The following is a 57,671-nucleotide window of genomic DNA, read 5'->3' as shown; positions in this document are numbered from 1 at the left end:
AGAAGTTGTGAACGATATGAGTGATCAGCTGACACATGCGGTTGTCGCGGATGCTACTGATGAAGATGTACTCAAATCTTTAGGTATTCGTAATTTTGATTGTGCCGTCATCGCCATTGGGGATGATATTCAATCCAGTATTTTGACAGCCATTGTAATGAAAGATTTAGGGGTTAACCAAGTGGTTGCCAAGGCGTTATCCGAGCTTCACGGAAAGGTTCTAACGAAACTAGGCGTCGATCGCGTCGTCTATCCGGAACGTGATATGGGCATTCGTGTAGCCCATCAGTTAGTGACCCCGAATTTATTGGATTACATTGAAATTTCGAAGGACTATACGATTGTTGAGCTGAAGGTACCGAAACGTTTGTGTGGTTTTACGATTCAAGAGTTGGATCCGCGAGCGAAGTATGGTTGCAGTGTTGTGGCGATTAATAAGCAGACAGGGGTTATCATTGCACCGCAAGCAGGTGACAAGGTGAATGAGAACGACATCATGGTTATCATTGGAACGAACAACCAGATTAATGATTTTGAAAGTCAAGTTATCGGCTGATCACACACATTCCATGTCCTGCAGCAAGTGAAATTTTGATGAAGGTGGACAACGCATGTATAAGGTACTCATGATCGAAGATGATGCGATGATCGGTGATATGGTCACGATGTATTTGAAAGAAGAGGGTTTTCATATCATCCGTAAAGAGAACGGGTTGAGTGGAATCGCGGCGATCCCGCAATTTCAACCAGATCTAATTCTGTTGGATTGGGTACTGCCAGACATGGACGGACTGGCGATATGTCGACAGGTTCGTGAAAACTCAAGTATACCGATTATGATTGTTTCGATGAAAAATAAAATCGTGGAACGTGTGAATGCGTTAGGTGCCGGTGCGGATGACTTCATGTGCAAGCCATTCAGTATGCATGAATTGATTGCCAGGGCTCATGCGCTTATACGTCGAGCTAAGATGTATCCATCCATGAACCAGCTTCAAGCGGCACAGTCGGAACCACGAAATGTGAACGAAGTTGAAGTGCCTAAAGCGGCTACGGTATCGGCTGTTATGGATAAACACGATAAAATAACTCTGAATACAAATACGCGTTCTATGAGTGTGTACGGCGAGATCGTAGAAACGACCTATTCCGAATTTGAGATTATGAAATGCTTCATCAACAACCCTGGGCGCGTGTACAGTCGGGAAGATTTATTGCAGACGGTTCGCGGTTTTGACTCCTTTGTAACGGATAGGGCGATTGATGTACATATTGCGAATCTTCGGAAGAAGATTGAAGATAACCCCAAAGAGCCGAAATGGATTCGGACCGTTTGGGGTGTTGGTTATAAATTCGTACGCATGTAATTGGTGGAGCTAGCGGTGTTTAGCGAAGTATTTGATAGCTTGGGCGACGAACTTCATGGATTCTGCATTGTCAGCAGAGTGATCGGAGTAGATGAGTGAGGTTGTTCGTTTCGTTTGTTCCAGTTCCTGGAGTTCTCTCAAAATTAGTTCATTATTCTGAATTAAATCTTCACGCAAATAGGATTTGGGTAATAATGTCGCTGTTTTGCAAGTGGAAACGAGCCGGATAATCGCCTCGAAGGAATCAATCTCCATTTGAACATTAGGGAAGATCGTGAAACGATTGAATAGCTCGTCCATCAAAATGCGGTACCAAGTCCCTTTCGAAAAAAGGATCATCGGCAATTCATTTAAATCTTTCATTGTAATTTCCGTCCGATCGATTAAGGGATGACCGGATGGGAGCACTAAGCAGAGATGATCATCGAACAACGGCTCACAATGGAGACTTGTCGCATTAATTTGAGAAGCAACAATGCCGAGATCCACTTTGTTATCCTTTACTAGGGAGACAATCTCATGGGTTTTGCCAGTTAGCAGCTTAATATCAGTCAGTGGATAATCCTGCAAGTAATCGGTGATCAGATCAGGCAGTGTAGCTTGGAGTGTTGTAAGTGAAGCGCCGATGGTCAGTGATGAAGTGCTGCCCGCGGCTTTAAAGCTATGGAGGGCTTGCTTGAATTTTCGTTCAAGAAGACGTTTCTCCAAGGCATGATCATAGCAGAGTTGCCCCGCTTTGGTTAACTCCAGTCGTTTCCCCTTCCGGATAAAAAGCTCCACGCCAAGCTCATCTTCCAGCTTCATAATTTTTCGTGAAAGTGCAGGTTGTGAAATGTTTAATAATTGTGACGCTTTGTTAAGACTGACTTGTTCGACAACAATGGCGAAAACATCTAATAGCTCCATACGTTTACCTCACCTCTATATGTGAAATAGTTATAAGTAGATATAAAAAAACGGCACTTCCATTATAAGCATGAAAGAGGTACGATGTACATGTCACAAATTATCTATATTTCGTGAACCTTTGTGTATAATCATTGAATGAATTGGCAAAATAGGCGTGGATGATTATGGGTTGACGCTCGTTTGCGGCGAGAGTACAATGATATGTGGCTTGTTTTTGTCAAAACTTGTCGGATGTTAGTTGTGTTTGAATTTTGTTGAGGGGGGAATTGGTTACATTATGAGTAATTCGTATTACTTTCGTAAGATCCACTCGTTACTAGGTGTCATTCCGGTGGGCTTCTTCCTTATTGAGCATTTGCTCACTAACTATGAAGCTACCAAAGGACCTGAAGCCTTTCTGGATCAAATTAACTGGTTGAACGATTTACCGTTGAGATTGTTATTGGAAATCGTGGGGATTTGGCTTCCACTTCTTTACCATGCCGTTTATGGACTTTATGTAGCCTATCAATCACGCAATAACGTATCTAGCTACGGGTATTTCCGTAATACGATGTTTATGTTGCAACGTGTGACAGGGGTACTTACTTTCTTGTTCATTGCATGGCATCTATTTGAAACTCGTATTCAGGTTGCGTTAGGCAATGTAGCGCATGAGGCGCTCGGGAACACGATGCATGATATTGCAACGAATCCAGTTGTTTTCACGCTATACCTGATTGGGATTGTGTCCGCAACTTTCCATTTCACGAACGGCCTATGGTCATTCTTTGTGAGCTGGGGTATTACGGTTGGACCGCGTGCGCAACGCTTTTCGACTATCATAACAATGGGCTTGTTCGTTCTAATGACGGTGATGTTTATTATGTCATTAACTGCGTTTACAGGTACAGAATTTTCAGTTCCAGTAGAAGCGCATACGGGGAAATAAGGGAGGGTGAACAGAAGTGGCTAATTCAAAAATCATCGTCGTCGGCGGAGGCCTTGCGGGACTCATGGCGACAATTAAAGCGGCAGAGGCCGGAGTTCATGTGCAATTGTTCTCCTTGGTTCCTGTTAAACGTTCCCACTCCGTATGTGCGCAAGGCGGCATTAACGGTGCGGTGAATACGAAGGGTGAAGGTGACTCCACATGGGAGCACTTTGACGATACAGTTTACGGGGGAGATTTCTTAGCGAATCAACCTCCAGTTAAAGCATTATGCGACGCGGCTCCAGGTATCATTCACTTGATGGACCGGATGGGCGTTATGTTTAACCGTACACCAGAAGGTTTGCTTGATTTCCGTCGTTTCGGTGGTACGAAATATCACCGTACAGCATTTGCTGGTGCAACGACAGGACAACAACTTTTGTATGCTTTGGATGAGCAAGTACGTCGTTGGGAAACAGCAGGTCTCGTAACGAAATTCGAACACTGGGAATTCCTTGGTTCAGTTATTGATGACGAAGGCGTATGCCGTGGTATCGCCGCACAAGATTTGCGCAGCATGGAAATTCAAACGTTCCCATCAGATGCAGTCATCTTGGCAACAGGTGGTCCTGGTATCATTTTCGGCAAAACAACGAACTCCGTTATTAACACAGGTACAGCTGCAAGTGCGGTTTATCAACAAGGTGTGAAATATGCTAACGGTGAAATGATTCAAATTCACCCAACGGCGATTCCTGGAGACGACAAGCTGCGCTTGATGTCCGAATCTGCACGTGGTGAGGGCGGTCGTATTTGGACATACAAAGACGGTAAGCCTTGGTACTTCCTTGAAGAGAAATACCCAGCGTACGGTAACCTTGTTCCTCGTGATATTGCAACGCGCGAGATCTTCTCCGTGTGTATTGATCAGAAACTAGGGATTAACGGCGAGAACATGGTTTACTTGGATCTTTCTCATAAAGACCCGAAAGAGCTTGATATTAAGCTCGGCGGTATTATGGAAATTTACGAGAAGTTCATGGGCGACGACCCGCGTAAAATTCCAATGAAGATTTTCCCAGCTGTTCATTATTCGATGGGCGGCATGTGGGTTGACTATAACATGATGACGAACGTCCCTGGTCTATTCGCAGCGGGTGAGTGTGAGTATCAGCATCACGGTGCAAACCGTTTGGGCGCGAACTCTCTTGTTTCTGCTATCTATGACGGTATGGTTTCAGGTCCTAAAGCGGTTGAGTACATTCGCGGTTTATCCAAACATGCGGATGATACGTCATCGATCATCTATGACCGTGAGAAGAAACGTCATACAGATCGTTATGAAAGCTTGCTCAAAATGAACAACGGTACGGAGAATGCGTACGTACTTCATAAAGAGCTTGGTGACATGATGAATGCGAACATGACAGTTGTGCGTTACAACGATCGTTTGACAGAAACGATTGGCAAGATCAAAGACTTGAAAGAACGTTATAACAACATCAACATCACTGATACAGCGCGTTGGAACAACCAAGGTGTTGCGTTTACACGCCAGCTTTGGAACATGTTTGAGCTTGCTGAGGCGATGACTGTTGGTGCCTTGATGCGTGATGAGAGTCGTGGTGCGCATTATAAGCCTGATTTCCCAGAGCGTGATGATGATAACTTCATGAAAACGACAATCGCAGACTGGACGCCAGATGGTCCTAAGATTTCGTATGATGAAATTGATGTATCGTTGATTAAACCTCGTAAACGTGACTACTCCACGGAGAAGAAAAAGGAGGGATCCTGATCATGGCGGAGACACTAAGCGCAACGAAAACCGTGAAGTTTATCGTGACTCGTCAAGAGAGTCCGGATTCTAAACCGTATACAGAGGAGTTTGAAGTTCCTTATCGCGCGAACATGAACGTGATCAGCGGTTTGATGGAAGTTCAGCGTAATCCTAAGAATGCGAATGGCGACAAAACAACTCCGGTATGTTGGGAATCCAACTGTCTAGAGGAAGTGTGTGGCGCTTGTTCCATGGTCATCAATGGTAAGCCGCGTCAAGCTTGTTCCGCACTAGTAGATAAGCTTGAGCAGCCGATTCGTGTAGCACCAATGAGCACATTCCCTGTTATGCGTGACCTTGTTATCGATCGTGGACGCATGTTCAACGCGTTGAAAAAGGTTAAAGCATGGGTTCCAATCGACGGAACATACGATTTGGGTCCTGGACCGCGTATGGCCGAGTCGAAGCGTCAATGGGCTTATGAGTTGTCCAAATGTATGACATGTGGCGTGTGTTTGGAAGCTTGTCCGAACGTAAACGACAAAAACTCGTTTATCGGGCCTTCCGCATTGTCCCAAGTTCGTCTCTTCAACGCTCACCCAACAGGTGAGATGAACAAAGACGAGCGTTTGGATACGCTGATGACAGATGGCGGTATCGAAGGTTGTGGGAACTCGCAGAACTGCGTACGCTCCTGTCCGAAAGGTATTCCACTTACAACGTCGATCGCAGCGTTGAATTTGGACACAACGAAGCACTTGTTCAAGAAATGGTTAGGCGTGTAAGTTAAGTTGCGCTGACAGATAAAAGCCTGGCACCCTTTGGGGTGCCAGGCTTTTTTTTGCGGCGGAGTGTGTCCTTATTCATCGGTCTATTGGCACTATCCCTTTGGCTCAGAAGAAAAGGTTGCTGAATATTGGAATGAAATTTGTAACCTGAGCGAAGGGGATAGTAGAGATAGTGAGAATGAATAGGTGTATATTACGTCAGTCGGTGCCGGGAATCGGTACACAGATACTCTTGTCGAGTATTCACGTCTCGGAACAACAAAAAGACCTGAGTCAGACACTCAGGTCATCTTCATCATGTGTAGAGGTTAGTGAGCTGCGGGGCTTGACACGCTTACACTTGCATCATGATTATTTATAGGGGAAATCAATTGAGGGTGCTGGGAAGAATGATACGGTGACGTGAGTTCGACATAATGGAGGGAAGATGCCTCATCTACTACACGTGCCGCTGTAGGTTGATTGTGCTTCTTATCTAACATAAGAATGTGAAAATGAATCGAATGCATCACAACACCTCCGAGTAACTCACTTATATGTTATATAATATTACGTAAATGACTATTTTGACAATCTATTATTTATTTATGTTATATATATTGACATGATTGACTAATCTCAGTATGATATAGACAAAAGTAAGACAACGAAGAAACAACCGCATAGCAAACTTGTTTTCTAGGGTTCCGCGATAGAATGAAGGCTATCGGTCAGGTCCAAGAGAAGACACACGATGAGTAACTCATCGTGCACACGGAGGGATAAAAGCCCGGGAGGATATCAGGATATGATATCATTCCGGGCTTTTTCCTTATCATTTTATACAGAGAGGGAGTTCGGAGAATGAGACAAAAAACAATATTTCTGATGTTGGCGGTATTATTAACTTTTACAGTAATCAGCGGGTGTGGCAGCAAAGAAGCAAGTACGTCAGCAGGAGGCAGCAAGGAGCCAATTAAGTTGGCGCTTAGTCCATGGCCGGGCTGGTTCGTGTGGTACCTCGTGAAGGAGAAGGGCTTTTTTGAGAAGAATGGCGTGAACGTGGATCTGGTCTGGTTCCCTGTATACAGTGACTCCTTATCCGCACTCGCTTCAGGTAAAGTGGATGCAAATAGTCAAACGTTGAGCGATACACTAGCTCCAGCAAGCAAAGGTATTAAACTGAAAGCTGTGCTGGTTAATGATAACTCCAATGGCGGCGACGGTGTGGTCGTGAAGCCAAGTATTAATTCTTTGAAAGATTTGAAAGGTAAGAAAGTGGCGACGGAGCTTGGAACGGTCGATCATCTTCTCATGCTGACAGCGCTTGAGAAAGCAGGATTAGCAGAGAAGGATGTCTCTTATACGAATATGACAGTCAACGATGCAGGGCCAGCGTTCATAGCGGGCAATCTGGATGCTGCGGTACTCTGGGAGCCATTCCTAAGCAAAGCCATTCAAGAGGGAAAAGGGAAGCTGCTCTTCTCATCCAAGGATACACCTGGATTAATCCCAGATTTGCTCGTGTTTAAAGAAGAAATTACGAAGAATCGTCCAGACGATGTGAAAAAGATCATTAACGCTTGGTTCGATGCTTTGGACTACTGGAAAGCCAACCCAGAGGAGTCTCTAAAAATTATGGCCAAAGCCGCAGAGACGCCTGTCGATGAATACAAGGCTGGTGTGGATAGCGTGAAAATTTTCCAACTGGAGGATAACGTCAAAGCTTTCGCCAAAGCAGATTCCTATGAGTCCCTAGCCTTTACTTCTGTGAAAACAGCCGAATTCTTAAAAGGCTTGGATATGCTAAGCACAATACCGAAAGCGGAAACCTTCTTGGACGGCCATTTTGTTGAGGAAGTCATGAAGGAACGCAAGAAATAAAGGCTGAACAGGAGGACTGCAGATGGAATCACAGCTGAAAAAAAGACGCAAGTCCACATTGTTTGCCATACGAGGTGAGATAAGCCATAGAGCCTACTTGTCTGGTGTCGTACTTATCGTTGCCGTTGTCTTATTATTCTGGAGCGTAATGAGCTACGGCGAATTCGTAAATCGCACCTTCCTTCCAACGCCTGACCAGGTACTTCGGCAGTTTGGGATTCAATTACAGAACCCCGTATTCTGGGATCATGTTTGGATTAGTATTTTCCGAGTTGGCGGTGGATTCTTGCTTGCTTGTTTAATCGGGATTCCACTCGGGATATTGGCGGGAACATTCCGGTTTGCTGAGGCATTGTTCGTACCTGGCGCTGAATTCATTCGGTATATGCCTGCGACGGCATTCATTCCTTTGATTATGGTATGGGCGGGGATTGGCGAATGGGCGAAAATTCTCGTTATCTTCTTGGGATGCTTCTTCCAGCTGATGCTGATGGTTGCAGACAATACACGGTCGGTGTCCAATGATCTGCTGCAAACCTCTTATACACTCGGTGCGAAACGGTGGCAGGTGATCGAAAAGGTGCTGATTCCAGCACTATTGCCAGATTTGATGAACACGCTGCGCTTAATCATTGGGTGGGCATGGACGTATCTGGTAGTAGCTGAGTTAGTTGCGGCTAGCAGTGGTCTTGGATTTTCGATTATGAAGGCGCAGAGGTTTCTGAACACGGATCAAATTTTTGTAGGCATTATTGCGATTGGATTGCTGGGCTTATTAACGGATCGCACATTTGCATATTGTCATAAGCGGTTTTTCCCATGGTTGGAAGGAGGGCGTTAAGATGGAAGCTTTGAATCTAGTAGATAACAGCGTGCCCTCTTCTGGGAAAAGTGCAGCCGTGCGTAAAATAGATGCTGTCGAGGTTACGAAAGTATACAGTTCGAAGAAGTCGCAGTTCGTCGCTTTAGATCGTGTATCCTTTCATGTAGATGCCCATGAATTTGTTAGTTTCGTTGGTCCTTCTGGCTGCGGGAAGTCATCTTTATTACGTATCATTGCTGGTTTGGAGCCCTTGACGATGGGGGATTTGAGTATCAATGGTCATGAAATTGAGGGTCCAGGTGCCGATAGGGGTATGGTTTTTCAGAGCTATACATTGTTTCCTTGGTTATCCGTGCGAGAGAATATCGAGTTCGGCTTGACGCTGAAGGGGGTTCCTTTATTCGAAAAGAGAGCCATATCCGATCATTTCATGGAGCTTGTCGGTTTGCAGAAATTCGCAAAATCACTGCCGAAGGAGCTGTCGGGTGGCATGAAGCAGCGGGTTGCCATCGCGCGAGCGTTGGCGAATAATCCGGATGTGCTGCTGATGGATGAACCGTTTGGAGCACTCGATCCGCAAACCAAGAATGCCATGCAGGAGTTGTTACTGCGCATTTGGGAAAAGGAGAAAACGACGGTTGTTTTCATCACGCACGATATCGAGGAAGCCATCTTTTTATCGCAACGGGTGTATGTGATGCAGGCGCATCCTGGAACGATTCGCAGTGAGATTGTCATCCCGCACGGACTGCGGCATGTGGAGGATGTGAAGGACTCGGAAGCTTTTGTGAAGCTGAAGAAGCAGATCATCTCGTTGATTGGGCATCACGACGAGTAAGCGCAGCAGGGGCACCATTAGCAGAATGATCTGCATGTGGTGCCTTTATTTTGGTTGTGTGGTGTCGAGAAGCGTTATGTAGGTGCAGCAGCGAAGGTGAAGGGCGATTTGACGAGCAATAAGCTTCTAGCTACAATATGTTTAAGCGTTTCAAGAATGAGGGCATGGGATGAAAAAAAACAAACAAGCTACCATCGTCGATGTTGCCACTGAGGCAGGTGTGTCCATTGCGACGGTGTCGAATGTGATTAATCGCAGAAAAGTTCCAATGTCACCGGAAACGATCCGCAAAGTCGATGAAGCCGTTGCGCGGTTAGGTTACCGTCGGAACGTGATGGCGACCAATTTGAGCCGGCGGCGCTCGAATGAGTTGGGGCTAATTCTCCCGCATTTTGGCGGGTATTATGGCAGATTTGCAGAAAAGCTGGAACAGAGGTTTCACAGCTATGGCTATCATTTATCCGTGTTTTCAGCAGCAGGTATGGACCCTGAGGTTGAGACCCGGCATATTGAGCATTTATTACAACGGCGTGTGGACGGCTTGGTTTCACATGGTTTGGCTATCAGTATGCATTCCACGCAGCAGTTGGTCGGCGAAGGTACGCCGCTCGTCATATTTAACGGCTGGGGCTGGCCGAATGAGATTACGAAGCTGGCGGTAAATCTGGATTTCGCCAAGGCGTCAAGTCAGGCAGTACAATACTTCCTTGAACATGGCTGTCGAGCCGTCTTCTATGCAGGCAGACGTAAGGGAATGGGCGCCAATGAGCAACGGATTGAAGGTTTTCTAGCTGGGCTAGGCGATAAAACAGAGTCAACCGTGCATGCACTATTGGATGCTGGTGAGCTAGGAGTATCAGGCACCTTAGAGGAAGCCTTGCGTGTGAGCGGCGAGTTACGGCCTATTGGTATTTACACATTCAATGATGCCCTAGCGTTGGAGCTGATTGCTGAATGCCATGCGCGAGGTATCCGGGTTCCTGAGGACGTGCAGCTTATTGGGATGGATAATGAGCATTTCGCCAAAGCGAGCTTTCCGTCCATTACGAGCTTCGAGATGCCGGTGGAATTGCAAACTCGTTTAGTCGCGGCTTTCCTCATGCGGCAGATGGGGGAAGAGCTGGATGAGGAAAGTGTGAAGCAGCTAGATTCGTATTTAGCCCAGATGAAGGGGCACGAGCTACTCATCGATATGGAAATGGTTGTGCGGAACTCGACGCAGAATGAAACAAACCGTACATCACTTCGGGAGAAGTGATGTACGGTTTGTTTGTTGTTTTATTTGCTTTTGCTGTCGCAGAAAGTCTTTCCCGTATGTGCCATGCGGATTAATTTCGGCGTGCTCGACTTGAATCGTGGCATGCTCGATGCCGTACTTGCTTTTCAACGTTTCATTAATGGCCAGAATGACGCAGAACGGTTGAATGTTCGGGTTAATGAACACGTGGGCAGTCAGCGAATAATGGTCGGTCGAAACCGCCCAGAGATGCATTTCATGCACATCTTCTACGCCTTCTACCTTCGCGATCACGGAGCGGATTTCATCTAAATTAAACCTTTCAGGGACAGATTCCATCAGGATCATGAAGGATTCTCGGATAATTTTGCCCCCACCTGTAAAAATAATGCCCCCAATCACCATCGAAATCAGCGGATCGAACCAGAGAAGGCCAGAGTAATATATAACAATGGCTGATAGGATAACGCCAACAGAGCTTAGTAAGTCACCAAAAAAGTGCCACAGCGCGCTCTGCACATTCAGGTTATCTTCCTCCTTAACGCTGTTATGGAGAACTAATGTGAGCACGAGGTTAACGACGAAACCAATGGAAGCAATGCCAAGCATTAGTCCCAATTGAATAGGTTGAGGATGGATGACACGCTGAACGCCTTCAATAAAAATACCCAACGCGATGATACAAAGTGCTAACCCGTTCAAAAACGATGCGATAATCTCAAAGCGCAGAAATCCAAAAGTGAAGCGGGCGTTGGGCTGACGCGTTGCTAAATGTATGGCCACCATACTTAGACCAAGTGCAATGACGTCTGAAATCATATGGGCAGAATCGGACAAAAGAGCAAGGGAGTTCGAGAGCACCCCACCGACAATTTCAACAATAGTGAAAAATGCAGTTAACATAAGGGTAACCCACAGGGTTTTTCTTGACTTACTTTGTTCTTTCACATGATGGAGATGATGGTAGTCATACTCGACGCTCATAGGGTTCCTCCTTATTTAGAATTATTCTAATTAATATATATTTAGTATATGCCACATAGGTGAAAGGTGCAACTAAAATAGTGGGAGGATTTTGCAAATAATAAAGCGTTTTCTATTTTGTAACAGAAATGAAATATTCCTGTTATGGTTCCATAATGTTCACTTGGTAATATAATAAACAAGACCCCCTTTTTAATATAAACTTTTTAGAACCCGGCCCCGTTGGCTGGGTTCCTTTTTTTGTCTTTGGCGTGGCTAAAAGCATGAATAGAGGATCTAGAAAAGAAAAAAGAGAGCTTTCGCCCTCCTGAATGTTCCATTGCGTGGTAATCATGAACAGTGCTTGTGTGCATTCACACAAGCACTGTTTCTATCGTTAGTGGACGAAGCGCATGGCTCGGCGGTACACGACACCGATGTGCGCTTCGCGCCCCCAGACGATGACCTTGGCGTCTGGCCGTGGTAGTCAGACTACGAAGACACAGGTGTAGTTATATGCCTAGTGGTGCTGTCGCGGATGACCAATTCAGGTTTTTTGGGCATTTCGATGGTAATAGGCTTTCCTTCGATTCTCTGTAGGAGAAGATCAACAAGTTTGAAGTTGGACCAAGTAATGTCATAACATACGTTCGTTAGGTTTGGGCGTAGGCTGCGGAAAAAATCAGAAGGACCAAAGCCAATGACGGATACATCCTGAGGCACACGGTATCCATAATCCGTAAAGAAATTCAGGGCTGCGACGGTTGTAATCTCGTTGGATATCATAAGGGCAGACGGCTTTTGGGTTTGGAACAATTGATAGATTGCGTTATAGCTTTGTTCCATTTGCCCTGGAAGGGTCACGATCATCTCGTCTCTAAATGGCACACCGTAATTTTCCAGAGCTTTTTTGAAGCCGTTAATTCTGTCGATATTAAAAGATAAGACATTGCCTCGAACAATCCCGACGAGGAACCGAATGTCCGTATGGTTTAAATCAAGCAAATATTTGGCAGCCATATATCCGCCTTCAAAATCATCGGAGGATACATAATAGCGATCTTCGGGATTGTCGGAGTATTTCATGTTGAATACATAAGGAATTTCGGCTTCTTCCAGCAGGGCAGTCAACGTGTCATTGTGAGAGGGGCTAAAAATGATGAAGCCATCGGCCACTTGATTTTTAATAACTTCGAAAAAGGAATGAGAATCACCCTCCGCAGAGGTGATGATCAAAATATTATAGCCCTCATGGTGGGCTTTTTCGGTCAAAGCTTTGAACTGCGCCTGGAAGCCTGCGTTAAACATAATCTCGCTGAAACTATTCTGACTAATGACCAAACCGAGTATGTAGCTTTTGCCAGACTTGAACATGCGAGCCGCTTTATTCGGGATATAACCGAGACTTTCAATAGCTTCGAGTACGATTTGTCGCGTACGTGGTTTGACAAGCTCGGACTGATTCAATACCCTGGATACGGTTGAGGTAGTTACTTTCGCCTTTAAGGCTACATCATGGATTGTGGGCTTTTTAATTGTAACTCTCTCCTTATAATAAAAAGTAGAATTATTTAATGTAATCGTTACCATTATATCAGGTTTTTGTGACTTTTATATCTTTTTTTATTAAAATTATTTGCAGAAATCTCGTTGACATACCTCGAAAGTAGGATTAATATTGGATATGTAACTGCTTTCATTCTTTGTTTACCAAAATGGCAACGGTACCATTTTCGTAGCTCATTAAGAGTTGTGCTCTAGTTGAGATCAGCTCATGCAACAAGTAACTTGAATACATGTTTTCTTGGCAACGGCAAGTTCAAAGAAAACCGTAAGAGAGGGGTGCAAGCTGTGCAACGTGTAGATCAGGTTTTAGAAAAACCATTCCATAGAACGCATCATCTTGGGATTGGCACTACGTTTTACAATTTGGATTATGGATCACGCTCGAATCGACAAAAAGGGCTGAATATGCTGCAAAACATGTTTGCTTTCAAGGGAGATATGTCTAGGGATAAGCATATGACCTATGAGTACGCTTTTCTTTTTGAGTTGGAAGAGGGACTCTGCAGTACAATTATGAGAAGTACGACGAAGAAGATTCAAGGTAAACTGGATGATTTAGCGATATCACTGGCATCTATCCAACCTGATGATACGATTGCTGCCTTGCGCGTGTATCTTCACTTAACGCATGCGATCATACGAACCGTGTACAAAGCAGGGTTTAGCCTGGGCGAGATTATGGGCAGTGACATTGATCCTTGTGCACATATGGAGCAATTCGATTCCAAACATGACATTCATCAGTATATGGAAGGCATATGCCTGCATATCTGCAAGTATATGGCGGCTTTGCGCTTAGACAAGAATCAACGTATTGTGTGGGAAGTGAAAGCTTATATCGATGCTAATTTCACAAAAGACTTCGGGCTCGAAGAGCTGTCGGAATTGGTGAAATGCTCCTCCACGTATATTAACCGTTTACTCAAACAACACACAGGTAGCACGTTCTATAACCTGCTCACGGACAAACGCATCGTGCGATCCAAAGAGTTGTTGTTCTTGAACGATTGGACAGTGAATCAGATTAGCAACGAAGTCGGCTATAACAATGTACATAGCTTTATTCGCGCTTTCAAGCGTAGTGAAGGCATCACACCCGGACAATTTCGCGACTTGGTTGTTGACAATAGAATGGAATTTTAAAAGTTTCTCGTCGTTTACCCGGTACATGCTGCCGGGTGTTTGTGTTACCAACGTTGACGGTCTTATACGACAAGGGCACCCCGAATTACTTTGCAGATATGACAAATATCGAGTCGCAAAGTGTAATGGAGTGCCCTGTCGGTTAGTATGTCAGACTAGGAATTCTGCTGTAGCTTGGCAAACAAATCGATATAAACTTCACTACGATCAATATCTATAGCTTCCTTATAGAAGTGGCGTGAGTCATCGAAGGAATAGGTGAAGTTGGGATTGAGAATCGGCGTGCGGCGAACCATGGAAGGTACATTTTCCTCATTTAGTAGCCAAGCAATTGCTGAAACATCCCATAGCACTTTGGACCAACCACTGCGATCCTGACCGAATCGGGTAAATCGTCCACGGATCATGTCGCTGAAATAGGTGCCGAGCTTATTTTTTCCACGCAAGCAAGCGTCAATTTCATAAGGCGTCGTTAGTAAATGCGAGGCTACGCCATGACAGGGAAGCACGACTAACGGCACACCGCTGTCGTAAATGAGCGATGAAGCGTGATAGTCCTGCGATACGTTGAAGATTTTTTGCGTAGGCCACCAATGCGCATTAGGTCCAAGCCACACGACAACAATGTTGTGGATGATTTCAGGACATTTTGCGATGGCTGAAGCTACATTCGTTATAGCGCCGATCGCGACCACGTAAAGTGGTTCGGAGGATGACAAGGCCAGCTCAATAATTTTGTCAGCTGCTTCGCTGGGCACAGGCTCATCGTGACTGGTCATATACTGCGTGGATCCTCGATAAACCGGTGGAGGATTCTTCGCATCCATCAATTGGAAAATGTTATGAATTTCCTTATAGCTCTTCTCCATGCCATCTGCAGGGCTAACCGAGTTCCAATTGTAAAATGGTGCTGCTGTTACGGCTAGAAAATCGAGTCTTTCCGGTGAAAGCATCACGTAAGCCAAAGCGAATTGATCATCAACCTCATTGAAGGTATCCGTGTCCAATATCATGCGAACACGTCCTTTAGGGGAGGTAAGTCTCTTTAGCATGGTGCTGTCATCGAGCTTGGGCCAATTTGGTTTGTTCATCTGGTGTTACCCTCCCTATATATGTGCTTTTTGTGATAATCGTATTATAGGGGCAACTTGGGCAAACCTGGAATATTCAATTATCTAACAAAGCTCGATTTTAGAATTGCACATTTGTTCCAAAATTGCACAATCCGGTATGCAAACTGTTTATTTACTTCTGGCTATGGAGGGGACTATGATAAAGGTATCAACCAGAAGGGCATGATGAAGCAGGCATGGAAGATGAGGCAACTCGAAATAGCTGCTCTGTTGAGTTAAAGATGTAAGCGGTGTCAACAAGATTAATAGATTGCGAGGTATCTGTATGAGTGCTAAAAAGCTAGGTTCACAGCTCGGGGTGTCATCTTATCAACCGTTGGCGCTAAGAAGGTTACTAAAAAATCTTGTTCGCTATAAATACTTCTATATGATGCTAGTCCCCGGACTTCTGTATATAGCTATCTTCCATTATGCTCCCATGTTCGGGTTAGTCATTGCCTTTCAGGATTATCAAATTTTTAAAGGAGTGACAGGCAGCCATTTCGTCGGCTTCGATAACTTCGCGTATTTGTTTAAATCCCCTCAATTCCTAATAGCGCTGAAAAACACATTTATCATTAGTGCTTATAAAGTAGTTTTTGGTTTCCCGGTTCCGATACTGCTCGCGCTTCTTATTAATGAGGTTCGATACTTACTATTCAAACGCAGTGTGCAGACGATTCTCTATTTGCCACACTTTCTATCATGGATCGTGATGTCCGGCTTACTGTTCAATTTCCTCTCGGAGGATGGTCCCATCAATCGGTTGATTAAATCATCAGGCGATAAGGCGATTTATTTCTTCAGCGATGCGGTGTATTTCAGAAGTATTTTGGTCTTATCCGACATCTGGAAAGAGATGGGCTGGAACGCGATTATTTATCTAGCTGCACTCACCGTTGTATCCCAAGAGATGTATGAGGCGGCGAAAATCGATGGGGCAACAAGGTTCAAATGTATGATACATATCTCATTGCCGAGTATTATGCCTGTCATCATGGTCATGCTGCTGCTAAGGATGGGAAGCATCCTGAATGTTGGGTTTGAACAAGTATTCAACTTGTACAATCCAATGCTCTACGGTGTCGGTGACATCATTGATACCTATGTCTATCGGATTGGTGTTTTGGAGAATAAATTCCATATTTCAGCTGCAGCTGGCATGTTTAAATCAGTCGTCGCATGCATCATGGTCGTTACCACCTACTATTTCATGCAAAAAGTGGAGGATAAATGATGAAACCGGTACTTTCTCAACCTTCAGGACCGCGCCGTAGAAAATTCAATGTGAATGCGGATACCGTATTCGGAGCTTTTAACCTATTGTTCCTTACGGTGATTACGTTGGCAACGCTGCTCCCCATTGTGGTTGTCTTGCTCAGTTCTATAACGCCGATGGAGGATGTCATTGGGCATCCAACCTCGTTTATCGTTATCCCAAGGAGTATTACGTTCAATTACTATTCCTGGTTATTTCGTGGCAGCTCACGCATTATTGATGCGTACACACTGACCATTCTTAGAACACTAGTCGGCACCACGGTCTGCCTTGTTCTCACTATTTTGACTGCTTATCCTCTATCTAAAAAGTTTTTGCCAGGACGTGGCGGGATAATGATGATCTTTTTCTTCACCATGTTGTTTTCTGGCGGTATTATCCCTACTTTCCTAGTGGTTAACGGCTTACATTTGACGAATACCTTTTGGGCTCTGATTATTCCTAGTGCGTTAAGCGTTTATAATTTGATCATCATGCGGACCTTTTTCCAAGCGATTCCGGTTGAATTAGAGGAGTCTGCGATTATAGATGGCGCTTCGGAAATGACCACACTCATCAAGGTCATCCTCCCCATCTGTTTACCTTCTTTAGCAACGATCAGCTTATTCTATGCCGTGTTCCATTGGAATTCGTTTTTTGATGCCGTTCTCTATATTACGGATCGAGATCTATGGCCACTGCAGCTGCTATTACGCGATATTTTAGTTAAAAATGATATTGCTGATCTTGCGCTGGGAGGCTCGCTGAATGAGGCTAGACCGCCTAGCTCCGTTCTTATCAATACCACTATCGTAGTGGCTGTTCTACCTATTATGTGTGTCTATCCGTTTTTACAGCGTTATTTTGTGCAGGGGATGATGGTCGGCTCGATCAAGGGTTAAGTCATTTGTTCACATCCTCACCAAACAACGGCAGGCCCCGCCTATAGGCAGGTTTGTAATAAAAGCAAAATATAGGAGGTCATGAAAAATGAACGGAAAGCAAAAAATCAGCTTAGGTTTGTCCGCTGCCATGCTGTTAACGCTGGCTAGTGCTTGTTCTGACAAAGAAGCAGCCCCATCAGCAACAGGTTCTGGCAATGATGCTGGCCCGATCAAGCTTTTGTACACGAAGGGCGGTTTTGAAAAAGCGCCAGACGGCAATCCCATCAAAGCAGCTATTGAAAAAGGCTCAGGTGTAAAATTTGAGCAAGTCTCGCCGCCATCAGCCAACTATGCAGATCAAGTTCCGATCATTCTTGCTTCCAATGACAAACCAGATGTGGCGGTAATGCAAACCAGTCAAGCTGTCTTCGACTATGCGAAACAAGGCGCGCTGTTAGATTTGACACCCTACTTGAAATACATGCCTGATATTCAAAAATCTGTGCCGAAAGAAGCGCTTAACTATTTTACCGTAGACGGCAAATTGTGGGCCATCCCGATTTGGACCAGCCCGCAGCGTTACAATTTTGTCATTCGTGCTGACTGGATGAAAAAGCTTAATCTGACTGTACCGAAGACACTCGATGAGCTGCACAATGTGCTGGTTGCTTTTGCTGAAAAAGACCCCGACGGCAACGGTGTGAAAGATACCTATGGCATTAGCGGATTAGGACTCGATTCACTCGATGGTATCTTTGGTGCATTTGGTGTTGTAGCTGGCGATGCGCCATGGGTAAGCACAGCGAAAGCGAGTGTCTACTTCTATGAACAGAATGGCAAGCTGATCCCGCAAACGACACGGCCTGAAGCGAAAGAAGCTTTGCAGGTGTTGGCTAATTGGTATAAAGAAGGGCTGATTGATCCTGAGATGTTCACGCAAACTTCTGCGGTGAGAGACGATAAATTCATTAAAAACCGCTATGGCGTATCAGCCAATTGGTGGACGTGGGAGTCTAACATGCAGCAAACCATGAAGAAGACGGACCCTAATGTCGAAGTGATACGAATTGCTCCGCCGATCGGACCTCGAGGTGATTCGGGTCTACGCGGTCCAGGGATGGTTGCTCGTGGTGTCGTTGTTTTGAATAACACGAAACATCCGGAAGCAGCAGCCAAATTTATGAACTACTTCAATACAGATGAAGGTGCAATGGCTACTTACACAGGTATTGAGGGGATTCAGTGGGAGAAGAAGGACAATAAAATCCTGACGACACCGCAATTTGATCAAGACAGCAAGTGGATTCAATGGTATGCCTTATTTGAAAACGAGGCACCGCTGTTGAAAGTAGAAACGTATGCCGTTCAATCTCGTCGCGACGCTTTTAACTGGAAAACGATTAAAAATGCTGCGGATATGATGAATACCCAAGCTGAGCTGAAATATCAAGCCGATTTGCGCGGGCTGACAGCGGATTACTTCGCTCGATTCATTACAGGCAAAACACCGTTGTCAGAATTTGATAAATACGTGCAAGAATTCAATAAACGCGGTGGTCAAGAATGGACAGATGAAGTCAACAAAGTTTATCAAGAAAAGAAAGCTAAGAAATAAGTAAGGAATGAATCAAAAGGAGCGGGAAACATACATGGTACGATCCCAGATTCAAGCGTCACCTATGCGATCATCTAAAGTTTTCACAGGTGAAGCCACGGAGGCTGCTTTCCTTCTTGGAGGGATAGGGACGGGTAACGTCTCACTCGGCAGCCGAGGAGAGTTCAGAGATTGGGAGCTCTTCAACCATCCTGACAAGGGACTTCATTTCCCCAATTCTTATTTCGCGATATGGGCTAAAGAAGAAGGAGAACCTGCGATTGCCAAGGTGTTACAGGCACAATTCACTACGCCTCACAGCAAGCCACAGGGTTATTCCCCTTATGCTGGAGGAGGACTGCCGAGAATGAAGGCATCCCGCATGACAGGTGAATATCCCATTTGCCAGATACATTTCGAGGATGCTGACTTGCCGGTTCAAGTGGAGTTGGAAGCCTATACCCCTTTCATTCCGCTGAATGCCGAAGATTCTGGTATTCCTGGGACGATTCTGTCCTATCGGGTCAAGAATATCTCGAACCGACCTGTTGATGTTACTGTAGCTGGATCGCTGATTAATCCGATAGGCGGAATGAGTTTTAACGCTTTTGGCAGTATGGATTTGCCGAATTCAGGACGTAATGTGAATGAATTCGTGCAGCGAGATGGGATCAGAGGACTTTTTCTTCATTCGCATAAATTTGCGCGTACAGATCTGCTCTATGGCAATATGTCGCTGGCTACGAAGAATCCCAACGTCACCTACAAAAGGGTGTGGATGCGAGGTGCTCATTTTGATTATCTCCAGGAATTTTGGGATGATTTTGCTGAGGATGGCCGTCTGAACGATCTTGGTTACGATACACCTTCGGATGAGCACAAAACGGATACAGGTTCTCTAGGCATTTATGAAACGCTGGCTCCTGGTGAAACCAAGATGTTTCAGTTTATTCTGAGCTGGTATTTTCCGAATCGAATTAATGGCTGGGGTGAGCAGTTCCGGGTCAGAACCAAAGGCAAGGAAATTACGCAAAATGAATACGCCAACCGCTTTGACAGCTCATGGGAGGCAGCAGCTTATCTCATAGAGCATGGTGAGCGATTGGAAAGGGAAACGTATCTGTTCCGTGATGCCTTATTCAGCAGTACATTGCCTGACTACGTGCTGGAGGCGATGTCCGCTAATATGACGGTTCTTCGAAGTCCAACCTGCTTCTGGTTGAAGGACGGCAAGTTTTTCGGTTTTGAAGGCAGCTTGAATCAATTAGGCAGCTGTGATGGCTCTTGTACGCACGTTTGGAACTATGCACAAACAGTGGCTTTTCTCTTTCCCGCATTAGAACGCAGTATGAGGCGAACTGAGTTTTTGTTGGAAATGCAAGAGGATGGCAAAATGAATTACCGTGCTACGAAGGTGTTCGAGTCGGAGTTCGTATGGCCTGGCAATGTCACTCCACCTGGTGCAGCTGATGGACAGATGGGTGCGATCATGCGCGTATTCAGAGAATGGAAGCTTAGCGGGGACCATGTATTTATGCAAGAGCTGTGGCCCTCCGTTCAGAAAGCGTTAGATTATGGCTTGACCCATTGGGACACGGATGGAGACTATGTTTTTGATGGGCAGCAGCATAATACGTATGATATTGATTTCCATGGACCCAATCCACTGACAGGAACTTTATTTTTAGGCGCCCTGCGGGCGGTTGAGGAGATGGCGATCTATCTCGGAGAGATGGATAAAGCACAGAAATTCCGAAATATTTATGAAAAAAGTGCTCAAAAACTGGATGAACTAATGTGGAATGGCGAGTATTACGTTCAAAAGGTGGATGATGTAGATCAGCATAAACACCAGCTTGGACTAGGCTGCTTGTCCGATCAGATGCTAGGGCAGCAATTTGCTCATCTATATGGTCTGGGGTATTTGCTCCCGCAGGAAAAGGTGAAAAGTGCTTTGACAGCTGTGTATAAGCATAACTTCCGAGTTGATTTCTCACAGCATGCCAACTGTCAGCGGGTATACGCTCTTAACGATGAACAAGGATTGTTGTTATGCTCTTGGCCGCAGGGAGGCCGTCCACGATTGCCTTTTGTTTATTCGGATGAGGTCTGGACCGGTATTGAGTATCAAGTAGCGACGCATTTAATTTATGAGGGCTACTTGGATGAAGGCTTGAAGCTTGTTCGAACCGTTCGTGATCGGCATGATGGGATACGACGAAATCCGTGGAATGAAGTAGAGTGTGGTCATCATTATGTGCGATCCATGGCCAGCTGGGGGTTGCTGATTGCGCTAAGTGGTTTTAAGTATGACATGGTGCAGTCGAGGATAGCATTCACGCCAGTCATCCACCAAGACAACTTCACCTCCTTCTGGAGTACCGGCAAGGCGTGGGGAACTTACACACAACGGATGAATGAGGCGGGCGAGTATGACGTGGATGTCCAGGTGCTTTATGGTGATGCTGCGGGAGTGAACGTGTATGCTTGCGGTAAGGAATGTAAGTTGTAGGCTCCTTTACACACAAAAATGGCAACGATACCATTTTACCGTAAGTGAGACAGATTCTATTGAAAGAGGTGATGACACACTAGCCTACACGTCTTAAACAAGTATCATCATTTCGACTACGTGAGTCCATTGAAAGATCATATACCACATTGAGGAGAGTACAATCTATGAGCGAACAAGTAAGCTTAAAGGATAAATTTTACGGATGTATAGCTGGAGTTCATATCGGTTCTGCGATGGGTGCACCTGTAGAAGGCTGGGATTTCGAGCGAATTGAAGAGAAATATGGCATTTTGGATCAATTGTTGTCCTACGAGCATTTTAACAACGGCTGGGTGCGTGAAGCGGGTACGACGGAAGACGGTGTGGAGAGACAGAAGTTAATGATTTCCGCCATTATGGAAAAGCAGGATCGCATTACGGCAGAGGATGTCCGCAGAATGTGGTTGGCCAAAATTAAGCCAGAGTCGGCGGGAATGATCTCGGAGCCGTTCGAAGCGGTATTGCTCGCCATGGCGAAAAGCGGTATTCCCGCAAGAGATATCGGCAAATATTGCGATTATGCTGGACTCAACAGTATCTCCCGTTCCTGCCATCCGATTGGATTAATTAACGCTGGGGATATTGAGAATGCCATCCATGATGTGAGTGAAGTTGGACAACTGTATCAGACTTCGAATGGACGCGGGTTAAAATGGGCATCTGTAACGGCTACGGCCATTGCTTCAGCTACGAAAGCAAACGCGACGGTTGATAGTGTAATCGGAGATATCTACAATTACTGCGATCCCGATGTGGTTGTCAAAGAGATTGACCGAGAGCTAAAACGCACGGCAAACATCACGGATATTCGCGAATTGCGGAAAACCTTGTATGAGTCTTACAGCATCAGAGGTGTTCCTTACGAAGTCAGTTATGCGAATGAAGTTGTGACCAAGGCGATTTGTATTTTTAAAATGGTCAACGCCAATGTGAAGGACGCGCTGGTTGCCGCTATTAATATGGGCAGAGATACCGACTGCGTGACTGCGGTTGCCGCAGGAATTTCCGGAGCATTAAGCGGAACGAAATCCATTCCTGAAGAATGGATCAAGCAAGTTGACTACGCGACTACGCTGCATGTCGTTAGTAATTCCCATAGAACGATGAAAGAACATGCAGAAGGCTTGTACCAAGCGTATCATTCCAGATTGTTAAAAATGAAAGCTTACTCGGACCAAATGTCTGCGATCTAACAGATCAGGCTTATATCTAATGAAGTGGGGAGAGTTCAAACAATGAGTGAACAAGTGAGTCTGAAGGATAAATTTTATGGTTGTATTGCGGGAATTCAGGTTGGAGCTTCCATGGGGGCTCCTGTGAAAGGCTTGAGCCATCAGGAAATTGAAGCCAGATATGGCGTTCTGGATCAACTTTTGCCATACGAGCGTAACAATAGCGGCTGGACGCGCGAAGCGGGTACAACGGAAGATGGTGTAGAACGATTTAAGCTGATGGCTACGGCTGTTATCGAGAAGCAAGATCGCATTAATGCGGAAGATGTCCGCGCGATCTGGGTCAGAGACATTAAACCAGAAGCGAACGGCACGATCTTGGAACCTTTTGAATCCACCCTATTGGCTGTTGCCAAAAGTGGTATTCCAGCTAGAGATTTGGGCAAATATTGCGATTATGCCGGTTTAAGCACAGCATCCGGTTCTTGCCAACCGATTGGCTTGATTAATGCAGGTGATGTTCGCAATGCCGTCGCTGACGCATTTGAAATCGGACAGCTGTATCAGACGTCCAAAAGCTACGCAGTGCGGTGGGCAGGTGTCTCCGCTGCTGCGATTGCTTCCGCGACTAAGCCAGGTGCAACCGTGGATGGCGTGATCGGTGACATTTTCAGATATTGTGACTATTCTGATCTGGCACTGAAAATTGACGGATCTAAGTATGGCTATCTGCGCGATAACGTGATTCAAGAGCTTGATTCCGGTTTAAAACGCACGGCACATTGCCAAGATTTACAAGAATTGCGACTGGCATTTGATAAAATCTACTATGGTAGTGGCGTACCGTATTGTAATAGCTTTGCGAATGAAGCTTTAACGAAAGCGATTTGTATTCTTCGAATGGTAAATGGGAACGTGTATGACGCCATTCTAGCTGGAGCTAATATGGGTAGAGATACCGATTCCGTCGCTTCTATCGCTGGCGGGCTGGCTGGTGCGCTGCGAGGTTCCGCGACGCTGCCGGCAGGACTGATCAAGCAAGTTGATCTAGCCACCAGCTTGAATCCATACACAAATAATCAAAGTACGATTCAGGAACAGACCGACGGTTTGTACCGAGCATTCCATGCTAGATTGCAAAAAATCAATGCATTTACAGAAGCCATGCTGGCTGTTTAATCTGGGCTGAATAAAGGTATGGATAAGTGGAGTGAGCGCGGATACGCCGCTGCCAACAGACGGGTTTGCTGCTGGCAGCGGTTCACCCACGCTTTTTCCTAATGAAGAGCGAGGGGACGATCATCGTGTCGAAATTAAAAGTTGGTATTATCGGTCTTGGCGAAGTCGCACAAATTATCCATTTACCTGTCTTAGAGAGTCTTTCAGACCGTTTTGAAGTCACCGCGATCTGCGACATTTCAGCTAAGCTTTTGCAGGTCATCGGGGACCAATATCAGGTGCCCAACCGATTTATCGAGGCCCATGAATTAACGAAGCTGCCGGAATTGGATGTTGTGCTTATTTGTAATAGTGATGAATATCATGCCGATTGTGTGATTGCTGCGCTCCAAAACCGAAAGCATGTATTGATCGAAAAACCGATGTGTTTAACCATACAGGAAGCTGATGAAATGATCCGCGTCCGCGATGAGATGGGCGTTAAGGTCATGGTTGGGTACATGCGCAGGTACGCTCCTGCATTTGTGCAACTGGTTGAGGAAGTCAAAAAGTTGGAGAGCATTAACTACGTGAGAGTACGTGATATTATCGGGGGAAATCATTTATTTATTGACCAATCCAGCCAAGTGTTTCGGTTCGATGATATTCCGGAGCATGCCAAAACAGATCGTGCTGACCGGGCAGCTCGTTTAGTCCATGAGGCTATCGGAGACGCCCCCTCAGACCTTGTGTCAGCATACCGCTTACTTTGCGGATTAGGCAGCCACGATTTATCTGCGATGCGGGAAGTGATCGGATTTCCAAAACGTGTAGTTTCGGCAAGACAATGGAACAAAGGCAGATTCATGAGCGCAATCCTGGAGTATGATGGATTTCAAGTTACCTATGAAACAGGGATTGACCAGATTCGTCGGTTTGATGCGCATATTGAGGTGTACGGCAGCAATAAATCACTGAAGGTTCAGTATAATACGCCGTATATGCGGCACCTTCCAACAACGTTACAGGTGAATGAAACAGTTGGAGAAGCCTATCATGAAACGATGGTTCGTCCTACTTTTAAAGATGCATATGTCTGTCAATTTGAATATTTGTACGATGTGATTACACAAGACCTAACGCCAAAAACAACACCAGAAGATGCGAAAGAAGATTTGAAGCTGTTCCGCATGTTGATTGACGCGATGAGAGAAAACGAGTAAAAGGAGGAACGGCTCATTTGAAAATTGCATTAGGAAGCGATCATTGTGGGTATGACATGAAGGTGGCCTTGCTGCCGCTATTTACCAAGCTGGGCGTTGAAGTGACCGATTTTGGCTGCCATTCCACGGATCCGGTTGATTTTCCAGACGTGGCTAGAACGGTGTGCGATGCCGTACGCGGAGGGGAATACCAGCGAGGAATTATGGTTTGCGGTACGGGGGTTGGTGCGTCCATTGCCGCCAACAAGATCCCGGGTATCCGCGCTTCCGTGTGCCACGACATTCATTCGGCGCATCAATGTGTGGAGCACGATGACGTGAATATGATGTGTATGGGTGCACAGATCATTGGTCCTTGGCTCGCTGAGGATTTAGTCCGCTCCTTTTTGCAAGCTGAATTCAGTACAGAAGAACATTTCCGCAGACGTGTCGCTAAACTTCACTTATTGGAATTAGCAGGCGCAAGGGAACTGATGGATGGGAAATAGAGCCAAGCAATCGCTGCCCCTTGCTTTACTAAAGGGCGGCGATTATTCATTTACAGCAAAAGGAGATTGACGAATATGAAGGCAAACATCGTCGTAGTCGGCAGTTTGAATATGGATATCGTCATTCAGGTTAGTGATTTCCCCCAAGAAGGAGAGACACTGATGGGAAGCGGGATGACAGAATCAGCAGGAGGGAAAGGAGCCAATCAGGCCGTAGCGATGGGGAAGCTGGGAACAGCGGTGAACATGATCGGCAAGGTCGGGAAAGATACCAACGCCTTAAAGCTGATAAGCTCGCTTCAACAAGCTCATGTAGGTACACCTTATATGTTGTCATCTGAGTGCCCAACAGGAACCGCTTTCGTTACGGTCAATCGGTCTGGTCATAATCATATTGTCGTGATACCTGGCGCGAATTATGATCTGTCGGTGGATGATATTGACAATCAAAAGCGGGCCATCGAGCAAAGTGAAATCGTAGTGCTGCAGCTTGAAATTCCACTGCAAACGGTTGAGCATACCCTTCGCATGGCGAAAGATTTGGGTAAAACAACGATATTGAATCCGGCACCTGCGCAAGTGCTTAGTGAGGAAATATGGGAGTTCGTGGATTTCTTAATCCCGAATGAGCATGAGCTCCAGAGCTTAACAGGGATACAGATTACCGATCAAGCTTCTCTCCAAAAGGCAGCCCAGTGGTTGTTAGATAAAGGGGTTCGTGCTGTGCTGATCACATTGGGTGAGAAAGGCTGCTGCTATGTAGATAATTACGCTACGAAGATATATGCAGCCCATAAGGTCGTAGCGAAGGATACCACGGCTGCTGGTGACAGTTTTATTGCGGGCTTTGCAGCAGATTATTTGAAGCACCGAAACGTAGATAGAGCCATCACATTCGCACAGAAAGTAGCCGCCATAACAGTCACAAGGCATGGTGCACAAAGCTCGTTGCCGACACTGGAAGAGGTTGAACAGTTTGGTTAGGGTGTGAGGAATCGGATCGGAGTGGAAAAACGTTTCACTAAAACTATGTATCAGGAGGTTATTGAATATCTATGCGACCCCTACATGTCGGGCTTATTGGTTTTGGATTTTCAGGGAGAATCTTTCACGCTCCCTTCCTTGATGCGGACGCTCGATTCAAGCTGCATCGGATTAGTGATAGAACCGGAAAGGGACAAGCGCAAGGCGCATACCCGCACGCAGGTTGGACAGCTGACTGGGAAGAGGTACTCTTTGACGCTCAAATTGATCTTGTAATCATCGCAATGCCCAATATCCTACATTATGAAATTGTTGCCAAAGCACTGCAAGCGGGCAAACACGTAGTCGTCGAGAAGCCTTTTACAGTCAATTCACTAGAAGGCGAGAAGCTGATTCGCCTCTCGGAAGATGTTAAGAAAGTCCTCTCTGTTTATCACAATCGGAGATGGGATGGTGATTTTATTACCGTACAACGGCTTCTTGAGAGTGGATGTTTAGGCGAAACGGTTGAGTACGAGTCCCATTACGATCGATTTCAGCCGAATCCAAATCCACATTCATGGAGACAATCTTCACCGTTTGCCTCTGGGACCTTATTTGACCTAGGCTCACATTTAATCGATCAAGCTGTCGTATTATTCGGGATTCCCCATGCCTTAACAGCGGATCTTCGAACACAGCGCACAGGGATACAGGTTGTTGATTATTTCGACATCACCTTTCATTATGATCAGATGAAAGCAACATTGAAATCTAGTATGCTCGCCAAACAATCGCGACCGCGGTTTTTAATTCATGGCACAGCTGGCTCATATGTGAAATTCGGCATGGATCCGCAGGAACAGGCGTTGTTGCAGGGCTTCTCACCGTCTTCCCCAAATTGGGGGAAAGAAGCTGCATCGGAGTGGGGACGGCTGCACACCACTTTGCAAGGATTGGAATTTGAAGGTCATATTCAAACGAGTGCTGGCAATTATGGTACCTATTACACCCAATTATATGAGGCTATCGTACATGGAGCTAAGTCGCCTGTTTATCCCCAAGAAGCCAATGAGACCATTAAGCTTATTGAATTGGCTATTGAAAGTCATCAACAACAACGATCGCTCCCTGTTAAGTGAGAACAAAGAAAAGTCCAATTGATGGGCTTTTCTTTGTATTGAGCAATTTTAATGAGAGTTTCCTTCTGAGTGGCATAAGGAATTACGGTTATTTTTTACTTGCTAGTAAGATAGCACCATTGCTATAATCAAGTTAGTAAGTTTAATGAATAAACTAATTTATTCGATCTAAAGGAGAATATGGACATGACTACACCTGTAGCGCCAAAACAACCGTTAGTTACACACATTTTTACTGCCGATCCTTCAGCACATGTATTTAACGGAAAAATTTACATTTATCCTTCTCACGATTTAGATCATGATGAACCTTCTAATGATAACGGAGACCAATATAAAATGGAGGACTATCATGTCCTTTCCATGGATGATTTTAATTCTCCTTGTGTCGACCACGGTGAAGCGCTGCATTTGAAAAATATTCCATGGGCCAAGCAGCAATTATGGGCTCCGGATGCCTCTTTTAAGAACGATACCTACTACCTCTTTTTCCCGGCAAGAGATCATGATCAAATTTTCCGTATCGGGGTTGCTACAAGCTCTTCTCCGACCGGACCTTTCACACCGCAAGAAAATTATATTCCGGGCAGTTTCAGTATTGACCCCGCTGTGTTCGTGGATGAAGATGACAAAGCTTATATGTATTTCGGCGGTCTGTGGGGAGGCCAGTTAGAGAAATGGCAGACGGGTGCGTTTATTGCGGATGCGGCCGGTCCTGCTGGATCCGAGCCTGCATTGGGACCGCAAGTGGCGGAACTGTCTGAGGATATGCTGACGTTCAAAGAAGCGCCTCGAGAAATTTCGATTGTCGATGAAGAAGGCAATCCAATCGTAGCTGGAGACGAGGATAGAAGATATTTTGAAGGGCCTTGGATGCACAAATACAATGACTACTACTACCTTTCCTATTCAACTGGTTCGACGCACTACTTAGTATATGCAATGAGTAAAAGCCCGACGGGTCCGTTTGTTTTCAAAGGCACGATTCTTAAGCCCGTTATTGGTTGGACTACCCATCATTCCATTGTACAATTTGAGGATAAATGGTACTTATTTTACCATGACAGCTCCTTGTCCGAGGGCGTTGATCACAAACGCTGCGTGAAATACACCGAACTCAATTATAATGAAGACGGTACGATTCAAACGATTGATCCCTATAAAGATTAACTAACTAAACTGCAAGTTCATTGAAAAACCCCCAATGCGATTTTGCGTCGAATTGGGGGTTTCATTATTGTTTGCCTCAAGAAACCAGCTAATCAAATTGAACTTCTTGATCTAAGATAATTTCTTTGGGTGGAGATTCCATCGGGCTGGCATACGGGATTAACGAAAAATGTAGTCCCTCTACATGATCAGGTAAACGAGGTGTGACGAGATAGGTGATTTGTGTCTGACCCCCACCACCCCTTGAACCATTTCTGATGATACGATAGTTCTCACTCCCATGAATATCAAGCTGGAGCTGTGGACGGAAGTTGCTGAAATGTGCATCGATTTGACAGAGCTTAATTTCGACGTAAACAATACTACTGTGCTGATGCTGCATCGCATGTGTCAATGTATACGAAAAGTCACCAACCACCGATGTCTTCATGATGGGCATCACATGCTCCAAATCGCCGGGCTCATTCGGCATAGTTGGATAGTTCTCATTTAAATTGTTCAGCAGCCAGTTGATCTGTGGGATCTCGATCCCGAATCGAGCAGACCATTCTTGCAGGACTTCCTTCTCTGGGTAAAACCGTCTTCCTTTTGCAAGGGATTTGCGCTCTGTTAAAAGCTGAAGAAGGGATTCATCAATCTTCCTCATTGCATCACTGTATTCATTAGGTACCTTATGTAATTCAGACCAAGCCATTGTCTACACCTCCATCTACCAGTTGTATCCATTTAGTATAACGGTAAAATAGCAGCTGGAAAAGTTTTGTGAAAATCCGGCCTATTCTTCTGGACGATTCCCCATGTTTTTGAGACGGAAGCCCAAGCAACTCTTAGGCAAATGATGCTACGCTGTAGATAGTCATTTAATAAGAGGGAGCTGCTAAAGCAATGAATTCTACGTATGCAAACAACGCGAAAAAGGTATGGCAAGAAATGATAAAAGATCATTCCGGTGAATGGGGAATGGATATTCATCACTGGGACTGGGTACCAGGTGTGGGTGTGATTGCGATGTTGGAATATTACGAGGTGACTCGTCATTCAGAGGTATTGGCCTATTTGCAGGAATGGGTGAAGCTTAATAGTGAAAAAGCTAAAGGCACCAAGGTGATCAATTCGATCGCGCCTTATGCGATTTTCCCAGCGCTATATCGTGCTACGAATGATGAGTGGTTCCGAGATGAAGCGGTTCGCGTAGCTGAATGGCTGATTAAGGAAACGCCGCGAACAAGGGAAGATGCCTTCGAGCACACCGTTACGGAGAATGTGGCATTCGCTGAACAGGTGTGGGCGGATACAATTTTCATGGCAGTTCTGTTTCTAGCGCGAACGGCTTCTTTAGTCGGCAATTCCACTTATGCAGAAGAGGCGTTGAAGCAGGTGTTGATTCACCTTCGTGTGCTGCAGGATGACGAGACGAATGTTCTTTTCCATGGCTGGAATTGCGCCTCTGGCGATCATATGTCGGCCGCACATTGGACAAGAGCGAATGCCTGGATCGCGGCAGGTATTCCAATGATCGTGGAAGAAATTAAACATTTGGTTAAGATCCCAGATGAGCTTTCGGAGAGATACGGACGCCTCATGAGCGGATTGCTTGCCTACCAGCATGAGGATGGGCTGTGGAGTACGGTCATGGATCAACCTCATTTTTATAAGGAAGTGTCGGGAAGTGCTGGTATTGCCTATGGTCTATTGAAAGGGATGGAGCAGGGCTTAATTCCTTCTCAAGATAAGACTTCTGCTTCGGTGGAGCGCGTGTTTACATCCATTGTCCCCTATATAACGGAGGAAGGTGTCGTGAATGGGGTGTCCGGCGGCACACCCGTGATGCCAACGATTCAGGCTTATCAAGACGATATCCCAACGTACCCAACGCTTTACGGACAAGGTCTCGTGCTCATGCTGTTCGCGAAACTACTTCAAATGGAGATGGTAGAACATGGATAGAGATGAACTATTAAAGGCTATTCAAGCTAAAGAGGAAGATTACGATGATAAGATTAAATTAATTCGAACACCACTCACGGCAACGTATCATACGGCACTCAAGCCGCAGACGCACCCGTTTGTATTCGCTTTGTATCCTTCTTTATGTTATGCCTACAATTTGCTTAGCTATGGCAGTGAAGACTATGTGCATAGAGCAACCGAGATTCTCGAGGTCGTCATTGCTCAACAGGATCGAGATGCAACTCGTGCTTCTTATGGGATCTGGCCTTATTTTTATGAAGAATCATTAGATGAAATGGATCGTCCGGACTGGAACATGGCAGATTTCCATGGAAAGCGTTTGGTTCTTATTTTGAAAAAGTATGCAGACTCCCTCCCGCAACCATTAATTAATCAGATTCGTGAAGCTATTTATCACGCCTGCCAAGCAATAATGATTCGAAATGTTGGACCTCATTATACGAACATTGCGATCATGGGGGCATTTGTCACACTGGTTGGTGGCGAGCTGTTGGGGGATCATGAGATTCAGAGTTATGGGGAACAGCGCTTGAAGCGATTCCATGTGTTTACTTCAGGTATTGGTACGTTCTCGGAATATAACAGTCCATGTTATTCGCCACTGGCAATTGAAGAACTGGATAGCATCTATCAGGAGTCGCAGTCAACGGAGGCTGTAGCGCTTGCTGAACAGCTATTGGATATTGCTTGGGGGATGATTGCAAAGCATTACCATCCAGCTACTGGCGAGTGGGGCGGCCCATACAGTCGGACTTATTCCACGTTGATGACAGCGCGAGAGAAGCATTTCCTGGGAAATGCGCTTAACAAGGAACCGAAAGGGATAAAATGTCCAGAGCATTATCATGCTTTATTTAGCTTAAATGAGGAACGGTATTTCATGGAGCCAACGTTGCTGGCAGCAGAGACTGGGTATCAAAACTATGCGACTACGTATCAAAATGAAAAGCTTTCGCTCGGAAGCTACACGATCGGGAGTATGTGGAATCAACGCCGTAACTTATTAGCCTTCGTGGATGTGGGCGGTAAGAAAGTATTCGTTCAGCTGCAGTTTTTAAAAGATGGACGTGACTTCTGCTCTGCCATTTTCACGGGCGTGCAATCACGTAATCAGGTGCTGTATAGCTTTAATTTGGCGACGGATAATGGCGATTGGCATCAGGATTTGGATGTGATCAACGGCAAGTTCCAAGCGAAGGATCTGCGCATGCGATTGTTGCTCGGCGGTGACCTGCAAGAACTCGAGCTGCCTAGTTTGGTGGAGGGGAAACGCCTGACGACGATACTTGGAGATACGCAGCTTCGTGTAGAAGCTATTCTGGAGGAGTCCGACTACGGCTCACTTGAGGTAGCTGCAGAACGCAGTGGAGATGAGCTTTATTTGGATTATGTGGTGTATGCGGGTGAGGAGAAGGCGTTCGATTTCCATGCGCTTCAAAAAGCCATATGGCTATTCCAACTTTCCCTTGGCGATGCGGATGACCAACTGCCGGAGGTTGATGTTCGACAAGAGGGGAATTCTGTGACAGCTACAATAGCGACCAAGGAAGATCAGATGTCGATTACGGTGCCAACAGTACCGGGGAAGACAAATGATTTTTATCGGAATAATCGGGTACAGCTGCCGCAAAGTTTACTTGAGCAAGTGACGTAACTGTTAAAAGATCAGCTAATGCTGCTCGCATCGCCTAGACGATCAATTTGGCTGGAATCATCATGACCAAAAGGTTTTGTTCCTCCGTTTAAAAGCCTCAACACGATACTGCTTAGGCGTAAGGCCGGTTACTTTTTTGAACACGTGGAAGAAATGCGACATGTCGCCAAACCCGACGGTTGATGAAACCTCAGAGACGGCCAAATCCGTCTCCATTAGCAAGCGCTTCGCCTTATTCAGGCGATACTCGATCAGGAATTGTTTAATGGTCGTACCGGTAGTCTCTTTAAATAAGGTGAATAGTTGAGAACGTGAGACAGGAAAGCGTGTTACGAGATCTTCAATCAACAAGGGTTCTTGATAATGACCAATCAAGTAGGAGAGTACATCATGGGCAAGGTGCTGGTAACCTGTATGTGTCGAAGCTTGCTCACCTTGCTCACCCTGCAAGCCAAATACGATAAGAAAAAAGTCGGCAATGCTTCTCAGCACAATCAGCTCATAGCCCATCTCACGTGTTAGTAAAGCGTGTGTAAGCTCAGCGAATATCGACTGGACACGATCTAACTGCTGGGCGCTCAGGAAATAATGACTAGAATCCGGATGATGATCGGAAAGTTGTCGTGAAATGGATAAATTCGATAGCTGACAAATGGCGTGCAGGTGATCCAAATAAGTCTCATCTATGGATAAGACATAGCGGTGAAATTCTTTGCTTTGTCCATGGAACGGTCGATGAATGACATGGGGATGAATGATCGTTAAGCTCCCTGCATGCAGCGGATATATGCGATCGCCGACAATATAAGTGCCGCTGCCCTGTAGGACAAGGTAGATTTCATAGCCATTATGTGAATGCAACAGCTGCTGTTCGAGAGGAATCGTTCGAAATTCACAGTGCACAGGATAGGCAGCTAGGAAATGATTCGTATAATCATCGATTGCATAGCTGAACGGTTGCTCTTCCGAAGCTTCAGCACTCTGTAGCTCTTGTAACTTCTTCATATCACTTCGTTCCCTCACTTTGCAAAGGTAAAGTATTGCTGGTTTGAGTCCTCCGAATAGGAGGGCTCATTTCTTTTCGTTGATCGATATTATTTAAACCAACCTTTCTTCTGAAACCAGCCGAACATGCCTAATCCAATGCCCACCATCACGATGAGAACGGCGAAATATCCCCAATGCCACTCAAGCTCAGGCATATAAGTAAAATTCATCCCATAGATCCCAGCAATAAACGTCAATGGCATGAAAATCGTTGTAATGACCGTTAATGTTTTCATAATCGTGTTCATACGGTTCGAGTTAAGTGAGATGTAACTGTCACGTATGTCAGCTGTAATCTCGCGATTCGAATCAATCATTTCAGATAGCTTAAGTAGATGATCGTGGATATCCGTGAAAAAGACGAGATGCTCGCGTACCTGCTCAATCCGATCCGTACTAATAATTCGGTACAGAAGGTCACGCATCGGGACAATTGTTCGGCGTAACTGCAATAGCTGGGAACGAATTTCAAAAACTTGATTCATTAACGCATCAATAGCCTCAGCCTTCATATTGTTTTCCATATCATCAAGTGCGTCTTCAATTTGATAGACACCAGGGAAATAATGATCGACAAGATTATCTAGTATTAAATACGCGGCATAGATCTGACCCTGATTTCGCATGTTTACTTGCTGGGAGACGCGAGTCCAGGCATCTTCTATTTCTCTGGATTCATGCAAGTGAAACGTGACGATATAGTTGCTCCCGAGGAACATATCGACTTCTTCCGCATCCAGGGTCTTCGCATTAATGGCATGCATGACAAAGAAATGAACATCCGTATAATGATCGATTTTTGGTCGTTGCATGAAATGAAAGCAGTCCTCAATGGCGAGGGGATGGAAGTGAAAATGATCCTTGAGCTCTGCGGCTTCCTGCTCATCTGGGTTAAAGAAATCAACCCAGTACCAACGAATTGATGGCGCGGAAAGCTCCTCAAGAGGGAGATCGTGTATCACAGAGTAGTCGGTTGTGACGGCAAGTGTTCGTATCATAGTGAGACTCCTAGTTATATCATTTTGGCTACTACGGACTTCAATCGTAGTTTTTTACATAGGCATTTGCTTCATTTTACCATACAATAGGGAAAGATTAGAATGGAAAGAGGGATTGGGATGAAGCTCTCCGTTTGTATGGATGCGCTCTATAGAGGGCGTGATTTTAGGGAAAGTGTGAATGAGTTGAAGGAGATCGGTTACGATACGATTGAATTCTGGTCCTGGTGGCAAAAGGATGTGGACGTCGTTGCTGAAGCAGTAGCTGAAGCGGGTGTCTCCATATCGACATTTTGTACAAAATTCGCGAGCTTAGTGGATCCTGCGCAACGTAGTGCTTATCTTGAGGGACTCATCGAATCGATCGCCGTTGCAAAGCGATTGAATTGTACCCAGCTCATTACCCAAGTAGGACAAGAACTTGAAGACGTGTCGCGAGAGGCGCAGGCGCAATCACTGATTGAAGGACTGCGGGCATGTGTGCCTATTTTGGAAAAAGAGGGCATAACGCTGCTAATTGAGCCGCTGAATACGCGTGTCAATCACCAAGGATACTTCCTAGCTTCTTCAGAAGAAGCTTTCCACATCATAAAACAAGTTGGAAGCCCATTTGTGAAGATCTTATTTGATATTTATCATCAACAAATCACTGAAGGAAATGTCATCGCTAACATTCGAGAGAATATTGCTTGGATCGGCCATTTTCATGCGGCAGGCAACCCTGGCAGACATGAGCTCGACAATGGTGAGTTGAACTATGAACAGATTTTTAAAGCTATTGATGAGACTGGCTTTGAGGGGCATATGGGGCTGGAATATTTCCCGCTCGAGGCACCGCAGGTTGGTCTTCGAAAATTGTTGAAGTAAGACCACGGGAAGTGTCGGCTGGGAATTTCAAACAATTTGTAACACAATTGGAACATTCCCGTTACAGTTCTCTAACATAAGAAGGGTATTATAATAAACAAGACCCCCTTTTTTAATATAAACTTTGGACCTGGCCCCGTTGGCTAGGTCCCTTTTTTTGTTTGGGGTGAGATGTAAGCAAGGACGTCTCAGTCCGACTCATGCGTAGGGATCGAGACGTCGAATTTGGACGTCTCGGAGGGGAGGCTGGTGCGGAAGAGCGACTGAGCGAGCGATTTCGGACGTCTCACACGAGAGTTTCGTCCGTCCGGCTCATGTGTAGGGACCGAGGCGTTGATTTTCGACGTCTCAGAAGGGGACAGGTGCGAAAGAGCGACTGAGCCAGCAATTTCGGACGTCTCACACGAGAGTTTCGTCCGTCAAGCTCATGTAGGGACTGAGACGTCGAATATCGACGTCTCGGAGAGAGGCTGGTGCGAAAGAGCGACCGAGCCAGCAATTTCGGACGTCTCACGCGAGAGTTTAGTCCGTCGAGCCCATGTGTTGGGACCGAGACGTCGAATTTCGACGTCTCAGAAGGGGACTGGTGTGAAATAGCGACTGAGCCAGCAATTTCGGGCGTCTCAAGCGAGAGTTCGTCCGTCGAGCCCATGTGTTGGGACCAAGACGTCGATTTTCGACGTCTCGGAGGGGGACTGGTGCGAAATAGCAACTGAGCGAGCAATTTCGGGCGTCTCAAGCGAGAGTTTCGTCCGACTGGCTCATATGTAGGGACCGAGACGTCGAATATCGACGTCTCAGAGAGAGGCTGGTGCGAATAGGGTATGATTCAGGCAGAAGGAGGTCGAATCCTTGTAGACGCTACAGACCGAGTCTATTAAAAAAGAGCAGTCTCAGCTGCTCCTTCAGTTCCTATGATTGTATGCGAAAACGTTGCAGCAACAAATATCCGCTTATGCTTGTCGTTCTTTTCTGGTAGACGATTCTGAAATCGTCCAATAAACAGCTTAATGCCGTACTAAGCAAACCATTGGTTACCAAGGTAGCCCGGCAAGGTTGTGAACTGCCAATTACACGTACAGCAGTAATCCTTCGCGGAGAGCCTGCAATCAAAGGATTTCTAGACCAACGGATCAAAACTAAGTCAGGTTGACGAACAGCTCTAATTTTAACACAAGCCATTCCAATCACCTCGTTTCTAGTTAGCATCTGTAACAGTATATAGAATGCATACTAGATTGACGGTGTGCGGGACAAGGGCGGAGTCCGGAATCATTAGATAATTTTGCAACCTTTTGGATAAAATAAGGAGATGTCTTTTATTTCTGAAGGAGGATATACATAGTGAGTGAACCAACGTTATACGAAAAGCTTGGCGGAGAAGGGGCTATTACGGCTGTAGTGGACTACTTCTATGAGCTGGTTTTGGCAGATGAGACCGTCAATCACTTTTTTATCAACACGGATATGGAAAAGCAGCGCAAGCATCAGGCGAAATTTATTAGTTTTGCGGTAGGGGGACCGAACCAGTATACAGGGGCATCCATGGCTAAAGTGCATGCTGGGATGAATCTGCAGGAGGAACATTTTACAGCGATTGTGACACATCTTCATGATGCGCTTGCTCATTTTGAGGTGGGGGCAGATAAGATTGATCAAGTGTTGGCGAAGGTGTCTACGTTGAAGGACGATATTTTACACAAATGAGATGACCAAAGTCGCGTAAGCGCATCTGAAAAAAACAAAGGAGCTAAGGGCAACATCCCCTTAGCTCCTTCTATTTTCTCCTACCGTTCGGAGCGATAAATCTCCTTCACTAAGCGATAAGCCAATTTCGGCTTGCGATACTCGCTGAGCAATCCTTTATTATTGAAGCTCCGCGCGCGGTCGCGGAAGTAAGGACGGTCGCTCCGCACATCGACGCGAATGTCGGCAAAGTGCCAGATCAGCGTGCCGACGATGCGCGGATCGTCGCGGAAGATTTTCAATGCGCGCGTGACGACGTCAGCTTGATAATCTTCACTGAAGAGGCGTGGTTCCCAGCCTGCGTCTCCGAAAATGCCCGCTGCGCCGAACTCGCTCATGATCACAGGCTTGCCGCCAGCGCCTTGTTTCTCGGCATTCTTATAGTAGTTCTGCAGCATAGTACTAAATCCGTCAACGCTGCCTTCGTACCAGCCATAATATTTGTTAATCCCAATGACGTCAAAGTAAGATAATACGATATCTTCCTCAGGTTGCATAGTCGCATAAGTGACGAGCCTGCTAGAGTCCATGCTGCGAATTTTGCTTACGAAAGCTTTCGTCAGTTCCAGCGCTTCCTGAGTCCGTGTATCGATTTCATTGTGCGCGCCCCAGAAAATGATAGAAGGATGATGGTAGTCGCGGCTGATCATTTCGCCCAGCATGTGAACGCCGCGCTCTCTGAAGATCGGGCTTGCCAGCGTTTCCACACTCATGAAACAACCCCACATCGGGATCTCGCTCCAGAGCAGCATCCCGTGCTCATCAAGCAGATCGATCCAGAACTGGCTTTGTGGATAATGAGAGCCGCGAACGATATTGCAGCCCATATCGGTCAAAATGTCCAGATCTTTCAACATCAGTTTCGGTGGAAATGCGAATCCCCACTCTGGGTGCTCTTCATGACGATTCACACCTTGAAGATAGAGCTTTTTGCCATTTAGTAGGATATCACTGCCCTGTACTTCAATGGTACGGAAGCCAGTCCGATCGATGAGATCATCATCACCAGCTTTAACCGTAAAAGTATAAAGCGCAGGTTGACCAACGTCCCAACGCTTAATATTAGCTAGGCTTCCACTTAGGGAGACGCTAGTCGTTTGACCAGCACCGACCGTGACATGAGCAGCGGATAGGGAAAGTTCATCTGTACTAGCACTTACATCAATTTGGCAATCTTCTTGGCTTAAGGAACTTACTTGAATGTGCAGCTGAACATCAGCCGTATTGTTATTTAATTGATAATCTATTTTCAGCGAATCAATATAGACGTCAGGCAACTCTTGTAGCTCAACAGAACGAATAATGCCCCCGTAAGAGTGCCAATCGGCAATGTCCGTCGGCAGTGTTTGCCAATCCACCGTATTATCAACACGAATCACAAGCTCATGCTTGCCTGTTGCGAGGTGTGGGAGAATCATGGAGAATTGTGTAAACCCGCCAAAGTGGTAACCGATATGTTGTCCGTCTACGTAGACATCTGCATGATGAAGAATGCCTTCAAAGACCAGTCGAATATTCGCTTCTTGCAGGGTATCAAAATATGTGCGGTACCAAGCTGCGCCAATATAATCATAAGTACCTAATTCATTATTCCAACAGGAAGGAACGACGGATTTTTTTGAACTCGCTGGAAAGTGAGAAGCCCAATCTTCGGAAACACCTTTATTGTTAGGATCTGTGATGAAATCCCATAATCCATCCAAAATTCGGGTAGGTCGCAAGTTATGCTGCTGAAAAGTACGTATCACGTTCATTAAGCCCCTTTCATGTATGTTTCGTATAGCGTATCATAGAAGAAGATTTAATTTGAATGGATAAACCGCAACGCTATTTGTCAAAATCGCTACAAGGTTGGTGAATCATTCTTTTGAATAACCACCGAATTTATCATCATCGACTCTCGTACGAGAAGCCACCAGTCCCCGGTTGGAAAGATATCCGTAATACGACAGATGTACACTCGCTGTATTGGATTATGAGTGGTGAAGGGGAATTTCGCCATGAGACTGATGATGTGCCGCTGCACGTGCACGCTGGGAATTTGTTGTATTTAAAGCCTGGATTTACACTCACGATGACATCTTCTACAGACAAGCCGTTATGTATTAGGATGCTCCTTTTTGATGCCTGGCATATTCCCTATGAAAACCTTAATTGGTTGAAGCCAATTCCTGTAGATTCGCTGCCGATTCCCTTCTATAAACTGTACACCGTTGAGCAATCGGATTGGCTGGAAGCACAACTTACCCGCTTATGGTCCTTGCATGGAACAGATCCAGAAATACGGCAGGCTGAATTCCAGTATGTCTTAGTGCGGCTAATTCAATTCATGCGCGATACAGATACGTCCAGTGACCCTTATATGAAAGCCTTTCAACAAGCAAAGATGTGGATCGAAACTTGCTATCATCAGCCCATTCGTCTGGAGGAGTTGGCGAAAACATACCATATCTCTGTCTCGCAGTTGCGTAAAATGTTTATGAAGCACGTGGGTATCTCGCCAAAGGCGTATCTAAATCAGGTTCGGAATGAGCAAGCGAAGACGATGCTTTTACTGACCGATGAGCCGATGAAGGCGATCGCGGATGCTTGTGGATTTGCAGATGAGTTTCATTTTGGTAAAATGTTTCGAGTATGGAACGAGATTTCACCGGTTCGTTTTCGAACAATGAACAAATAGAGAGGGGCTAACCGAATTATGGGTGCCGAGATTGAAAGAAAGTATTTATTGCCCGCATTTCCTGCGGCTGCACTAGCGAATAACGAGTTGACCCAAGTGTCTAAGCAATATATTTATCAAACCTATTTGGCTTTCTCCGACGACCAAGAAATTCGCGTCCGCCAGCTCATTGATAGCTCAGGAGAATCACAGTATACGCATACCTTCAAATCGGGACACGGGATGGTGCGAGAAGAAGTCGAGTACAGCATTACGGAGTCCATCTATAAACAGTTGCTGGAGCGTACGGGATTAATTCCGTTAGAGAAAATTCGTACGACCCTTGAAGCGAATGGATTTACTTATGAAATCGATGAGTATAAACAAATTGATTTGCTTGTCGTTGAAGTCGAGTTCCCTGATTTGCAGGCTGCGCAGCAGTTTGTGCCACCTGCCTGGTTTGGAAGAGAGCTCGGTTCGGAGGAAGAATTCCGTAATAAATCAATGTGGGTTGCCTTACAGAAACGCTAATTCTAATAGGGGAAAGGGGGAGGTAGCATGGCTAGACCGCAATTGGTTCTTGATGTTGCTGGCGTGCTCGTAACGAATTTCTCACCGCAAGCTTGGAATGGATTTTCTAGTGGCACGGAGGGCGAGTCGTTAGTTTCCTTGCCTCATCGCTTTAAAGAAATTAAGGGCGATCTGTGGGTTGGTAAAATGAAGGAAGAAGACTTCTGGATCTGGTTAAACGATTTGTTTCCAGAGCTGAACAACAAGGTCGATCGTTCATGGATACTCCAACAATTAAAACCGTTAGCGGCGATGCAGCATCTGGAAGCTTGGAGTCAGCACGCGGATATTCACTTGCTCAGTAATCATCGAATCGAATGGCTGACACATCTGCTGAATCCCATTCTCCCCTATTTAAAAAGTACAACGATTTCGAGCGAGGTGGGGTACTGCAAACCAAATAGTGAGGTGTACGAGCTAGTTCGCACGTATTTTGCCAATGAGCAAGCGGCGATCTTGTTCGTGGATGATCAAGAGCGAAACCTTGCGCCTGCTAGAGTTATTGGTTGGCATACCTTACTGGCCGATTCGGAAGAAACTTGGATTAGTCGGGTTACGGCATTTATAAATGAGAATAAGTAACAAGTCCCCACGCCATCTCGGATTCGTTAGGGAAGTGTGAGTAAAAAACATGCTTCCCTAAAATGCGAGATAGAAGTTTCACAACACTTTCTAGATATGATCTAAGTAGTGTTAGAACTTCTAAACGAATTGTGAGGGCCATCTATGAATTTAATCCACTATTATCGTCAGCAATTTATCGAGTTAACAGCCCAGTTCGAGCAAGTGTGGGAGGAAGACTCGCAGTATAAATTCGGTTTTCTTTGGCGTTTACAAGGAAACACTCCTTATAAAGAAATATTTCATATGAACCAAACCGGGCAGGAACCACTTTATCTAATGTATGCCATTGAGCTGCCGGAGTCGTATAAAAGAACAAACATTAGCGATGTTATCAAGAATGTCGCTTCTGACTATGAGTTGTCCATGTACGTGTTCTCAAGCAAAATTATGTTGACGTCTTGTATATCCATTGAATATCTACAACAAACGTCATTAGGCTTTATTCATCATGCTCGTGCTGAGTTGATCGATTTAGTCTTCTCCGTAATCCAACAAGTAGATTATGAAATCGTATAGATCTTGCATTTTTTGATATCTATAATAGTGATAGATGGATGAGCGCAATCCGATGGGGTGAGTACGATGCTGAAAGACCTATTAAACAATTTTTCGATCGTAGCGGTATTTGTATTTATTTCTATTCAGATTTTTTTCTCTCCTAAATTAAAGGCAACAGCTCGATGGAAATTTCAACTATTGGCGGGTATCACGCACGGGTTATTCGGTGTTGTACTTGCCTTTCTCGGTGTCCATGTGGGCGAAAGGCACATTTTAGATTTGAAAGCGATTGCAATACTGATGGCCACGTTCATTGGTGGAGGCGTCTCGGGATTTATCACAACGGTTATCATTATTATTGGTCGAACGATGATAGATCCTGCGGTTTTGCTGCGCGTATCGATTTTGGGCTTTATTATCTATGCGGGATGTACGCTTATTCATTACTACATCCGGAACTTTGCAGTCAAATGGTTGCTGCTCGTGTTATGTCCTGTCAGTGTTTTATTCGTCGATATGGTAGTGATCTATCAGCTTCCTGCCACTGAACTTGTGATTCCGAACTTACTCCTGCATCTAGCAGCGGGCCTGTTCGTAGCTGGACTTATCCGCTATTTCCTACGTGCTGAAGAGCTTAGAGGGCAAGTGCGTCATATGCAGCAAGAGCTATCGGATATTCTGCGATTCCAGCCTGGGCTTACGTTTAAGCTCAAAAAAGTACAAAATAAATTGGTATATACCATTATCGATGGTCAATTATTGCATCAGCTCGGGATTAAACCCGACGACTATTTCTATCGAAATGTCCATACGATTCCCTATTTTTCAAAGGATGTTGCGCTGTTCTTACAGGCGAAGTATGAAGAAGCTTATGAAGGAAAGCCAGTGGCTTATGAGATGGACGTCCAAGGGAAAGTTATCTTCACTACTTTACAACCCGTATTTGATGGTGAACAGGTGGTTGAAGTAATAGGCTCGGCAACAGATGTTACCGAAAAGACTTTGGCGGAGCGTCGCATACAGGAAAGTGAGGAACGGAATCGGATTCTCGTTGAGAACTCGCAAGAAGGGATTCTTGGTTTCACAACCGAAGGTGAAATTACCTCGGCCAATCAAGCGGCTTGTCAACTCTCACAAAGCAGATTAGAGGACATGCTAGGCGTAAAAATAACCGCATTTCTCCCCCTTTCGGAGCAGAAGATTTGGGAGCAGCATTTTCAGAAAGTGCTTATCAGTGAAGAAAATGTGAGGTTTGAGATGACACTTCCTTCATCAGAGGGAATACGAAGAAACTATCGGGTTACACTTTCAGCCTATCATCACGCAACAGGTGAAGTGAAAGGCATTGTGGGTACGCTACACGATTTTACGGAAGCCTCTATGCGTCATGCGGCTGATCAAGCGAACCACGCGAAAAGTCATTTTATTGCTAAAATGAGCCATGAAATTCGTACGCCTTTGAATGGAATCATCGGGCTATCACAACTTTTAGGGAAAACACCACTCTCTGATCATCAGAAGGATTACTTAACGAATATTACCTCTTCCTCACACACTTTATTAGGGATTATCAATGATGTGTTGGACATATCCAAAGTAGAGGCAGGGAAATTAGAGGTAGAACGAACAAGTTTTCATCTGGATGGGTTGTTGAAGGAGCTCTCTAACATTTGCAGTGTGTTATCGAAGAGCCATCCGATTGAGCTTATTTTTAGCACACCAGCCGAACTGCCTAGACAATTACTAGGAGACCCGTTGCGATTGAAACAGGTTCTGCTGAATCTCTGCAGCAATGCAATTAAATTTACTAGCGCGGGCTATGTCATGCTTCATATCGAGCTGTGTCCGCAGTCAACATCTGAAGAGATACGACTGCAGTTTAGCGTAGAAGATTCCGGTATTGGCATATCGACAGATCGCCTTTCTTTCATATTTGAACCTTTCTCTCAAGCAGATGGCTCAACGAGTCGCGAGTATGGCGGAACGGGTTTGGGGCTTCCAATCAGTCAACATTTGATCAGTCTGATGGGCGGGGTGCTTAACGTTCAAAGCACAGTTGGAAGCGGGAGCCGGTTCGCATTTACACTGCCATTCCAAGTGATTGAGCAGGACGATCCTGATGAGTGGGATATTGGCGAAGGGAATACCCCTTATCGCATTTTGGTTGTCGAGGACCATCCGCTGATGAGAAACAGCTTGCAGGAAATGTTGGAGTCATTTTCTCTCCTAGTCACGACCATTCCTTCATGGTTTGCGTTATTTCAGCAACTGAGAGACCAAGAAGAAAGAGAAGATGAATATCCGTGCCTCATCCTCGATATGGAAAGCGATGACATGTATGGTTTAGAGACATGGGATACGCTCCTTACAAACATTCATCGAGATCGTACGCGTATCATTTGTTTGACATCTTCCATGGGGAAGGAAGAGCTACTTACACTTCCAGAAGAGATCAGACCTGATGCGGTGCTTGTTAAACCGATTAGCCGACTAGAACTGCATCAGACGCTGAACTATTTGTTCCATGCTAATGATCAGACGCAGGAAGCTACTTATGGGCCGAAATTGAATGACTCACTTGCTAATCAAGCAAGGGGGCATATTCTTCTTGTTGAAGATAATGATATCAATCAACAAGTTGCTACGGAGCTCATTGAGGAGCGAGGCTATAAGGTCACCCTAGCGACAAATGGTGAAGAAGCATTGGATAAGCTGGAAAAAAGCGAGTTTGCATTGGTTCTTATGGATATCCACATGCCTGTTATGGATGGTGTAGAAGCAACGAGACGGATTCGGTTGAATCCAAAATTTCGTGAATTGCCAATTATCGGACTTACAGCTAACGTGGTCAAACAGGACCATGAAGCCTATATCCGAATGGGTATGAACGATATCGTTAGTAAGCCATTAGATGTGAAGCATCTGTTCCGAGTCATTCATAAATGGATAGAGCCTAAGATGGGGAATGAACGAGAAAGAAACATGAAGGAACCTCACCTTGTTGAAGAAACGCCTTATTATCAAGGCATTGCTGCGATAGACTGGGAAGGGGCTTTGGCCCGCGTAGAGGGGAAAGAAAGTATCCTTCTCGTTATGCTGCAGTTGTTTAAGAAAAATTACAGCGATTTTGCTGATCAGCTTCGGGGATATCAACATGAGGAGGATTGGGTGGCTGCCAAAAGAGCAGCACATACACTCATCGGTGTAGCCGGCAGCTTGTCGGCCGATGCTCTGCATGCGGAAGCGGTTAAGCTCCAATCCGCGATTGTCGAGAAAGCAAATTACGTGGAGCAGCTTGCTGAGATTGAAGCGGAAATTAAACGTATTATCGTGTGTATTCCGGATGAAGTGTAAGCGGTGTTGAAGGAGCATGCATATCGCACCTTAAGTTGGTACTCATCAAGATTCTCTAGGTTAGGAGGGGAGGATGAGATCATACTTAAGGTTTTTTGTTGTATGTGGCCACATTAGCAGACCACTAACAATTCCCGCCTTCGCTGATTGACGTTCCCAGTCACCGTGTATGCGATCATCGCTTGCATCCATTCTTCGTACTTTTGCTTGCATTCGAATCACCCTCCTGCAAATTATCAAGTATAAACAAACAAAAACCGTTCCATGGCATAGCTCACAATGAGCGTTATGCAATGAAACGGCGTGTGCTTCACTCCGTCTAGACGAACAAAATCTAAACGCCCGAATAGGCCATAAATCCGCCATCCACAGGGATCGTCGTACCCGTAACGAAGCGGGACATATCGGAATCGGCCAGCCATAGCAACGTGCCTAGTAAATCTTCCGGCTTGCCAAATCGGCGCATGGGGGTGTGGGCAATGATTTTATGCGAGCGGTCCGTTAGTGAGCCGTCTTCTTTCATTAACAATTTGGCATTTTGCTCTGTCAAAAAGAACCCTGGTGCAATGGCATTCACACGAATGCCGCTTTCTGCCAAGTGAACAGCTAACCATTTCGTAAAATTGTCGATAGCTGCTTTGGCTGCGCTGTAGGCAGGAACTTTCGTCATTGGCGAAGGCGCGCTCATGGAGGAGATATTAATGACGGTTGCGCCATCTTTGCCATGCATATGTTTAGTAAACACTTGCGTTGGAATCAATGTACCCACGAAGTTAAGATCCAGCACGTTGCGGAAACCAGGGATGCTTAGATCATAGAAGGATTGTACATCGGGATTCGCCACATCCTCCATTTTGAAAATCTCATTCGTCGTATTCGCACTGGCATGATTGCCGCCTGCGCCATTAATCAGAATATCACAAGTGCCCAGCTGCTCGATTACAGAGGCGGCGGCTTGCTCTACACTTTCAGCTACTGTGACATCGCAGGCAACAGCAATCGCTTCGCCACCAGCCTCCTCAATTTCACGAACCACAGCTAAGCCTTTCTCGTGGGTGCGATTTAGAATAGCAACACGTGCGCCTTGTCTAGCTAGTTCGACAGCCATCACGCGGCATAGGACGCCAGCGCCCCCTGTAATCACGACGACTTTCCCCTTGAGGGATGGAAAATTAGTTAATAGGCTCATATTCAGTGACAACTCCTTTTTGTGATGTAACGTCTTGGCGACACAGCATGTCCCAAAGTCCCCATAAATACATGATTCCTAATGCGCGGTCATAGAGCCCATACCCAGGTCTGCAGCGCTCATCCCAAATATGTCGGCCATGATCCGGACGGCAGAAACCTTCGTAATTGTTGGCATGCAGCGCCTGCACAATACCTGACATATCCACCGTGCCATCCTTCGTACGATGAGAGGTCTCGATGAAATCACCATTCTCATATACGCGAACATTCCGCAGATGGGCAAAAGGAATCCGATCTGCGAATTCATGCACGATCGAGACAATATCATTGCTCGGGTTCGCACCGAGTGAGCCACTGCACATCGTAAGCCCGTTATACGGGCTGTGATGTAAGGCTAAGAAGCGGCGAATATTCGCTTGGCTCGTCATCAATCTAGGCAATCCAAAGACGGACCATGGCGGGTCATCCGGGTGGATGGCCATTCGGATGCCGTGCTCAGCGGCTACAGGAATGATTTCATCTAAGAAATACTTGAGATTTGCCCAGAGATGCTCTTCGGTGACATCTTTATATGCGTCAAAAAGTTCCGTCAAATGAGCCAGTCGCTCAGGCTCCCAGCCAGGCATGCTGAAATCAGGATTGGCATTAATTCGACCGACATGCTCGGCAAGATCGAGATTGGCAATTTTACTTTTTTCATAAAATAATGCCGTAGAGCCGTCTTCCAGCTCCTTATGTAAATCCGTCCGTACCCAGTCGAAGACAGGCATGAAATTGTAGCAAATGACTTTGACTCCAACTTGTGCCAGTGTTGCGATCGTTTTCTTATAATTAGCGATGTAGATATCACGACTTGGCAGTCCTAATTTAATGTCTTCATGAATGTTGACGCTTTCTACAACTTGCATATGCAGGCCAGCGGTATCAGCTTCGGCTTTGATCTTCTGAATCTTGTCTATCGGCCATTCTTCACCGGCAGGAACATCATGGAGTGCCCAGACAATGCCTTCTACACCAGGAATTTGTTTAATTTGCTTAAGCGAGACCGTATCGTTGCCCTCTCCAAACCAGCGGAATACCATTTTCATAACTGTGCACTCGCCTCCATTGTTATCAACCTATTTGAAATACGTAGGGAATTTCTCTTTCAATAACGCTTGATCGGCAATGCCGACGTGAAGATGAGCACGGATTAATTGCTCTGCCGTATCAGGCTTCTGCTCCTTGATGGCATCAACAATTTGCCTATGTTGCGCATAAAGCTCATCCCAATGATGATCCGTCGCTAAGCGAAGCATACGGGTACGGTTCAAATGTACATTAATTTGCCCAATGACCGCCCATGTGTTCATTTTCTTGCAGCCTTCGAAAATCGTTCGATGAAACGCTTCATCAAGCTCGAACATTCTCTTGTAGTCTTGTTCATCCATGCACACTTTCTGCGAGGCCAAATTCATTTGAAGTAAACGCAGAGACTCGTCTGGAAAAGACAAACAGGCCAAGCGAATAACAGCGCTTTCTAGATGTTCGCGAATGAAGCGTGCTTCATCCACTAGCTCCAAATCAATGCGAGAGACAACCGTACCGCGTTGCGGGTAGATGTCGAGCAGACCTTCCTGTGCAAGTTGGACGAAGCTTTCACGAACAGGCGTCCGACTCACATTGAAGCTTACCGACATTTCTTTCTCCGAAATGGTGGCTCCTGGGAGCAGGGTAAGACTTAGAATTTGATCTTTTAGCGTGTGGTAGACAGCATCTCGGGTTGAGCTAATCAGTGGTTTTTTGAAAAAATCCATGCGGGTCTCCTTTGCTACACGTAACCTAAACTCATATTACCATACTTGTATGGTAGTGTGGTAGTGGGTGATTGTTCGGATTTTAACTTAACTTTTCCCCGATAGTTGCTTATAGGTAAACTCGCCGACTTCCTTTTACAGGAAATGTATATCAGATGTAGAAATGTTGTAGCTATCACAGAAAAGATGAGGAGTTCACCTATGTCGATAGACCCAATACAAGAGAAATGGCTGATTGAAGCAGATATTATAAGCATCCAGGAAGCGATGACGGCGGGGGTGGTTACCTCGGTGCAGATCGTGCAAATGTATCTAGCTCGTATTGCGAAGTATGATTCCGTATTGCATGCAATTTTGGAAATAAATCCAGATGCACTGCACATTGCGGAAGCTCTAGACAAAGAAAGAAGTTCCAAAGGAGCGCGCGGGATATTGCACGGTATTCCTATTCTATTAAAGGATAATATCGATACGCAGGACAGGATGCATACGAGTGCTGGCTCGCTATCCCTTGCCAATTCGTTTGCTGCTGAGGATTCTTTTGTCGCGTCTCAGCTTCGCGCGGCTGGCGCCGTCTTACTTGGTAAAACCAATATGACCGAATGGGCTGGTTTCATGTCCGGACAAATCTGGGCAGGGTATAGCTCTCGAGGCGGATTGACCCTGAATCCATATGGCCCAGGTGAGTTTTTCGTCGGTGGGTCAAGCTCTGGTTCTGCGGTAGCAACGGCAGCACATTTTGCAGCTGCTGCCATTGGCACGGAAACATCGGGCTCGATTATTAGCCCTTCCAGTCAAAACAGTCTCGTTGGTATTAAGCCGACCTTAGGGCTTGTTAGTCGATCAGGCATAATTCCGATTGCGCATAGTCAAGACACTGCGGGCCCTATGGCTAGATCGGTTCGGGACGCAGCGATCGTACTTGGCGCTTTGACAGGAATAGATGAGAGGGATGCTGCTACGTTATCAAGTAAGGGGCATTCGGTTCAGGATTATACCCAATTCCTTGAAGATGGTTTTTTGGCAAAGGCTCGTATCGGAATTCCCCGTTTTTATTATGAGCATTTAGATGAAGCTAGACTTGAAATCGTTGAAGCGGCGATTGCCGTTTTGAAGAAAAAAGGGGCATCGATTATCGATCCGGTCGTACTGCCCTGTGAACAAATAAATTGGGATTACAATGTCATGTTATACGAGTTTAAAAAGGGCTTGAATGATTATCTAGCAAAGCTGCCCGAACATGTACCGGTTCATTCTTTGGCTGAAGTCATTGCCTTTAATGATGAGCATGCGCCTAAGACACTGAAATATGGGCAAGGAAATTTAGTGAGGTCAGAGCAAACAAGCGGGACATTAACGGAGCAAGCTTATACAGATAGTCTGAGGAAAAATGGGGAGTATGCTCGTGCACTCGGCATTGATTATGCGCTTCAGGAGCATCAGCTTGATGCGCTCTTATTTCTGGGGAATGAAGGCGGTGCTGACCTCGCTGCTAGAGCGGGCTATCCTTCGATAACGGTTCCTGGCGGGTACGCTGCAACAGGGATTATCGCACCAGGCGGCTATATGACCAAAGGTCCGCAAGGCATTACTTTCATTGGAGCGGCGTACAGTGAACTTACGTTGCTTCGAATTGCCTATGGATTCGAACAATCAACAAAACACCGCATCCAGCCCGTGCTTTCCTAGGTAGGATAAGCGTGAGTCACATGCGGCGTCTGTAATCATTACTGCGAGACAGCGAATACTTGAATCTTTTTCCAAGCTTCCAATTGTTGTTCCAACTGTTCCACTAACGTCGAGACGTCCTGTGAGAACAGTTCTTTTTGTTGTTCATTCATCTCATCCTGCGCCATAGCTAGTTCGCTTGGAGCGGGTGGAGCAGGAAATGTGCGAATCCATTGCTGCAGTTTAGCATGAAGTGGGTTTACAGTGACTGCGTGAACGCCGGGTTGCTCAGAGGGAGACGTAGTTGGTGCTACGACTACATCTTTGACTTCAACTGCAGTTTCACTAGCTGTCTCCGCCTCATTAACCTGATCTTTAACCTTCTCAGCCTTGGCAGGTGCCTTGGCTGTAATGGGTTTCGCTCGCTCTGCTCGATTGTTCTGGAAGGTGGACCAGGTTTCAATTAATTCAGGCCCAGACTTATAAAGCAACTGGCCTTTGATTCTGTCAGAGATGTCCTTGTCCTTAAACATCTTCGCAATTTTCTTCACATCACTGACTGGCATCTCATCACGTGCCATGATCAGCGCAATAGGATCACGATGCTCCATTGGCAGATCCTTCAGCGGTAACAATTGATCCTCTGTGAGCTTGTCTTTACGGATCTCGGTTCCAGAAACGATGAGCTTCTTAATGGCGTTCCCAAACTTGAGCAGCTCACATTTGTTTTTGATATAGGATTCAGGCTTGCCCAGCTTGCTAGAGAGATATTTAATGGAAGAGCTAAACTTCGAGTCATGCATGAGCTTATGAAAAGCTTCGGCTTCCTCAATCGGAGAGAAGCCTTCTCGTGTTAGATTTTCAGCAATCTGTTCCAAATAAATTTCCATCTCATCCGTTACCGTGGATACGATACAAGGGATTGTTGGAAGACCTAGCATTTTACTAGCTTTGTAGCGGCGATTTCCATAAATAATCTTATACCGATTGTCAGTGGTAGTGCGTACTTTAATCGGAGAGAGTAAGCCAATTTCACCAATACTTTTCATTAATTCTTGTAATGCCTCTTCATCGAATTGATAACGGGGTTGGTCCGTGTCTTCATCAATGAGGTGCATAGAAATTGTATGTATATCCATCTTCATGTCTCCATTCGTTCAAGGTCGTCTAGCTTAATTATATAACAAGGTTGGAAACGTGGGAATCCATTCCATAGAAAGCATTCTCAGTTAGAAGGAACGTAACGATTCCAAATCATCTTGGGCAGCAAATAAATATATTGCCAGTAAGGGAGAGAAGATGAAATAATAAAGAAAGATGTCGAATCGTGTCATTTGTTCTAATTAAATATGGGAGGAGAGACCTATGAACAAATTGCAGTATATCTTCCTATCCCTCATCTTTGTCCTTCTCTTTACTTCGTCTGAATCGGTTCTCACCACCTATAAAACATCGCTGCTTAATGAATTGCAAAGTACAGAAAGGGCTCAATTGTCCGCTAAAGCGGTTGCCCTGCAGTCTGTCATTAATCGCAACTTTAATTTGATGGTTAGTCTTGAAGCCTACGTAAGTGCCAGCTATTTGCAAGATAAAAGTGATCAAGAAATTCAATCTTACATCGAAGCTTTGTATGCAGGTTCACAGGCTTCCGCTTTGAATGTGGTGATTGCACCACATGGGGTTATGAAGTACGTCTATCCTTTCAAAGGTAACGAAAATATTATGAATTGGGATCTACTCAAGGATCCTCGAGCCCATGTACAGGCACAAGTTCTGGTGGGCTTACAAACGAAAGAAATGACAACTGATGGTCCATTTACGTTGCTTCAGGGCATGCAAGGTTTGGTAGCTCGTAAAGCACTTTTCCAAGATGGGGTTTTCTGGGGCTTCGTATCGGTTGCAATCAACGTAGACGAATTACTCAGCGAATCAGGAATTAAAGACAAGAATTCCGAGGGTCCGAGGATGGCTATTCGAAGATCAGGTATGACCGCATTTTATGGGGAAAATGCCACCTTCTTTCAGTCGCCTTTGATCTCAGTAATCGATCTTCGGGATACACAATGGGAGTTAGCAGCGACGCCTCCCGTCCATGCAATCAAAGCGATGAATAATCAGATTCTAATTACCCGCTGTGCGATACTTCTTGTTTTGCTTCTAGGCTTATTCTTCTTTATTAATATGATTCGACAACGGGATCGATTGGGACAAGCTGTAGATGAACGAACGCAAGAGCTGCAGATTGCGAATGAAGATTTGACCGCAGCGAATGAGGAGTTGATTGCAGGTCAGCAGGAGCTTCAGGAGTCTACGAAACGGATGCAGGAATCGGAGCAAATGTTATCCTACATGGCCTACCATGATGTACTGACAGGTATACATAATCGCGCGCATTTTCAAATCATATTGAAAGAGCAGATTGCTTACAATGAGAAAAGAGGCACCTCGCTAGTCGTCCTTTTCTTTGATCTAGATAATTTCAAAATGGTTAACGATTCCCATGGGCATCACATGGGCGATCATATGCTGCAAGAGGTAGTCTACCGCATCCAGCAATCTAATTTGGCTTACCATACCTTTGCTAGATTTGGTGGGGATGAATTTGCTATTTTGTTAGAGAACAGTCCTAGCGAGCAGGATATCCAGGCATTTTGCGGTCAACTTATCGCTGTCTTGAAACCGCCTTGCCTACTTGCGAATCGCGCTTTCTTTATTAATGCAAGTATAGGTATCGTCCAGTATCCACATGGCGGCACAACTTGGGATGCTTTGTTGAAGAATGCGGATATCGCGATGTATATGGCTAAAAAAGAAAGCGGAAGTTCCTTCTGCTTCTTCAATCAACAGATGGAGATGCTCTCGATCTCGAAGTTGGAAATGGAGAATCATCTTCGCCAGTCACTTGAACGTAACGAACTCGAAATTGTCTATCAGCCGCAAATTGATTGCTTGCAAGGGACTATTATTGGAGCAGAAGCACTTTTGCGCTGGAATCATACGACAAAAGGATACATCTCGCCATCTGATTTTATTCCCTTAGCAGAAGAGCTTGGGCTAATCGATGTAATTGGCGAATGGGTGCTCCGCGGCGCATGCGAGCAGATGAAAGCCTGGCATAGCCTACAAGATGTTCCTCAGATGATTTCCGTTAACATATCTGTTAAACAGTTAAATGATGTTCACTTTGTGGATAAGGTTATGGCCATATTGGAAGAAACAGGACTGGAAGCACGCTACCTAGAGATGGAGATTACAGAGAATGTTGCTATGCTAGATGAGAAGATGGGGGTCCTATACAAGCTTCGAGAGCTAGGTATCTCCATTTCCGTTGATGATTTCGGTACCCATTATTCGTCTCTCAGTTATTTGAAAAGGTTCCCCGTCACGAAAATTAAACTGGATCAGTCGTTTGTCCGCGGCATTCAAACCGATAGCAAGGATCGGGCCATGATCAAAGCGATCATTTCTGTCGCGAATGCCTTTCAGCTGCAAATGATTGCAGAGGGCGTCGAAACTGAAGAACAGGTGGGATTCTTAGTGGCGAATGGCTGTTATCAAATCCAAGGGTATTATTTTCATAAACCGATGAGAAAGGAGCAGCTGCAAGCTGTATTCTGTAAAGGTTTAGAGGAGAAGCTAGCTTTCTTAGGCGAGAAATCTGTTCATACCTATGATATTTAAAAGTAGGATACATAAAAGAGGTGCCCCCATGTTGATAGCACCTCTTTGGTTTATTGAAGAAAAGTCCGCTACAGCGCGACGATCTGTTTCTGTTTCTTTTCGAAATAGACCCACTGCTTGAATCCAATTTCTTTCAAGGTTTTCTGTACTTCTTCCCAATCGTCAGCTACCCGACTAGGGATATGGGCGTCAGATCCGAAAGTAACCTCAACCCCATAATGGAGCGCACGCTCCAGAATTTCGTGTGAAGGGTACCAGCCGCCGACATCTTTTGTTTTGCCTGACGTATTAATCTCAATCGCAACGCCGGATTCTCCAATGATTTTCAAAGTCTCATCGACCTTTGGCGTAGCAATATCTGAAAAGGCTGGGTAGAAGCCTTTCATAGCATCGATATGTCCAAGAATTTGGAACATACCTGATCGCGCGGATTCAGCAATAAGGCGATAATACTCTTCCTTGTGCTCGACGTGCTCCGCTGCGTTCAATTTCTTCCATCTGTTGCGATTGAAGATACTCACCCCACCGGAGAGATGGACAGAACCGATAATGTAATCGAACGGATACTTGGCATATTCTTGCTTATAAATTTCCACGTGCTCTGGGAAATAATCAGACTCTACACCTAGCAGTACATTGATTTTGCTTGAATATTCTTCTTTAAGCTGAAGCACTTCCTCAATATAGCGAGGAAATTCGCTTTTTGCCATCGCGATGGCAGGTTGTGCACGATCTTCGGAGCTTCCAAAGTATGGGGAGTGATCCGAGATGCCAATGACTTGCAGGCCAGCTGCAATGGCAGCCTCAATATAGTCACGTATAGTATCTTGCGCATGTCCGCACCGCTCATGATGCGTATGTAGATCGAATTTCACAGCAAGTCCTCCTAAAAAGTAAACTATTCTGAACCAATAAATTGTGTTTCAGGCATTCCTTTGAGATCGCGAAGAAATTGTTGCATGGCAGAATTCAGGTATCGTCCTGACTTATATACTACGCCTACCGGATGGGTAATATCCAATTCGTTTACTTTTACCATCTTCAATGAGCCATGTCGCAGTTCATCAGCAACAGACATTTTGGAAATGATCGCAACACCCAGATTTAACTCCACCATGCGCTTCACTTCCTCACTGCTAGACAACTCCATGACGATATGAGGCGAGACATCATAGGACTTGAAGATTTGATCGACGAAACGTCGACCCGCAGTTTCTGGGGAAAGCATGATAAACGGAATGTTTCTAAGTTTTTCGATTGATAAATGTGTGAAGCGGCTTAGAGGATGGTGCGTGGAGACGATAAGTTCAAAATTATCATAGTAAAGCACGGACGTCTCCAGTGCTGGATTTTTCTCAAACAAATACGTGATCCCAATATCGATATGACCATTTTCCACGGATGTCATGATCTGAGATGAAGTCATGGAATGAATTGTTGTTTTGATCAGCGGGAATTGATCTTGGAAATAGGAGAGGACCCTGGGTAATATCTGCATGGCAATGGAAGTCGTTGTGCCAATATGGATATGCCCTTGTGGTGTTTGGCTAAGATCGGAAAGACGCTGTTTCAGGTCACTCGTGATCCGCAATATTTTCTCTGCATGTTCTAAGAAAAGTTTTCCACTATCCGTTAAAGTGACGGGCTGATTACGATCGATCAGAATCGTACCGAATTCATCCTCAAGACTTTTTATTTGCGCGGAAACGGCAGGTTGGGTCAAGTTTAGAATTTCACCAGCTTTACGGAAGCTCATCGTCTTGGAAATCGTGAGCAGGGTTTCTAACTGGTTCATATTCATGAGATTACCTCCTGCAAGTTAGATTTAGGGTGTTGAGGTACAAATAAAATTTATCGAAATTGTAAAGGGAATAAAAACCTTTTCTTACTTTATTATATGATAGGAAGTGCTAAGTAGGCAACATGGCAGGATAAATGTGGAGAATGGCGCATAAGTTAGCGAAGTGCAGTGGTTAATAAACCCAAATTTTCAATTGCAAATTACTCAAATTTGAATATAATAATTTATGTAATTAAAATAATAATTGAGGAGACTCACAGTATGTCTTTAACGCGTAAATCAAATCCGACTTGGACCGTTGTGGGCTTGATGCTGGGGCTCTTGCTGGCTTCTTTGGATCAAACGATTGTATCCACGGCGATGCCAACGATTGTATCCAAGCTAGGTGGCTTCAGCCAATTCGTCTGGGTATTCTCGGCCTATCTGATTGCCAATGTGGCGGCGATGCCGATATTCGGTAAATTATCCGATATGTATGGCCGCAAATTATTTTTCATTATCGGAATCGTCGTCTTCATGATTGGATCTGCCCTGTGTGGAACAGCATCATCCATGACGCAGTTGATCATTTACCGCGCTATTCAAGGGATAGGTGGCGGTGCTTTGATGCCGATTACCTTTGCTATTATTTTTGATATTTTCCCTCCAGAGAAGCGGGGTAAAATGCAAGGCTTGTTCGGAGCTGTCTTCGGATTATCCAGCGTGCTTGGCCCTATTATTGGTGCTTATTTCACAGATCATGTTACTTGGGAATGGATTTTCTTTATCAATTTGCCGTTAGGTATTATTTCACTGCTTATGATCATTTTCTTCTACCACGAGAAGGTTGAGCACAGTAAAGCTAAGATTGATTGGGCTGGAACCGTTGTTTTAACAGCTGCTATTGTTTCTTTAATGTTCGCTTTAGAGTTCGGCGGTAAAGAGTATGCGTGGGATTCCATGCTGATTATTGGTTTATTTGCTGGTTTTGTTGTGCTGCTTGCTGGCTTTCTGCTCATTGAGAAAAATGCAGCAGAGCCAATTGTACCGCTTGATTTGTTCAAAAACCGTTTGTTTACTTCAAGTATGGGCGTAAGCTTTGCTTATGGAGCTGTGCTAATTTCAGCCGGTACGTACATTCCATTGTTTATTCAAGGTGTATTCGAAGGATCTGCAACATCTGCTGGCTCGACATTAACGCCTATGATGCTTGGTGTGGTCGTAAGTAGTGCGTTAGGTGGAAGATTTATCGGTAAATTCTCCTACCGGAATGTACTACTTGTCTCTGTGGCACTTCTGCTGGTTGCGACATCGCTGCTTGGCGGCATTTCCATTTATTCCGAGCGATGGGTCATTACAACTTATATGATTATTCTAGGGTTGGGGATTGGCGCTTGCTTCCCAATTACATCCATGTCCGCACTTCATAAAGTTGATTTCCGTCGCCGAGGTACAGTAACCTCCTTAGTTGCATTCTTCCGTTCCGTTGGTTCTGCCATTGGCGTTGCGATATTCGGTAGCATTCAAGTGAACGCATTGAAAGATAACATTACCACTTCACTCAATGATCCAGCGATGGCAGAAAAGTTTCATGATGCGCGTATGCTGCTTCAACCCGAAGTGAGAGCGAATATTCCAACTGAAGTCTTGCATAAACTGCTGGCAGCTTTGGCAGATTCCATTGCCGTCGTCTTCCAAACCACGATCGTGTTAGCTGTACTAGGTCTCGCGTTCATTTTATTAATGGGAAATGCTAAACTAGAAGTTGGTAAAGCGCCTATTAAAGGAGATGTACCAGTAGGACACTAGGAGGTTTACACATATGTCGATGAAGCTGGTCATTCTCGGACTATTAATGGAAGCCAATCGGCATACCTATGAGATTCGCCAAACGATGAAAGAACGCGGCATGACGAATTATATGAAGCTGCAGGATGGCTCGCTGTACTATGCAATGGATCAGCTGCATAAAGAGGGGCTTGTAGAGGCACTAGAAGTCGTGCGGGATACGAATCGGCCCGAGAAGACCATTTATCAAATCACAGAAGCGGGTAAGCGAAAGTTCCAAGAACTATTGTCTCATCAATTGCATGAGGAGATTAAGCACTATCATCCTCTTTATGTCGCTCTGCCATTTACCGTCCATGGCGACCAAGCCAAAATTGCGGACATCCTTGAACATAAAATTTTGGAACAGAAAATGATTATGAACAAGATGAAAAGCTTATACCACGAGCATATAAACATTGTTCCACGTGTCGTTCTGCAAATGTTGGTTGGGAGCTATAAACGTGCTTTTACCGAGTTAAAGTGGCTAGAAGAGTTGCAGCGTGATGCCCGCGAGGGACGGTTGCAGGAGCGGGATTCGGAGCTCGACGTGGATTGGGATCGGATTGAGTGAGGGATAATGGAAGAGAGGCTGTTCAAAAAGTCAATTTAGACTTTTGAATCAGCCTCTTTTCTCGTTAATGACCGTTAATGACCTAGGAGTAATGAACCTGCTTCAACTGCTTCCTGCAAACTAACTGGATTTTCTCCATCTATTTGAAGTTGCTCAAATTGAGCGGGAGATATGTAGCCAATGGTGCTATTCGACCTTGTCCGGTTGTAAAAGAACTCAAGATACCTGTACAGCTTCTGCTGGGCTTCTTGTTTTGTC

Annotated in this window: 50 protein-coding genes, 1 pseudogene and 1 riboswitch (1 of these 52 running past the window's edge); of the genes and pseudogenes, 34 read left to right on the top strand and 17 right to left on the bottom strand. The window is 45.3% G+C overall.

Translation table 11 applies throughout. The features are described 5' to 3' along the window. Window positions 1-556, top strand: partial view of a potassium channel family protein gene (locus tag AC58QM_RS27670; protein WP_497288020.1) — the 3' portion only. Its footprint begins 107 nt before the window's first position; the window shows 556 of its 663 coding nt (coding positions 108-663); the start codon falls outside the window, past its left edge; its stop codon occupies window positions 554-556. 55 nt (window positions 557-611) lie between these two features. Beyond that, window positions 612-1,367 carry a response regulator transcription factor gene (locus AC58QM_RS27665; protein ID WP_497288019.1) on the top strand — a complete coding sequence of 252 codons (756 nt, stop codon included), beginning with the start codon at window positions 612-614 and terminating at the stop codon, window positions 1,365-1,367. A gap of 9 nt (window positions 1,368-1,376) precedes the next feature. On the opposite strand, the gene AC58QM_RS27660 is transcribed toward AC58QM_RS27665, so the two are convergent. Next, complete coding sequence (locus tag AC58QM_RS27660) at window positions 1,377-2,273, bottom strand: LysR family transcriptional regulator (RefSeq protein ID WP_497288018.1); 897 nt, start codon at window positions 2,271-2,273, stop codon at window positions 1,377-1,379. A 277-nt stretch (window positions 2,274-2,550) separates the two neighbouring features. Here AC58QM_RS27660 and AC58QM_RS27655 point away from each other — a divergent pair, with 277 nt between their 5' ends. The 7 genes from AC58QM_RS27655 to AC58QM_RS27625 all read left to right on the top strand — a co-directional run bounded on the left by AC58QM_RS27655 (window position 2,551) and on the right by AC58QM_RS27625 (window position 10,539). Beyond that, window positions 2,551-3,207 carry a succinate dehydrogenase cytochrome b558 subunit gene (locus tag AC58QM_RS27655; protein WP_497288109.1) on the top strand — a complete coding sequence of 219 codons (657 nt, stop codon included), beginning with the start codon at window positions 2,551-2,553 and terminating at the stop codon, window positions 3,205-3,207. Between the two features lie 16 nt (window positions 3,208-3,223). Beyond that, complete coding sequence (gene sdhA, locus AC58QM_RS27650; RefSeq protein ID WP_497288017.1) at window positions 3,224-4,987, top strand: succinate dehydrogenase flavoprotein subunit; 1,764 nt, start codon at window positions 3,224-3,226, stop codon at window positions 4,985-4,987. A 2-nt stretch (window positions 4,988-4,989) separates the two neighbouring features. After that, window positions 4,990-5,754, top strand: a complete 765-nt coding sequence (gene sdhB, locus AC58QM_RS27645; RefSeq protein ID WP_497288016.1) for a succinate dehydrogenase iron-sulfur subunit — start codon at window positions 4,990-4,992, stop codon at window positions 5,752-5,754. 670 nt (window positions 5,755-6,424) lie between these two features. Then, window positions 6,425-6,535, top strand: a riboswitch (guanidine-I (ykkC/yxkD leader). A 65-nt stretch (window positions 6,536-6,600) separates the two neighbouring features. After that, window positions 6,601-7,620, top strand: a complete 1,020-nt coding sequence (locus AC58QM_RS27640) for an ABC transporter substrate-binding protein (RefSeq protein ID WP_497288015.1) — start codon at window positions 6,601-6,603, stop codon at window positions 7,618-7,620. Between the two features lie 22 nt (window positions 7,621-7,642). Further along, complete coding sequence (locus AC58QM_RS27635; RefSeq protein ID WP_497288014.1) at window positions 7,643-8,461, top strand: ABC transporter permease; 819 nt, start codon at window positions 7,643-7,645, stop codon at window positions 8,459-8,461. Window position 8,462: 1 nt separating this feature from the next. Then, complete coding sequence (locus tag AC58QM_RS27630) at window positions 8,463-9,281, top strand: ABC transporter ATP-binding protein (RefSeq protein WP_497288013.1); 819 nt, start codon at window positions 8,463-8,465, stop codon at window positions 9,279-9,281. A gap of 169 nt (window positions 9,282-9,450) precedes the next feature. Further along, complete coding sequence (locus tag AC58QM_RS27625; protein WP_497288012.1) at window positions 9,451-10,539, top strand: LacI family DNA-binding transcriptional regulator; 1,089 nt, start codon at window positions 9,451-9,453, stop codon at window positions 10,537-10,539. Here AC58QM_RS27625 and AC58QM_RS27620 read toward each other — a convergent pair. Then, window positions 10,522-11,502, bottom strand: coding sequence for a cation diffusion facilitator family transporter (locus tag AC58QM_RS27620; RefSeq protein WP_497288011.1), 981 nt, complete (start codon window positions 11,500-11,502; stop codon window positions 10,522-10,524). The genes AC58QM_RS27625 and AC58QM_RS27620 overlap by 18 nt on opposite strands. A 471-nt stretch (window positions 11,503-11,973) precedes the next feature. Then, window positions 11,974-13,071 (bottom strand): LacI family DNA-binding transcriptional regulator, encoded by a 1,098-nt coding sequence (locus AC58QM_RS27615; protein ID WP_497288010.1) that lies wholly within the window; start codon window positions 13,069-13,071, stop codon window positions 11,974-11,976. Between the two features lie 171 nt (window positions 13,072-13,242). On the opposite strand from AC58QM_RS27615, the gene AC58QM_RS27610 reads away from it, so the two are divergent. After that, window positions 13,243-14,190: a helix-turn-helix transcriptional regulator gene (locus AC58QM_RS27610; protein ID WP_497288009.1), complete on the top strand. Its 948-nt coding sequence runs from the start codon at window positions 13,243-13,245 to the stop codon at window positions 14,188-14,190. 155 nt (window positions 14,191-14,345) lie between these two features. On the opposite strand, the gene AC58QM_RS27605 is transcribed toward AC58QM_RS27610, so the two are convergent. After that, window positions 14,346-15,281: a nucleoside hydrolase gene (locus AC58QM_RS27605; RefSeq protein WP_497288008.1), complete on the bottom strand. Its 936-nt coding sequence runs from the start codon at window positions 15,279-15,281 to the stop codon at window positions 14,346-14,348. A 307-nt stretch (window positions 15,282-15,588) separates the two neighbouring features. Between AC58QM_RS27605 and AC58QM_RS27600 the strand changes: the two genes are divergently transcribed. From AC58QM_RS27600 to AC58QM_RS27550, 11 genes are all read left to right on the top strand, one after another. Continuing rightward, entirely contained in the window at window positions 15,589-16,539 is a 951-nt protein-coding gene (locus AC58QM_RS27600; RefSeq protein WP_497288007.1) for an ABC transporter permease, read from the top strand. Then, window positions 16,536-17,462: a carbohydrate ABC transporter permease gene (locus AC58QM_RS27595; RefSeq protein ID WP_497288006.1), complete on the top strand. Its 927-nt coding sequence runs from the start codon at window positions 16,536-16,538 to the stop codon at window positions 17,460-17,462. The genes AC58QM_RS27600 and AC58QM_RS27595 overlap by 4 nt, the downstream gene beginning before the upstream one ends. An 88-nt stretch (window positions 17,463-17,550) precedes the next feature. Beyond that, on the top strand, window positions 17,551-19,059 hold the full coding sequence (locus AC58QM_RS27590) for an extracellular solute-binding protein (RefSeq protein ID WP_497288005.1): 1,509 nt from the start codon (window positions 17,551-17,553) through the stop codon (window positions 19,057-19,059). A gap of 34 nt (window positions 19,060-19,093) precedes the next feature. Then, window positions 19,094-21,550, top strand: coding sequence for a GH116 family glycosyl-hydrolase (locus tag AC58QM_RS27585; protein ID WP_497288004.1), 2,457 nt, complete (start codon window positions 19,094-19,096; stop codon window positions 21,548-21,550). Between the two features lie 167 nt (window positions 21,551-21,717). Continuing rightward, window positions 21,718-22,785, top strand: coding sequence for an ADP-ribosylglycohydrolase family protein (locus AC58QM_RS27580; RefSeq protein ID WP_497288003.1), 1,068 nt, complete (start codon window positions 21,718-21,720; stop codon window positions 22,783-22,785). Between the two features lie 42 nt (window positions 22,786-22,827). Next, window positions 22,828-23,943 (top strand): ADP-ribosylglycohydrolase family protein, encoded by a 1,116-nt coding sequence (locus AC58QM_RS27575; protein WP_497288002.1) that lies wholly within the window; start codon window positions 22,828-22,830, stop codon window positions 23,941-23,943. Between the two features lie 125 nt (window positions 23,944-24,068). Continuing rightward, window positions 24,069-25,145: a Gfo/Idh/MocA family oxidoreductase gene (locus AC58QM_RS27570; RefSeq protein ID WP_497288001.1), complete on the top strand. Its 1,077-nt coding sequence runs from the start codon at window positions 24,069-24,071 to the stop codon at window positions 25,143-25,145. Window positions 25,146-25,162: 17 nt separating this feature from the next. Then, entirely contained in the window at window positions 25,163-25,633 is a 471-nt protein-coding gene (locus AC58QM_RS27565) for an RpiB/LacA/LacB family sugar-phosphate isomerase (RefSeq protein WP_497288000.1), read from the top strand. A 75-nt stretch (window positions 25,634-25,708) separates the two neighbouring features. Then, window positions 25,709-26,617, top strand: coding sequence for a ribokinase (gene rbsK, locus AC58QM_RS27560; RefSeq protein WP_497287999.1), 909 nt, complete (start codon window positions 25,709-25,711; stop codon window positions 26,615-26,617). Window positions 26,618-26,688: 71 nt separating this feature from the next. Beyond that, window positions 26,689-27,738 (top strand): Gfo/Idh/MocA family oxidoreductase, encoded by a 1,050-nt coding sequence (locus AC58QM_RS27555; RefSeq protein ID WP_497287998.1) that lies wholly within the window; start codon window positions 26,689-26,691, stop codon window positions 27,736-27,738. A 186-nt stretch (window positions 27,739-27,924) separates the two neighbouring features. Further along, the gene (locus AC58QM_RS27550) at window positions 27,925-28,908 is read left to right on the top strand and encodes a glycoside hydrolase family 43 protein (RefSeq protein WP_497287997.1); all 984 of its coding nucleotides are present in this window, start codon (window positions 27,925-27,927) and stop codon (window positions 28,906-28,908) included. 88 nt (window positions 28,909-28,996) lie between these two features. Here AC58QM_RS27550 and AC58QM_RS27545 read toward each other — a convergent pair whose 3' ends face one another. After that, on the bottom strand, window positions 28,997-29,602 hold the full coding sequence (locus AC58QM_RS27545; RefSeq protein WP_497287996.1) for a hypothetical protein: 606 nt from the start codon (window positions 29,600-29,602) through the stop codon (window positions 28,997-28,999). A 191-nt stretch (window positions 29,603-29,793) separates the two neighbouring features. Between AC58QM_RS27545 and AC58QM_RS27540 the strand changes: the two genes are divergently transcribed. Both AC58QM_RS27540 and AC58QM_RS27535 read left to right on the top strand, forming a co-directional pair. Beyond that, entirely contained in the window at window positions 29,794-30,855 is a 1,062-nt protein-coding gene (locus AC58QM_RS27540; RefSeq protein ID WP_497287995.1) for a glycoside hydrolase family 88/105 protein, read from the top strand. Then, entirely contained in the window at window positions 30,848-32,533 is a 1,686-nt protein-coding gene (locus AC58QM_RS27535) for a DUF8769 domain-containing protein (RefSeq protein WP_497287994.1), read from the top strand. The genes AC58QM_RS27540 and AC58QM_RS27535 overlap by 8 nt, the downstream gene beginning before the upstream one ends. Window positions 32,534-32,593: 60 nt before the next feature. Here the strand turns inward: AC58QM_RS27535 and AC58QM_RS27530 are convergent, their stop codons facing one another. Then, a complete protein-coding gene (locus AC58QM_RS27530; RefSeq protein WP_497287993.1) occupies window positions 32,594-33,538 on the bottom strand; it encodes a helix-turn-helix domain-containing protein in 945 nt (314 codons plus the stop codon). A gap of 89 nt (window positions 33,539-33,627) precedes the next feature. Next, entirely contained in the window at window positions 33,628-34,578 is a 951-nt protein-coding gene (gene corA / locus AC58QM_RS27525; RefSeq protein ID WP_497287992.1) for a magnesium/cobalt transporter CorA, read from the bottom strand. Between the two features lie 102 nt (window positions 34,579-34,680). On the opposite strand from corA, the gene AC58QM_RS27520 reads away from it, so the two are divergent. Continuing rightward, window positions 34,681-35,445, top strand: coding sequence for a hydroxypyruvate isomerase family protein (locus AC58QM_RS27520; protein WP_497287991.1), 765 nt, complete (start codon window positions 34,681-34,683; stop codon window positions 35,443-35,445). A 912-nt stretch (window positions 35,446-36,357) separates the two neighbouring features. Here the strand turns inward: AC58QM_RS27520 and AC58QM_RS27515 are convergent. Beyond that, the gene (locus tag AC58QM_RS27515; protein ID WP_497287990.1) at window positions 36,358-36,627 is read right to left on the bottom strand and encodes a hypothetical protein; all 270 of its coding nucleotides are present in this window, start codon (window positions 36,625-36,627) and stop codon (window positions 36,358-36,360) included. Window positions 36,628-36,789: 162 nt separating this feature from the next. Between AC58QM_RS27515 and AC58QM_RS27510 the strand changes: the two genes are divergently transcribed. Then, window positions 36,790-37,152 carry a group I truncated hemoglobin gene (locus AC58QM_RS27510; RefSeq protein ID WP_497287989.1) on the top strand — a complete coding sequence of 121 codons (363 nt, stop codon included), beginning with the start codon at window positions 36,790-36,792 and terminating at the stop codon, window positions 37,150-37,152. An 80-nt stretch (window positions 37,153-37,232) separates the two neighbouring features. Here AC58QM_RS27510 and AC58QM_RS27505 read toward each other — a convergent pair whose 3' ends face one another. Then, the gene (locus AC58QM_RS27505; RefSeq protein ID WP_497287988.1) at window positions 37,233-38,939 is read right to left on the bottom strand and encodes a glycoside hydrolase family 2 protein; all 1,707 of its coding nucleotides are present in this window, start codon (window positions 38,937-38,939) and stop codon (window positions 37,233-37,235) included. A gap of 119 nt (window positions 38,940-39,058) precedes the next feature. Here AC58QM_RS27505 and AC58QM_RS27500 point away from each other — a divergent pair, with 119 nt between their 5' ends. From AC58QM_RS27500 to AC58QM_RS27480, 5 genes are all read left to right on the top strand, one after another. After that, window positions 39,059-39,871: a helix-turn-helix transcriptional regulator gene (locus tag AC58QM_RS27500; protein ID WP_497287987.1), complete on the top strand. Its 813-nt coding sequence runs from the start codon at window positions 39,059-39,061 to the stop codon at window positions 39,869-39,871. 18 nt (window positions 39,872-39,889) lie between these two features. Beyond that, complete coding sequence (locus AC58QM_RS27495; protein WP_497287986.1) at window positions 39,890-40,381, top strand: CYTH domain-containing protein; 492 nt, start codon at window positions 39,890-39,892, stop codon at window positions 40,379-40,381. A gap of 27 nt (window positions 40,382-40,408) precedes the next feature. Then, window positions 40,409-41,002, top strand: a complete 594-nt coding sequence (locus AC58QM_RS27490) for an HAD-IA family hydrolase (RefSeq protein ID WP_497287985.1) — start codon at window positions 40,409-40,411, stop codon at window positions 41,000-41,002. Window positions 41,003-41,146: 144 nt separating this feature from the next. Further along, window positions 41,147-41,560, top strand: a complete 414-nt coding sequence (locus AC58QM_RS27485; RefSeq protein ID WP_497287984.1) for a hypothetical protein — start codon at window positions 41,147-41,149, stop codon at window positions 41,558-41,560. A gap of 66 nt (window positions 41,561-41,626) precedes the next feature. Continuing rightward, window positions 41,627-44,896 (top strand): response regulator, encoded by a 3,270-nt coding sequence (locus tag AC58QM_RS27480; RefSeq protein ID WP_497287983.1) that lies wholly within the window; start codon window positions 41,627-41,629, stop codon window positions 44,894-44,896. A gap of 60 nt (window positions 44,897-44,956) precedes the next feature. On the opposite strand, the gene AC58QM_RS27475 is transcribed toward AC58QM_RS27480, so the two are convergent. The 4 genes from AC58QM_RS27475 to AC58QM_RS27460 all read right to left on the bottom strand — a co-directional run bounded on the left by AC58QM_RS27475 (window position 44,957) and on the right by AC58QM_RS27460 (window position 47,883). Next, complete coding sequence (locus AC58QM_RS27475; RefSeq protein WP_497287982.1) at window positions 44,957-45,109, bottom strand: hypothetical protein; 153 nt, start codon at window positions 45,107-45,109, stop codon at window positions 44,957-44,959. 121 nt (window positions 45,110-45,230) lie between these two features. After that, window positions 45,231-46,085, bottom strand: a complete 855-nt coding sequence (locus tag AC58QM_RS27470; protein ID WP_497287981.1) for an SDR family oxidoreductase — start codon at window positions 46,083-46,085, stop codon at window positions 45,231-45,233. Continuing rightward, on the bottom strand, window positions 46,069-47,175 hold the full coding sequence (gene uxuA, locus AC58QM_RS27465; protein WP_497287980.1) for a mannonate dehydratase: 1,107 nt from the start codon (window positions 47,173-47,175) through the stop codon (window positions 46,069-46,071). The genes AC58QM_RS27470 and uxuA overlap by 17 nt, the downstream gene beginning before the upstream one ends. Window positions 47,176-47,205: 30 nt before the next feature. Further along, complete coding sequence (locus AC58QM_RS27460; protein ID WP_497287979.1) at window positions 47,206-47,883, bottom strand: GntR family transcriptional regulator; 678 nt, start codon at window positions 47,881-47,883, stop codon at window positions 47,206-47,208. A gap of 201 nt (window positions 47,884-48,084) precedes the next feature. Between AC58QM_RS27460 and AC58QM_RS27455 the strand changes: the two genes are divergently transcribed. Then, window positions 48,085-49,572, top strand: coding sequence for an amidase family protein (locus AC58QM_RS27455; protein WP_497287978.1), 1,488 nt, complete (start codon window positions 48,085-48,087; stop codon window positions 49,570-49,572). Between the two features lie 38 nt (window positions 49,573-49,610). Here AC58QM_RS27455 and AC58QM_RS27450 read toward each other — a convergent pair whose 3' ends face one another. Further along, complete coding sequence (locus AC58QM_RS27450; RefSeq protein ID WP_497287977.1) at window positions 49,611-50,690, bottom strand: ParB/RepB/Spo0J family partition protein; 1,080 nt, start codon at window positions 50,688-50,690, stop codon at window positions 49,611-49,613. Between the two features lie 226 nt (window positions 50,691-50,916). Here AC58QM_RS27450 and AC58QM_RS27445 point away from each other — a divergent pair, with 226 nt between their 5' ends. Continuing rightward, window positions 50,917-53,232: a bifunctional diguanylate cyclase/phosphodiesterase gene (locus AC58QM_RS27445; RefSeq protein WP_497287976.1), complete on the top strand. Its 2,316-nt coding sequence runs from the start codon at window positions 50,917-50,919 to the stop codon at window positions 53,230-53,232. 68 nt (window positions 53,233-53,300) lie between these two features. Here the strand turns inward: AC58QM_RS27445 and AC58QM_RS27440 are convergent, their stop codons facing one another. Then, window positions 53,301-54,107, bottom strand: a complete 807-nt coding sequence (locus AC58QM_RS27440; RefSeq protein ID WP_497287975.1) for a histidinol-phosphatase — start codon at window positions 54,105-54,107, stop codon at window positions 53,301-53,303. Window positions 54,108-54,130: 23 nt separating this feature from the next. After that, complete coding sequence (locus tag AC58QM_RS27435; RefSeq protein WP_056613689.1) at window positions 54,131-55,033, bottom strand: LysR family transcriptional regulator; 903 nt, start codon at window positions 55,031-55,033, stop codon at window positions 54,131-54,133. Between the two features lie 261 nt (window positions 55,034-55,294). Here AC58QM_RS27435 and AC58QM_RS27430 point away from each other — a divergent pair, with 261 nt between their 5' ends. Both AC58QM_RS27430 and AC58QM_RS27425 read left to right on the top strand, forming a co-directional pair. After that, window positions 55,295-56,821, top strand: a complete 1,527-nt coding sequence (locus tag AC58QM_RS27430; RefSeq protein WP_497287974.1) for an MDR family MFS transporter — start codon at window positions 55,295-55,297, stop codon at window positions 56,819-56,821. Between the two features lie 13 nt (window positions 56,822-56,834). Then, entirely contained in the window at window positions 56,835-57,413 is a 579-nt protein-coding gene (locus AC58QM_RS27425; RefSeq protein ID WP_497287973.1) for a PadR family transcriptional regulator, read from the top strand. A 74-nt stretch (window positions 57,414-57,487) separates the two neighbouring features. On the opposite strand, the pseudogene AC58QM_RS27420 reads toward AC58QM_RS27425, so the two are convergent. Next, window positions 57,488-57,671 (bottom strand): annotated as a pseudogene (locus tag AC58QM_RS27420) (hypothetical protein); the annotation flags it as partial.

Source organism: Paenibacillus sp. J22P165, from assembly GCF_059692015.1.
This window is presented reverse-complemented; position numbering and strand designations above follow the sequence as displayed.

Bases quoted from the DNA above. Each gene is read 5' to 3' on its own strand.
- AC58QM_RS27665 (WP_497288019.1), top strand. From the start codon at position 612: ATGTATAAGGTACTCATGATCGAAGATGATGCGATGATCGGTGATATG.
- AC58QM_RS27640 (WP_497288015.1), top strand. From the start codon at position 6,601: ATGAGACAAAAAACAATATTTCTGATGTTGGCGGTATTATTAACTTTT.
- AC58QM_RS27460 (WP_497287979.1), bottom strand. From the start codon at position 47,883: ATGGATTTTTTCAAAAAACCACTGATTAGCTCAACCCGAGATGCTGTC.
- AC58QM_RS27545 (WP_497287996.1), bottom strand. From the start codon at position 29,602: ATGGCTTGGTCTGAATTACATAAGGTACCTAATGAATACAGTGATGCA.
- uxuA (WP_497287980.1), bottom strand. From the start codon at position 47,175: ATGAAAATGGTATTCCGCTGGTTTGGAGAGGGCAACGATACGGTCTCG.
- AC58QM_RS27450 (WP_497287977.1), bottom strand. From the start codon at position 50,690: ATGGATATACATACAATTTCTATGCACCTCATTGATGAAGACACGGAC.
- AC58QM_RS27445 (WP_497287976.1), top strand. From the start codon at position 50,917: ATGAACAAATTGCAGTATATCTTCCTATCCCTCATCTTTGTCCTTCTC.
- AC58QM_RS27590 (WP_497288005.1), top strand. From the start codon at position 17,551: ATGAACGGAAAGCAAAAAATCAGCTTAGGTTTGTCCGCTGCCATGCTG.
- AC58QM_RS27580 (WP_497288003.1), top strand. From the start codon at position 21,718: ATGAGCGAACAAGTAAGCTTAAAGGATAAATTTTACGGATGTATAGCT.
- AC58QM_RS27660 (WP_497288018.1), bottom strand. From the start codon at position 2,273: ATGGAGCTATTAGATGTTTTCGCCATTGTTGTCGAACAAGTCAGTCTT.
- AC58QM_RS27495 (WP_497287986.1), top strand. From the start codon at position 39,890: ATGGGTGCCGAGATTGAAAGAAAGTATTTATTGCCCGCATTTCCTGCG.
- AC58QM_RS27425 (WP_497287973.1), top strand. From the start codon at position 56,835: ATGTCGATGAAGCTGGTCATTCTCGGACTATTAATGGAAGCCAATCGG.
- AC58QM_RS27435 (WP_056613689.1), bottom strand. From the start codon at position 55,033: ATGAATATGAACCAGTTAGAAACCCTGCTCACGATTTCCAAGACGATG.
- AC58QM_RS27475 (WP_497287982.1), bottom strand. From the start codon at position 45,109: ATGCAAGCAAAAGTACGAAGAATGGATGCAAGCGATGATCGCATACAC.
- AC58QM_RS27535 (WP_497287994.1), top strand. From the start codon at position 30,848: ATGGATAGAGATGAACTATTAAAGGCTATTCAAGCTAAAGAGGAAGAT.
- AC58QM_RS27620 (WP_497288011.1), bottom strand. From the start codon at position 11,502: ATGAGCGTCGAGTATGACTACCATCATCTCCATCATGTGAAAGAACAA.
- AC58QM_RS27595 (WP_497288006.1), top strand. From the start codon at position 16,536: ATGATGAAACCGGTACTTTCTCAACCTTCAGGACCGCGCCGTAGAAAA.
- AC58QM_RS27480 (WP_497287983.1), top strand. From the start codon at position 41,627: ATGCTGAAAGACCTATTAAACAATTTTTCGATCGTAGCGGTATTTGTA.
- rbsK (WP_497287999.1), top strand. From the start codon at position 25,709: ATGAAGGCAAACATCGTCGTAGTCGGCAGTTTGAATATGGATATCGTC.
- AC58QM_RS27520 (WP_497287991.1), top strand. From the start codon at position 34,681: ATGGAAAGAGGGATTGGGATGAAGCTCTCCGTTTGTATGGATGCGCTC.
- AC58QM_RS27550 (WP_497287997.1), top strand. From the start codon at position 27,925: ATGACTACACCTGTAGCGCCAAAACAACCGTTAGTTACACACATTTTT.
- sdhB (WP_497288016.1), top strand. From the start codon at position 4,990: ATGGCGGAGACACTAAGCGCAACGAAAACCGTGAAGTTTATCGTGACT.
- AC58QM_RS27630 (WP_497288013.1), top strand. From the start codon at position 8,463: ATGGAAGCTTTGAATCTAGTAGATAACAGCGTGCCCTCTTCTGGGAAA.
- corA (WP_497287992.1), bottom strand. From the start codon at position 34,578: ATGATACGAACACTTGCCGTCACAACCGACTACTCTGTGATACACGAT.
- AC58QM_RS27625 (WP_497288012.1), top strand. From the start codon at position 9,451: ATGAAAAAAAACAAACAAGCTACCATCGTCGATGTTGCCACTGAGGCA.
- AC58QM_RS27635 (WP_497288014.1), top strand. From the start codon at position 7,643: ATGGAATCACAGCTGAAAAAAAGACGCAAGTCCACATTGTTTGCCATA.
- AC58QM_RS27455 (WP_497287978.1), top strand. From the start codon at position 48,085: ATGTCGATAGACCCAATACAAGAGAAATGGCTGATTGAAGCAGATATT.
- AC58QM_RS27555 (WP_497287998.1), top strand. From the start codon at position 26,689: ATGCGACCCCTACATGTCGGGCTTATTGGTTTTGGATTTTCAGGGAGA.
- AC58QM_RS27485 (WP_497287984.1), top strand. From the start codon at position 41,147: ATGAATTTAATCCACTATTATCGTCAGCAATTTATCGAGTTAACAGCC.
- AC58QM_RS27600 (WP_497288007.1), top strand. From the start codon at position 15,589: ATGAGTGCTAAAAAGCTAGGTTCACAGCTCGGGGTGTCATCTTATCAA.
- AC58QM_RS27515 (WP_497287990.1), bottom strand. From the start codon at position 36,627: ATGGCTTGTGTTAAAATTAGAGCTGTTCGTCAACCTGACTTAGTTTTG.
- AC58QM_RS27490 (WP_497287985.1), top strand. From the start codon at position 40,409: ATGGCTAGACCGCAATTGGTTCTTGATGTTGCTGGCGTGCTCGTAACG.
- AC58QM_RS27470 (WP_497287981.1), bottom strand. From the start codon at position 46,085: ATGAGCCTATTAACTAATTTTCCATCCCTCAAGGGGAAAGTCGTCGTG.
- AC58QM_RS27430 (WP_497287974.1), top strand. From the start codon at position 55,295: ATGTCTTTAACGCGTAAATCAAATCCGACTTGGACCGTTGTGGGCTTG.
- AC58QM_RS27575 (WP_497288002.1), top strand. From the start codon at position 22,828: ATGAGTGAACAAGTGAGTCTGAAGGATAAATTTTATGGTTGTATTGCG.
- AC58QM_RS27605 (WP_497288008.1), bottom strand. From the start codon at position 15,281: ATGAACAAACCAAATTGGCCCAAGCTCGATGACAGCACCATGCTAAAG.
- AC58QM_RS27530 (WP_497287993.1), bottom strand. From the start codon at position 33,538: ATGAAGAAGTTACAAGAGCTACAGAGTGCTGAAGCTTCGGAAGAGCAA.
- AC58QM_RS27540 (WP_497287995.1), top strand. From the start codon at position 29,794: ATGAATTCTACGTATGCAAACAACGCGAAAAAGGTATGGCAAGAAATG.
- AC58QM_RS27585 (WP_497288004.1), top strand. From the start codon at position 19,094: ATGGTACGATCCCAGATTCAAGCGTCACCTATGCGATCATCTAAAGTT.
- AC58QM_RS27615 (WP_497288010.1), bottom strand. From the start codon at position 13,071: ATGGTAACGATTACATTAAATAATTCTACTTTTTATTATAAGGAGAGA.